Raw genomic sequence first — 56,739 nt, forward strand, 5'->3', positions numbered from 1 at the left:
CGTGTTCATCGGCGCGCTGCTCGTCGTCTGGCAGCTCTCGCTCGCCGCCACGCTCAGCGACACCTCCGTCTCCCTGGCCACCCGGCTGGTCTGGGTCCTGTACCCGGCGATGGACGCCGCGCTCATCGGCCTGGTCTTCCGGCTCGTCGTCGTCCGGCGGCGCGAGCAGATCGGCGCGCTGGTCGTCGCGGCCGGTGCCGTCTGCTGGCTCGCCTCGGACCTCGCCTACGCGCTGGTCGAGCTCGGTGGCATCAGCGCGTGGACCGACACCGGCTGGATGCTCGCCGCGGTGCTGCTCGGCTCGGCGACGTGGGGAGGCCCCGGGGCGGGTGCAGGCGCGGAGGGGCCCGCCGAGGAGGACGACGACCGGACGAAGGGTGGCCTCGGCCGGCTCGCTGTCTGCCTGGGCGCGCTGCTGGTGCCCAGCTTCATCGACCTGCTGCAGGAACTGACCGCCGACGCCCTGCTGCACGTGCCCGTCTTCGCCGGCTCCCTCGTGCTGGCCGTCCTGATCTTCTGGCGAGCGGCTCGGCTGCTCCGCGGGGAGGCGCGGGCCCGTGCGCAGGTCCGCGCGCAGCAGCGCTACAGCGCGGCGCTGGCCGCGCACTCCGCCGACGCCGTCGCCGTGCTGTCCGAGGACGGCCGGCTGGTCAGCGACCCCAGCCCGCTCACCGCGCTGCTGGGGGCGGGGCGGGAGGACGTCGCGACGCTGGCCGCCCTGCTGCGCCGCTCGGGCGTCGCCGTGGCGGACGCCCGTGCTCTGGCCGACCGGGTCCGGCAGGCCGGGCCCGGCGTGGTGGTCGAGTCGGAGCTGGCCTGCCGCTGGAACGGCGAGCAGGGCTGGCTCGGCGTGCGCCTGATCGACCTGCGGGGCGATGCGGACGTGCGCGGCGTCGTCGTCCACGCCACCGACATCACCGCGCGCAAGCGGGCCGAGGCCGCCGTGGCCCACCTGGCCTTCCACGACCCGCTCACCGGGCTGGCCAACCGGGCCCTGCTGGCCCGGCGGCTCGAGCGGGCGCTGGGCCCCGGCCGGCGACCCGGGTCGGTCGGGCTCGCGCTCGTCGACCTCGACGGCTTCAAGGGGGTCAACGACACGCTCGGCCACCCCGCGGGCGACGAGCTGCTGCGCGAGATCGCCGCCCGGCTCACCTCCGCGGTGCGGGCCGGCGACCTCGTGGCCCGGCTCGGCGGCGACGAGTTCGCCGTGGTGGTGGACGGCGGCGACGGCGCCGCCGACATCGAGGCCACGGCGGCGCGGGTGCTCGAGCTGCTCACCCGCCCGCTCGTCGTCGCGGGCCAGCGGGTGCAGGTCTCGGGCAGCATCGGGGTCGCGCTGGCCGCCCCGGGCGCCACCAGCGACTCGCTGATCGGCGACGCCGACATCGCCATGTACGTGGCCAAGGCCGCCGGCCGCAGCCGGGTCACCACCTTCGACCCGGCCATGCGGGCGGCCGCCCAGGAGCGGCGGCTGCTGGAGCAGGGCCTGCGCGGAGCGCTCGGCAACGGCGAGCTCCGGCTGGTGTACCAGCCCGTCGTCGACCTGGCCGACGGCCGGGTGCACGGGTTCGAGGCCCTCCTGCGGTGGCAGTCGCCGACGCTCGGCGCCGTGCCGCCGGACCGGTTCGTGCCCGTCGCCGAGGAACTCGGGCTGATCCGCGACATCGGCGCCTGGGTCATCGGCGAGGCCACCGCGACGGCGGCGGCGTGGCGGCACGTGGCCGGGACCGACGCCCTCACCATGTCGGTCAACGTGTCGCCGGTGCAGCTGTCCTCACCGGACCTCGTCGACGTCGTGGCCGAGGCGCTCGCCCGGACCGGGCTGGCGCCCTCGACGCTGGTGCTGGAGGTCACCGAGGGCGCCCTCGTCCAGGACCCCGCTCGCGCGGCCCGCTGCCTGAGCGCGCTGCGGGCACTGGGCGTCCGCGTGGCGCTGGACGACTTCGGCACCGGGCAGTCGTCGCTGGGCCACCTGAGCCGGTTCGAGGTCGACGTGCTCAAGATCGACCGGTCGTTCGTGGCCGCGATCGCGCCCGACGGCCAGCTGCCGCCGGTGCTGCGCGGCATGATCGACCTGGGCCACGCCCTCGACCTCGAGATCGTCGCCGAGGGCATCGAGCTGGAGGAGCAGCGCAGCGGCCTGCTCGACGGCCGCTGCACCCGCGCGCAGGGGTACCTGTTCGCCCGGCCGATGGAGGCCGACGAGGCCGAGCTGCTGCTCCTCGGGGGCGCCCGAGCCGTGGTCTGAGGCGGCTCGTCAGCCCCCGCGCTCGACCTCGGCCTGGATCACGCCGCGCAGCGCGGTGAGCAGCGCCTGGTCCTCGGCGTCGCCCCGCTCGACGGCCTGGCGGGCGGCGTCGGGGAACAGGCCGGTGTCGACCTCGTCGAGCCACGTGACGTCGCCGCCGACCCGCCGGCCCACCTGCAGGGCGCCCTCCTGCGGGCGCAGCACGTACTCCTCGCCGTCCAGCCGGATGTTCACGAAGTCGCTCATGCGCCCGCCCTACCCAGCTGGGCAGGATCGGCACGTGGAGGACACCGGGTTCTGCGAGGTCGTGGTCACCGCCGACGACGCCGACTGGCTGGCCGGGTTCACCCGCACGCTGGTCGAGGAGCGGCTGGCCGCGTGCGGGCACGCCGTGCGCGAGATCCGGTCGGTCTACCGGTGGGAGGGGGCGGTGCACGACGAGGCCGAGGCCCGCGTCGCCCTGCACACCCGCCGGTCGCTGGTGCCGGCGATCGTCGCCCGCGCCGACGAGCTGCACCCCTACGACGTCCCCTGCGTGATCGCACTGCCGCTCGTCGGCGGCAACCCCGCCTACCTGGCCTGGCTGGCCGCCGAGACCCGCGAGCCCTGATCCGCGCGTCCCGGCCCGACACGCCGTCGGCGCTCACCCGTTCGGGTCTCGCGGCGTGGCGGAACTCAACAACGCCCGCGCGGCGTCCGATGGTGGGGGAGAGGGGTCGCCGGGTCGGCGGTCCGCCGTCGTCGGGGAGGGGCGCGTGACGGTGCGTGCGGCGAACGAGGCCGTCCGGGTCGAGGCCGTGCTGGACGCGCTGCCCTCGCCCACGGTCATCGTCGGGCCCGACGGCACCGTGCTGCTCGCCAACTCCACCTGGACGGCCCGAAACGCCGCCGCGCCGGCCGCCGTGGCCCTCGGCGTGGGCGGCAACTACTTCGACTCCGCGCTGCGCTTCCTCGACGACACGTTCACCCGCTCGGTCGTCGGCTCGCTGCGCGCGCTGGCCGGCGGCGAGCTCGACGCCTACGCCACCGACTGCGCCGTCCCTGACGGCGCCGGTGGCACCCGCTGGTTCCACCTGCAGGCCTCCCGGGTGGACGGGAGCGGGCAGATCGTCGTCACGCACACCGACATCACCGCGCGGGTCCACGCCGAGCGGACCTCCTCCTGGCAGGCCCGGCACGACCACCTCACCGAGCTGCCCAACCGCGCGCACCTGCACGAGCTCATCGACGAGGAGCTGCGCCGCCCCGGCCGGGGCCCGGTCGCCGTCCTGTTCCTGGACTGCGACGGGTTCAAGGAGGTCAACGACTCCCTCGGCCACGAGGTCGGCGACGAGCTGCTGCGCCAGATCGCCGCGCGGCTGAGCGGCCGCACCCGCGCCGGGGACACCGTCGGGCGGCTCGGCGGCGACGAGTTCGTCGTCCTGTGCCGCGACTGCGACGCCGACGGCGCGGTCGCTCTCGCCGAGCGGTTCGCGACGGCGTTCGACGAGCCGTTCGCGCTGGGTGGGCGCACGGCGCGGCTGACCGCCAGCATCGGCATCGCCGCGACACCGGCCGACGACGTCGGCAGCGCCCGCGCCACCGACCTCGTGCGCGACGCCGACCTGGCCATGTACGCGGCCAAGGCCGCCGGTCGCAACCGGGTGCACACCTTCACCAGCGACCTCCGGGCGGCCGCCGAGCGCCGTGCGCTGCTCGCCGGCGAGCTCAGCGACGCGATCGCCGGCGGCCAGCTCCTGCTGCACTACCAGCCGATCATGTTCCTGCCCACCGGCGAGTGCAGCGGGGTCGAGGCGCTGGTCCGCTGGCAGCACCCGGAGCGCGGGCTGCTGCACCCGGGCGACTTCCTCGCCGCGGCCGAGCGCCAGGACCTCGTGGTCCCGCTGGCCCGCTGGGTGCTCGGCGAGGCGGCCCGGCAGACCGCCGAGTGGCTGGTCGGCGGCCTCGACCTGGTCACCGGCGTGAACATCAGCGCCGCGCACCTCGCCACCGGCACCCTCCTCGACGACGTCACCGACGCGCTCGCCGCGGCCGGTCTCGACCCGTCGCGCCTGCTGGTCGAGCTGACCGAGACCTCCGTCGCCCAGGACCCGCAGCGGGCCGCCGAGCAGTTCGCGATCCTGCGCCGCAGCGGCATCGAGGTGTCCATCGACGACTTCGGCAGCGGCTACTCGTCGCTGGGCCAGCTGGTCAACATCCCCGCCGGCATCCTCAAGATCGACCGCAGCCTGGTCGCCGGCGCCGGCGACCGCGCCCGGTCGTCGGCCGCCGCCGTCGCCGCCGTGGTCGGGCTCGCCTCGGCCCTGGGCATGCGCACGCTCGCCGAGGGCGTGGAGACCGCCGAGCAGCTGGCCCGCGTCATGGACCTGGGCTGCACCTTCGCGCAGGGCTACCACATCGCCCGGCCCATGCCGGCCGGCGACCTCGCGCGGTGGATGACCGTCTGGCGCCACGCGCCCGGCGCCGTCCTCTCCTGACCCGGGGCGGATCGGCCGGGCTCGCCCCTGCTCGTTCTCCCTGCCCGGACCCACCCGCCGCGCACGACTACATTGGATCGACGTGGCCGCTGACTTCTCCGTCGTCCTGGACGAGCTCGACACGACCCTGAAGTCCATCGAGGCCGTCCTCGACGTGGACAAGCTGCGGCGCGACATCGCCGAGCTGGAGCAGCAGGCCGCCGCCCCGGACCTGTGGGACGACGTCGAGAAGGCGCAGGCGCTGACCTCGAAGCTGTCCTACCTGCAGGGCGACCTGCGCCGGGTCGAGGAGCTGCGCCGCCGGCTCGACGACGCCGCCGTGCTGCACGAGCTGGCCGAGGAGGAGGGCGACGAGGGCAGCCTCGCCGAGGCCGACCGCGAGCTCGAGGGGCTGCGCAAGGAGATCGACGAGCTCGAGGTCCGCACCCTGCTCAACGGCGAGTACGACGCCCGCGAGGCGCTGGTGACGATCCGCTCGGAGGCCGGGGGCGTCGACGCCGCCGACTTCGCCGAGATGCTCATGCGCATGTACCTGCGGTGGGCCGAGCGGCACAAGTACGGCGTCGAGGTCTACGACATCTCCTACGCGGAGGAGGCGGGCATCAAGTCCGCCACCTTCGCCGTCAAGCACCCGTACGCCTACGGCACCCTCTCGGTCGAGCAGGGCACCCACCGGCTGGTGCGCATCTCGCCGTTCGACAACCAGGGCCGCCGGCAGACCTCCTTCGCCGGCGTCGAGGTGCTGCCGGTCGTCGAGCAGGTCGACCACGTCGACATCCCCGAGAACGAGATCCGCATCGACGTCTTCCGGTCCTCCGGGCCGGGCGGGCAGAGCGTCAACACCACCGACTCCGCCGTCCGGATCACCCACCTGCCCACCGGGATCGTCGTCTCCTGCCAGAACGAGAAGAGCCAGATCCAGAACCGGGCGGCCGCGATGCGCGTGCTCCAGGCCCGGCTGCTGGCCAAGCGGCAGGAGGAGGAGCGGGCCGCCATGGACGCGCTCAAGGGGGAGGGCAGCAGCTGGGGCAACCAGATGCGTTCCTACGTGCTGCACCCGTACCAGATGGTCAAGGACCTGCGGACCGAGCAGGAGACCGGCAACACCACCGCCGTCCTCGACGGCGACATCGACTCGTTCATCGAGGCCGGGATCCGGTGGCGGCGGCAGCAGGAGTCCGTGCCCGCGAGCTGACCGACGGCGTCCCGTTCGTCACACCGGCACCAGTTCGCTGCTGGTCGCGGAGGTCGTCCCGGAGAGTCTCCGGGCGACGGCGGCATGATCGGCCATCCGACCGGTACCGTGAACCTCCGTGATCGAACTGCAACACGTCACCAAGATCTACCCGGCCAACTCCCGGCCGGCCCTCGATGACGTGTCGACCGAGATCGACAAGGGTGAGTTCGTCTTCCTGATCGGCTCGTCCGGGTCGGGCAAGTCGACCTTCCTCCGGCTGCTGCTGAAGGAGGAGGACCCCACCAAGGGCACGATCTCGATCAACGGCCAGACGCTCAACACCATGAGCAAGTGGAAGGTGCCGAAGCTGCGCCGCACCATGGGCTGCGTCTTCCAGGACTTCCGCCTGCTGCGCAACCGCACGGTGGCCGAGAACGTCGCCTTCGCGCTCGAGGTCATCAACAAGCCGCAGCGGACGATCAAGCGCGTCGTCCCCGAGGTGCTGGAGATGGTCGGGCTCGAGGGCAAGGCCGCCCGGCTGCCGCACGAGCTCTCCGGCGGTGAGCAGCAGCGGGTGGCGATCGCCCGCGCCTTCGTCAACCGGCCGCTGGTGCTGCTGGCCGACGAGCCCACCGGCAACCTCGACCCCGAGACCAGCGAGGGGATCATGCTGCTGCTGGAGCGGATCAACCGCACCGGCACCACGGTGATCATGGCGACGCACGACTACCACATCGTCGACTCCATGCGCCGGCGCGTGATCGAGCTCAACGGCGGCGTCATCGCCCGCGACCAGTCGCGCGGCGTCTACGGCGTGGGCCGCTAGCCCCGGGGTCACCGACCCCCTCGACCTGCAGAACTCCACGACAGGGAATCCATGCGCGTCAACTTCGTGCTCTCCGAGGTGGCCACCGGGCTGCGTCGCAACCTGACCATGACGGTCGCGATGATCCTGACGACGGCCATCTCCCTCGGGCTCATGGGCACCGGCCTGCTGATCGCCGGGATGATCTCCGACATGAAGGAGATCTACTACGACAAGGTGCAGGTCTCCATCTTCCTGACCGACGACGTCACCGACGAGCAGCGCAGCGCCATCGAGGCCAAGCTCGACGACTCGCCCGAGGTCGCCAGCTACGTCTACGAGTCCAAGGAAGAGGCCTACGAGCGCTTCCAGCAGCAGTTCAGCCAGCAGCCCGAGCTGGTCAACAACACCCCGCCGGACGCGCTGCCGGAGAGCTTCCGCGTGGAGCTGGTCAACCCCGAGCGCTACTCGGTCATCGCCGCGGAGTTCCCGAACGGGCAGGACGGCGTCGACCAGGTGCGCGACGAGGGCGACTTCCTCGACCGGTTGTTCAGCCTGCTCAACGGCGCCCGGAACGCGACGATCGCGGTGGCCGTCGTGCAAGCCCTGGCCGCGTTGCTGCTGATCTCCAACACGATCCAGCTCGCGGCCTTCAACCGGCGCAACGAGACCAACATCATGCGGCTGGTCGGCGCCTCGCGCTGGTACACCCAGCTGCCGTTCATCCTCGAGGCGGCGGTCGCCGGGCTCATCGGTGCGCTGCTGGCCGTGGGCGGCCTGGTGCTGACCAAGGTGCTCTTCGTCGACAAGACGCTGGCCGGGCCGATCAAGGCCGGCATCATCCCGCCGGTCGACTGGGGTGCGATCGCCACGATCAGCCCGATCATCGCCGCGGCCGGGGTCGGTCTGGCAGGTATCGCCGCCTACGTCACCCTGCGCTTGTACGTCCGCCTCTAGCGCGTCCAGGTGTGACGCGGGTTACCCGCGGGTAGATTCCGGCCGTTTCCCCGACGACGTGGAGAGGGCTGGGATCGTGCGCGAGCGGCTGCAGGAGATCTGGACCGGGTTCTGCCCCTGCGGGGACTGCCGGTGAGCGTCGGCGAGCGGGTGCGCATGGTCGCGATCACCCCGGCGTGGATGGCCTGCAGCGCTACCTGGGCGGCGACGTCGGCGGTGCTGCTGACCTTGTCGGCCGTGCGGGAGCGGCGCCCTCGGTAACCTGGGGTCATGCCGCGGGAACAGGGGCGCAAGCTGATCGCCCAGAACAAGAAGGCGCGGCACGACTACTCGATCCTCGACACCTACGAGGTGGGCCTGGTGCTCACCGGCACCGAGGTGAAGAGCCTCCGGGCCGGACGTGCCTCGCTCGTCGACGGCTTCGCCACCGTGGACGGCGGCGAGGTGTGGCTGCAGCACGTGCACATCCCGGAGTACACCGAGGGCACGTGGACCAACCACGCCCCGCGCCGCAAGCGCAAGGTGCTCATGCACCGCGCCGAGATCGACAAGCTGATCGGCAAGACCAAGGAGGGCGGGCTCACACTCGTCCCGCTGGACCTGTACTTCAAGGACGGCAAGGTCAAGGCCACCCTCGCGCTGGCGCGTGGCAAGAAGGCCTACGACAAGCGGCAGGACCTCGCCGAGCGCGACTCGCGCCGCGAGATCCAGAAGGCGTTCGGCCGGTACGTGAAGGGCCGCCGGTGATCGGCCCGTCATGAGAGGCATCGCCTACGACCGCTTCGGCGGCGTCGACGTCCTGCAGGTGCGCGACGACCTCCCCGAGCCGCCGGTCGGGCCGGACACCGTGCTGGTCCGGGCCGCGGCCGCGGGGGTCAACCCGGTCGACATCGGCATCCGCGAGGGACACCTGGCCGGGGCGTTCCCGCACCGCTTCCCGATCGTGCCGGGCTGGGACCTCGCCGGGGTCGTCGAGTCCGTCGGCCCGGCGGTCCACGACCTCGCCCCCGGCGACGAGGTGTTCGGCTACCTGCGCCGGGACGACGTCCAGTGGGGGACGGCGGCCGAGCTGGTGCCGGCGCCGCAGCGCTGCGTGGCGCGCAAGCCGTCGTCGCTGTCGTTCGCCGAGGCCGGCGCGCTGCCGCTGGCCGGGCTGACCGCCTACCAGGCGCTGACCGAGGCGCTCGACGTCGGCGAGGGCGACCGGGTGCTCGTGCACCGGGCCGCGGGCGGGGTCGGCTTCTTCGCCGTCCAGATCGCCGTGGCGCTGGGCGCGCACGTGATCGGCACCGCGAGCCCGCGCAACCGCGGCTTCCTCACCGACGCCGGCGCGGCCGAGGTGGTCGACTACTCCGCCGGCCCGGTCAGCGAGCAGCTGTCCGAGCCGGTCGACGCCGTCCTCGACCTGGCCGGGGGAGCGGCGCTGTCCGACGCCCCGAAGCAGGTGCGCGACGTGTCGCGGGTCGCCAGCGTCGTCGACCCGGCGGTCAACGACATGGGCGGCCGCTACGTCTTCGTCCGGCCCGAGCGCCACGACCTCGAGGAGCTCGCCCGCATGGCCGACGCCGGCCAGCTGCGGGTGTCGATCGCCAAGGCGTTCCCGCTGGAGCAGACCGCGCAGGCGCAGGAGCTGGTGGCCGGCGGGCACGTGCGCGGCAAGGTCGTGGTGACCCTCTGATGGTCGCGCCGCCGGAGGACGACGCCGACGTCCCCCGGTACTGGCGCGAGCTCGGCCTGCCCGGGCTGGTCGACGTGCACGTGCACTTCCTGCCGCCGTCGGTGCAGGCCAAGGTGTGGAAGTTCTTCGAGGGCGCCGAGGCGCACTACGGCGCGGCGTGGCCGATCGCCTACCCGCTGCCCGACGAGCAGCGGCTGGCGGTACTGGAGCGGCTCGGCGTCCGCGCGTTCCCGACGCTGCCGTACCCGCACAAGCCGGGCATGGCGGCCTGGCTCAACGACTGGTCGGCGGAGTTCGCCACCCGGCACCCGCGGGTGCTGCGGTCGGCGACGTTCTACCCCGAGCCGGAGGCGCCCGCGTACGTCGCCGAGGCGCTGGCCGGCGGCGCGCGGGTGTTCAAGGTGCACGTGCAGGTGGGCGCCTTCGACCCGCGGCACCCGCTGCTCGACCCCGTGTGGGGGCGGCTGGCCGAGACCGGGACGCCGGTGGTGATCCACTGCGGCTCGGGTCCGCTGGCCGGCGAGCACACCGGCCCGGAGCCGACGGCCGGCCTGCTCGAGCGGCACCCGCGGCTGCAGCTGGTGATCGCGCACCTGGGCATGCCCGAGTACGGCGCCTTCCTCGACCTGGCCGAGCGCTACGAGCGGGTGCACCTCGACACCACGATGTTCGCCACCGACTTCACCGAGCGGCTCATGCCCTTCGACCCGGCCGAGCGGTCGCGGTTGGCGGCGCTGCGCGGGAAGGTGCTGCTCGGCAGCGACTTCCCGAGCATCCCGTACCCGTACGCGCACCAGCTCGCCGCGCTGCACCGGCTCGGTCTCGGGGAGGACTGGCTGCGCGCCGTCCTCTGGGAGAACGGCGCCCGTCTGTTCGGAGTGGAGGGCTGATGCCGACCTTCTCGTTGACCGCCGCCGTGCTGGGCGCGCCCGACCCGGCCGCGCTGGCCACCTTCTACCAGGAGCTGCTCGGCTGGCCGTTCGGCACGCAGGAGCCGGGCTGGGTCACCCTGCGGCCGCAGGACGGCGGCACCGGTCTGTCCTTCCAGCTGGAGGAGGACCACGTGCCGCCGGTGTGGCCGGCCGGCCCCGGCGACCAGCAGATGCAGCTGCACCTCGACATCGAGGTCGACGACCTCGAGGCCGCCTGCGCGGTGGCCGAGCGCGCGGGCGCGCGGCCGCTGGGCGGGCACGAGGACGACGCCGAGGTGGTGCGCGTCTACGCCGATCCCGCCGGCCACCCCTTCTGCCTCTTCGCCCGGCGGTGAACTCGGTGGCCCGCCCGGGCGCCGTTCTCTAGCCTCGGCCCCTGTGCCGCCCCTCGACCTGCCGCCCGGCCTCACCTCCCGGCCGCTGACCGCCGACGACGTCGACGCCGTCGCCGCCCTCCTCGACGCCGCCGAGAAGGTCGACGACACCGGCGAGAACTACGACGCCGACGACCTCACCGAGTGGTGGGTCAACGACCTGTTCGACCTGGGCAGCGACGGGGTGGCGGTGCACGGTCCGGACGGCGAGCTGCTGGGCTGGGCCACCGCCATGGCGCCGTCGACCTTCCGCGACGCCTTCGCCGTCTACCTGGAGGGGCGGGTGCACCCCGAGCACCGCCGCCGCGGCATCGGGCAGGCGCTGCTGGACTGGCAGCTGGCCCGCGGCGCCGAGATCCACGCCGAGCGGCACCCCGAGGCGCCGGCGCGGCTGTCGGTCGTCGTCCCCGAGACGATGCCGGGCCTGGCCGCGCTGGTGGACCGGGCGGGGCTGACCGCCGTGCGGTGGTACCGGCAGATGGAGCGGCCGCTGACCGACGTCCCCGACTCCCCGGAGGTGACCGGCGTCGACCTGGTGCCGTTCACCTGGGACCGCGACGACGCGGTGCGCCGGGCGCACAACGCCGCCTTCACCCAGCACCACGGCTCGAGCGAGCGCGACCCGGCCACCTGGCAGACGCTGTTCACCGGCCAGCGCGCCTTCCGGCCCGACCTGTCGACGCTGGTGCTCGCCGACGGCGCCGTCGTCGCCTACGCGCTGGTCTACGTCTACGAGGCCGACACCCGGGCGACCGGGGTCGAGGAGGCGCACTACGGCCAGATCGGCACGCTGCCCCAGGCGCGCGGCCGCGGGCTGGCCAGCGCGGCCATCGTGCGCTCGCTGCGGATCGCCGCCGAGGCCGGCTGCGGGCGGGCGTCGCTGCAGGTCGACAGCGAGAACGTCACCGGCGCGCTGCGGCTGTACGAGGCGCTCGGCTTCGCCGTCCGCCGCACGCAGGTCTCCTGGGCCCGGGCGCTGCCGCCGGTGCGCGCCTAGCTACTGTCCGGCGCATGGTCAGCGTCGATCAGCCCGTCGGCACCTCTGCGCTCGTGGACCCGAAGGTGGTGGCCCGCGCGCACCGCGCCGTCGAGCCGCTGCACAACCACCTCTACTTCGCGCCCGAGCAGGACGAGCACCTCACCGCGATCGGGCTGCGGCCCGGGCGGATGTGCTACTTCGCCGGCCGGGCGGCGGCCATGGGCGCCGTCGGCCCCGGCGTGGTCGCGGCGACCTTCTACAACTTCTCACCGGCGCTCATCGCCCGGCACGTGCCGCGGGCGTGGACCCTCGCCTCGCCGCGGGACGTCGTCGCCGCCCGGTACGCCGCCGCCCGCGCCTCGCTCACCCGCCTGCTCGGCGACGACGTCGTCGCCGCCCCGGAGGTCGCCGAGCTCGCCGGCCTGCTGCGCGAGGCGTGCTCGGCGCTGACGCCCGAGGCCCGCCCGCTCTACGCCGGCCACGCCGACCAGCCCTGGCCCGACGAGCCGGTGCTGCAGCTGTGGCACGGCGCCACGCTGCTGCGCGAGCACCGCGGCGACGGGCACCTCACCGCGCTGCTGCGGGCGGGGCTGACCGGCCTCGAGGCGCTGGTCACCCACACCGTGACCGGCCGCGGCTTCTCCGAGCCCGGCGCCAAGGCGACCCGGGGCTGGAGCGACGAGGAGTGGGCGGCCACCGCGGAGTCGCTCACCGCGCGCGGGCTGCTGGACGGCGACGGCCTGACCGCCGACGGTGCCGCGCTGCGGGCCCGGATCGAGGCGGAGACCGACGCGCTGTCCGCCGCGCCGTGGGCGCACCTCGGCCCGGAGCGGACGGCGCGGGTGGTCGAGCTGGGCAAGGGCTTCTCCGCCCGCATCGCCGCCGCCGGTGCCTACCCCGACGGGCTGTTCGCCGGGCGCTGACGCCGGACCGGGCCGCCGTCTCCGGCGGTGCGGTGGCGGGGGAGGTCCGCCCACCTGAGACTCGTGTCGTCTGGATCGCGCCCGCTCCGAGGAGGGGTCATGACCGCGACGGAGTCCCGCCCGACGGCGAACAGGACCGACGTAGACGCCGCCTTCACCGGCAGCGCGACCTACCGCAGCCTCGGCGAGCAGCAGCTCAGCCCGGCCGAGGAGCGCTTCGAGAAGGGCCGGCGCACGGTCGGCCTCTTCCTCGCGCCGGTGGTGACGATCGTCTTCGCGCTGCTGCCGTTCGACCTGCCGCGCGACCAGCACCTGCTGGCGGCGATCCTGCTCGGCGTCATCGTCCTGTGGATCACCGAGCCGGTGCCGATCCCCGTCGGCGGGCTCATCGGGATCGCCGCGATCGTCGTCCTCGGCGTCGTGGGGCCCGACGAGGCGCTGACGCCGTTCGGCTCGCCGACGGTGTTCACCTTCATCGGCGCGTTCATCCTGGCCGCGGCCATGCTCAAGCACGGCGTCGCGCGGCGGTTCGCGATGTTCATCCTGTCCATGCGCTGGGTCGGCACCTCGACCACCCGGGTGGTCATCGCCTTCGGGCTGATCACCGCCCTCCTGTCGGCGTTCGTGTCGAACACCGCGACGGTGGCCATGCTCCTGCCCACCGCGCTCGGCATCCTCACCGTGATCGCCAAGCTGCTGCAGGACAAGGAGCTGGTGGCGCCGGACTTCGACCCGCTGCGGCTGCGGGTCGGCGCCGCCCTGATGCTGATGCTCGCCTACGGCGCCAGCGTCGGCGGCCTGATCACGCCGGTCGGCACGCCGCCCAACCTGATCGGCCGCGGGCTGATCGAGGAGGCGACGGGGGAGCGGATCGGGTTCCTCGACTGGATGCTCATGGCGCTGCCGATCTGCGCGCTGATGTTCGTCGCGCTGGCCGTCGTCCTGCTGCTGCTCAACAAGCCGGAGATCCGCCGCATCGAGGGCGTCCACGAGTACGTGTCCAGCGAGCGCGCCGAGCTCGGACCGATGTCCCGGGCGGAGAAGAACACCCTGGTCGCCTTCGGGATCACGGTCTTCCTGTGGATCTTCCCGGGCGTCATCGCGCTGACCGCCGGCACCGAGTCGAGCCTCTACGAGACGATCAGCGCCCGGCTCGACGAGGGCATCGTCGCCGTCCTCGGCGCGTCGCTGCTGTTCCTGCTCCCCGTCGACTGGAAGCGCCGCGAGTTCACGCTCAACTGGAGCGACGCCGCCACCATCGACTGGGGCACGATCCTGCTCTTCGGCACCGGGATCATCTTCGGGTCGCTGCTGGCCGACACCGGCCTGGCCGAGACGATCGGCGAGGGCTCGGCCGACCTGCTCGGGCTGACCAGCACGTTCGCGATCACGGTCTTCGCGGTGCTGCTGGCGATCGTCATCTCCGAGACGACGTCGAACACGGCGTCGGCGTCGGTCGTGGTGCCGATCATCATCCCGGTGGCGATGGCGGCCGGGGTGAACCCGTTCGTGCCGGCGCTCGCGGCGACGTTCGCGGCCTCGTTCGGCTTCATGCTGCCGGTGTCGACGCCGCAGAACGCCATCGTCTACGGCTCGGGCGTCGTCCCGATCACCAAGATGATCCGGTCGGGGATCTCGTTCGACGTCCTCGGTGCGCTGCTGATCGTGCTGCTGCTGCCGGTGATGATCGACCTCGTTCTGGGGAACGTCGGCTGACGTTCACCCCGTCGGGGGACGCGCGCTGGACAGCGCGTGTCACGATGGACGACGGCCTCCGGACGGTCGGGGGCGCCGACGAGGGGAGGGGATCGCCGATGCGCAGCGAGCCTCCCAGTCCGAGTCCCGAGGTCCTCCCCGCCTGAGCTGCGCCCGGCTGCCGCACCGCCGGCGCGCGGGAGGACCTGCCCGGTGTCCTCGTCCGCGCCGTTCCCGGGAGCCCGCCATGGCCGACCGCCGCACCTCCCCGCGCACCGCCTTCTCCACGCTCACCCGCCGCCCGCGGGTCGAGCCGCGCGTGCAGCGCCCCACCCCGTCGCCGTCGCCGGCCGACGAGACCCGCCGCCGCTCGCGGCTGATCGACAACGCCGTCTACTCGGCCGGCCGCCGGGTGGCCACGCCCGCGTCGCCCGCCGGCACCCGCGAGGCGCTGGCGGAGCGCGAGGAGGGGCTGGCGTGGCTGGGCCTCTACCGGCCGGAGCCGCGCGAGCTGGGGGAGCTCGCCGAGCTGTTCGACCTGCCGGAGCTGGCCGTCGAGGACGCGATCACCGCCCACCAGCGGCCGAAGTTCGAGCGCTACGGCGACACGCTCTTCGTCGTCCTCAAGGCCGCCCGGTACGTCGACGAGCGCGAGGAGGTGGAGTTCGGCGAGCTGCACCTGTTCCTCGGCCAGGAGTTCGCGATCACCGTCCGGCACAGCGAGTCGCCCGACCTCGCGCGGGTGCGCCGGCGGCTGGAGAGCGAGCCGGACCTGCTGTCCAAGGGCAGCGAGGCGGTGCTCTACGCGATCCTCGACGCCGTCGTCGACGGCTACGCACCCGTGGTCGCGGGCCTCGCCAACGACATCGACGAGATCGAGACCGAGGTCTTCCGCGGCGACCCCGGCGTCTCCCGGCGCATCTACGAGCTGTCGCAGGAGGTGCTGGAGTTCCAGCGGGCGTCGCAGCCGCTGACCGGCATCCTCGCCGCGATCGCCGCCGGCTTCGACAAGTACGGCGTCGACGAGGAGCTGCGCAGCTACCTGCGCGACGTCGCCGACCACGTCGTACAGGTCAACGAGCGGGTGGAGGGCTTCCGCCTGCAGCTGCGCGACATCCTCACCGTGAACGCGACCCTGGTGGCGCAGCGGCAGAACGACGAGATCCGGGAGCTGACCGAGGCGTCGATCGCGCAGGGCGAGGAGGTCAAGAAGATCTCCGCCTGGGCGGCCATCCTGTTCGCCCCGACCCTGGTCGGCACCGTCTACGGCATGAACTTCGACTTCATGCCCGAGACGCACTGGCACCTCGGCTACCCGTTCGCGCTGGTGCTCATGGCCGCGGTGAGCCTGGTGCTCTACGTCGTCTTCAAGCGCCGCGACTGGATCTGACGCGCCCGGCGCCCGATGATCATCGGCAGGTGGTCGGCCCCCGCGGCGTGTCGGCCAGCCACCCGCCGATGATCATCGCCTGCTTGCCACCCATGCCGGCGTGTCCGGCCGTGTCTGCGGCAAGAAGCCGAGGATCAACCGATCGGGGGGACGGCGGTGCGGCGAGGGAACAACTCGCGTGCGCGGCCGGTTACCCTGACTGCACAACTGCACAGGGGGTGAATGGTCTCGACTGCGGTCGTTTGGCCAGGGGAAGCGAGCCGAGGAAGGCAACGATGAGCTCGTTAACCACGCGTTGCAAACAACACAAGCGCCGACAACAGTCGCGCTGACTTCGCTCTCGCTGCCTGACGCAGCGAAGCGGGTCTGTCAGCCCGGGTTCGTCACCGGCCCGGTTCCTGGCATCAGCTAGGTGACTGACCCTCCGCGCCGGTCGCGGGTGCAGGAGGGGAAACCAAACAGCGACTGGGCCCGTCACACCGACTCGTCCGCGCGATCGGTGGGGCCGAGCAGAGGCACAGCGGACTGCGCTCGGAGAAGCCCTGGACTGGCGTCGTAGGACGCGGGTTCGATTCCCGCCACCTCCACCCCGAACACGAGAGCCCCGGCGAGGACGACGTCCTCCCGGGCTCTCGTGCGACACGGCCCGGCAGCCGGCCGGCCCCGCTACCGCTCGAGGGGAAGCGGCGTGAGGGGGCGGGTGTCGTGCCGTGGGGGTGCCGGCTCGGGATTGCCCTCGTCGTCCCCGCTGGTGGCCGCCCCGTGGTCCCGGCTGAACAGCAGCTCGCTCACCTGCCGGTAGCGGGCCCGCGCCGCCGGCAGGTAGGTGAGGCGGCGCAGCGCGTGGTCCTGCCCGGCCGACTCCAGGCGGAAGGTGCCGTAGCCGAGCAGCTGGCCGAGAGGGGTCTCCTCCCAGGTCAGGTCGGTGATGCGCACCAGCGGCAGCAGCGTGACCGTCCGGACGACGACGCCGGACGTGAGCAGCACCCGGCGCCGGCTGACGATGAGGTGCCGCATCCACCACTCGGTGAACCGCAGGGCGTACGTCACCGACCCGGCCAGGACGACGAGGAGCCCGGCGGAGCTGATCACCTGGTCGCCCGGATCGAGCAGCAGCAGCGCCACCCCGGTCGCCACCACGAGCAGGAACCGTGCGGTCGGCCCGATCAGCACCGCCCAGTGCCGCCGCGTCACGACGACCGGCGCCTCCCCGGGCAGCAGGTACTTCTCGACGTCCTTGCGGCCCCGGGCCGGCAAGCGCCCGGACGCCGGTGCGGCCGTCACCTAGACCAGCCCGCCGAGGAACGCGGCCAGCGACGACGCCGCGCCGGCGAGCCCCTCCCCGACGCTCCTCACCAGCTGCGCCGACCGCTCCGGCGCCTGGATCAGGTAGAAGAGCGCGAACGCCAGGAACAGCCAGGTGACGACCTTCCTCCAGCTCACGATCACCTCCGCGACCTCCTGGCGATCGGTCGGTCGACGGGAACGGACGGCGGACGGGACATCGCAGGCCTTCCTCGGCGGAGACCCCCGGAGCGGGGCACTGGAACCGAGATGACCGCGCCCGCCCCCGTCGGTCGAGCGGTCAGCTCACCCCTGTCATCGCACGCGGCCGGTGCAGGGGTGCGCCCCGGGCCGAAGTCGGGGCCCGCCACAATCGGACGCACGAGCCTCCTGGGGGTCTCGTGGCGACTCGAGGAGAACCCGTGCTGGACGACGCCGCGCGCATCGCCGACCACCTGCTCGCCCTGCAGCAGCAGGTCAACGACCGGATCGACGCTCTGCAGGCAGAACTGCTGCCCGACGTCCGGCACGAGCTCGGCCTGCCCGACGCCGAGCCGGCCGACATCTCCGACCTGGTCAACACCCGGATCGCCGGCCTGAGCGTCGTCGTCACGCCGGAGGCGGTCGCCCGGGTGCTGCCCCTCTCGGCCGCCTCCGCCGCCACGACGCGTGCCGGGCGCCGCGCCGTCACCGGGATCCTCGACGGCACCGACGACCGGCTGGTCGTCATCGCCGGCCCGTGCTCGATCCACGACCCCGCCGCCGCGCTGGAGTACGCGCGGTTCCTGCGCACCGTGCGCGAGCGGCACGGCGCCGACCTCGAGATCCTCATGCGCACCTACACGGAGAAGCCGCGGACCGAGGTCGACTGGAAGGGCTTCGCCTACGACCCCTACCTCGACGGCTCCAACCGGATCAGCGTCGGGCTGGTCGCCACCCGGATGCTCATGCTGGCCATCACCGCCCTCGGCGTCCCGGTCGCGGCCGAGCCGCTGAACGCCCTCACGCCGCAGTACGTCGACGGGCTGGTCACCTACAACGGCGTCGGTGCCCGCAACGTCATGGACCAGACCGCCCGCGAGCGGGTGTCCGGCTTCTCCTCCGTCGTCGGGTTCAAGAACTCACCGGAGGGCAGCGTCGACGTCGCCGTCTCCGCCGTCGTCAGCGCCCGCGCGCCGCACGAGTTCCTCGGCGTCGACCGCCACGGCATCACCGCGCAGCTGTCGACGACGGGCAACGACTCCGGCCACGTGATCCTGCGCGGCGACAAGGACGGCCCCAACTACTCGGCCGCCCACGTCTCGGCGACGAAGGCGGCGCTGGCGCGGCGTGGCCTGCCGGAGGTGGTGGTCGTCGACGCCTCGCACGGCAACAGCCGCAAGAACCACCGCCGTCAGCCCGCTGTCGTGCGGGACCTCGCCGGCCAGATCGCCGCCGGCGAGCGCGGCCTCCGCGGCGTCATGGTGGAGAGCAACCTCGTCGCCGGCCGCCAGGACCTCGACCAGCGCGACCCGTCGTCGCTGGAGTACGGCAAGAGCATCACCGACGCGTGCGTCGACCCGGCGACGACGGCCGAGCTCCTGGACGAGCTGGCCGCCGCGGTCCGCGCCCGCCGCGGGGCGTAGCCGGGAAACTCAGATCTCCCACTCGTACGACAGCTTGTGCACGCGCAGCACCACCGAGGTCTCCACCGAGGTCACCGCGCTCAGCGTGCCGAGGAACCCGGTGTGGAACTCCAGCAGGTGGTCGTGGTCGCGGAAAAACGCCTCCACCACGATCTGGGTGCGCCCGAGGATGCTGCCGACGTAGCGCACCTCCGGCCGCTCGCGCAGAGCCGACGCGACCGCCTCGACGTCGGCGAGATGGACCGACAGGTTGAGGAACGCGGAGATGCTCGCGTCGACCGCCTTCGGGCTCAGGACGGCGACGATCTCGATGAGGTTCTCGTCGAGCAGGCGGTTCACCCGGTTGCGGACCGTCGTCTCCGTGACGTTCAGCGTCCGGGCGATCTCGGTGTTCGGCACGCGGGCGTTGCGCTGCAGCAGCCGCACTATCCGCCGGTCCATGTCGTCGAGCATGTCGTCCTCTCTACCACGGGCCAGGTCTGCTGGTTCGAGGTTCGATCCTGACAGATCTTGAACAGCCACTTATCGAAGTTGTAACACGGCTCCTCTTGGCTTTTCGCCGATATCGCCCTAACTTCACTCCGAACTTCGAAGCAGGCGGCAGTCGCCGCATGCCTGTTCGAGCGGAGAGCCTCATGCGACGTCTACTCCCGGGTGCCACCCTCGTCACCCTCGTCCTGGCCACGGCTGCGTGCGGCACCTCCGCCGACGCGGACTCGGGCGGCGGCGGTGGATCGGGGGACGACCCCATCGTCATCGGCGCCGCGGTGGCCGAGTCCGGCGGCTTCGAGCTGTACGACAACGCCCAGACCTCGGGCATGCAGTACGCCATCGACGAGATCAACGAGGCCGGCGGCATCGACGGTCGCATGCTCGAGCTCGTCACGCGCGACCACAAGACCGACCCGGCCCAGGTGCAGGCGGTGACCCAGGAGCTCCTCGACGAGGGCGCGGACGTCATCGTCACCACCGTCGACTACGACTTCGGCGCGCCCGCCGCGCTGGCCGCCCAGCAGGCGGGCGTGGTCTCGATCAGCGGCGCCGGCGCGCCGGAGTTCGGCCTCCAGGGCCTGGGCCCGCTGCACTTCAACGTCTACCAGGGGACGCCGAGCGAGTCGGTCGCGCTGGCCACCTACGCGTACGAGACGGCGGGCCTGCGCAAGCCGTACCTGCTGGAGGACACCAGCATCCAGTACTCCAAGTCGCTGTGCGACGAGTTCGACGCCGCGTGGACCGCGATCGCCGGGGAGGACTCCATCGCCGGCCGGGACACCTTCGTCAACAGCGACCCGTCGATCGCCGGCCAGGTCAGCAACATCCGCGGGGCCTCGCCGGACTTCGTCGTCCTCTGCTCCTACCCGCCGGGTGGCGCGAGCGCGATCCGCCAGCTCCGCACCGCCGGGGTGGACCTCCCGGTCTACGGCGGCTCCGCCTTCGACGGCACGTTCTGGACGGAGTCGGTGCCGGACCTGAGCAACTTCTTCCACGCGGCGATGGTCTCCAGCGCCGGCGACGACACCCACGACGCCGTGAACCAGTTCCTGGCCGATGTCGAGTACGAGGGCTCGGCGAGCTACGCGCTGTTCGGCTACCTCGACATCAAGGTGATCGCCACGGGCATCGAGCGCGCGGGAACGACGGAGGGCACCGAGCTGGCCGCGGCCATCGAGAGCATCGAGGACGAGGACCTGCTGGTCGGCCCGACGACGTACACCGCCGAGTGCCACGCCCCCGTCGACCGCCCGATGGCGATCATGAACATCGAGGGCGGTCAGGCGTCGTTGGCCGAGTACGTCGAGGTCTCCGACGTGCCGCGCACGGCCTGCTGACCGGCGGCTCCCCGCCCGTCCGCAGAACCAGGAAGCAGGAAGGAGGCCGCCGGTGCCCTCGCCGAGCGGTTCCCCTGTCCCGACCCGGGCCGCCGCCACCGCGGCGGCGCGGCTCGAGACCCGTCAGGTGCACCTCCGCTTCGAGGGCGTCCACGCCCACGACCACCTCGACGTCTCGCTCGAGGAGGGCGAGATCGTCGGCCTGATCGGCCCCAACGGCGCCGGCAAGACGACGCTGGTCAACACCCTCAGCGGCTTCCAGCGCCCGACCGAGGGCACCGTCCTGCTCGACGGGCGGGACGTCACCCGGTGGCCCGCGCACCGGCGGGGGCGGGCCGGCGTGCTCCGCACCTTCCAGGGCGTCCGGCTGTTCCGGGGCCTGTCGGTGCTGGAGAACGTGGAGGCGGCCGTGTACGCGAGCGGCGGGTCGCGGGGCACGGCCGCCGCCACGGCGACCGAGGTGCTCGAGCTCGTCGGTCTCGCCGACCGCGCGGAGCAGGGCGCCGACTCCCTGTCCTACGGCCAGGAGCGGCGGCTGGGGATCGCCCGGGCGCTGGCCGGCCGGCCGCGGCTGCTCCTGCTCGACGAGCCGGCCGCCGGTCTGAACGAGCAGGAGAGCGACGAGCTGCTCGCCGTGCTCAGCGGCATCAGGGAGACCTACGGATGCGGCCTGATGGTGATCGAGCACGACATGCGGCTGATCATGCGGCTCTGCGACCGGCTGCACGTCCTCGACTACGGCCGGACGCTGGCCGCCGGTTCCCCGGCCGACGTGGCCCGCGACCCGCGGGTGCTCGACGCCTACCTCGGCTCCAGGCGGGAGGACCGGCGTGCTGCGCGTTGAGGGCCTGGCGGTCACCTACGGGCGCATCCGTGCGGTGCGCGACGTCTCGCTCGAGGTCCGGGCCGGGGAGGTGGTCGGGCTGCTGGGTCCCAACGGGGCCGGCAAGACCACGACGATGGCCGCGATCGCCGGGCGCAAGGCCCCGGCCGCCGGCGTCCTGACCCTGGACGGCGACCCGCTGGGCGGGCGCCCCGAGCAGATCGTCCGCCGCGGGGTCGCCCTCGTCCCCGAGGGGCGGCACATCTTCGGCACGCTCACCGTGGCGGAGAACCTCGCCGTCGGCGCGACCAGCCGCGGGGACCGCGACGCGGTGGCGGCCGACGTCGAGCGCGGGCTCGACCGGTTCCCGGTGCTGCGGCGCTACTACCGCGCGCAGGCGGGGAAGCTCTCCGGCGGCGAGCAGCAGCAGCTCGCGATCGCCCGCGCGCTGGTGAGCCGGCCCCGCCTGCTGCTGCTCGACGAGCCGTCGCTGGGGCTCTCGCCGCAGCTGGTCGACCTCGTGTTCGACACGATCGAGCAGCTGCGCGCCGACGGGCTGACCGTGCTGCTGGTCGAGCAGAACGCCAACCGCACGCTGGAGATCGCCGACCGGTGCTACGTGATGCGCGGCGGGGTCGTCGCCGCGCACGCCCCGCGGGGCCAGCTGCAGGCCGACCAGCTCGCCGACATCTACCTGGGAGTGGGGGAGTCCGTGTGACCGCCGTCGTCCAGTTCGTCGTCGACGCCCTGACGGCGGGCAGCTTCTACGCGCTCTTCGCCCTCGGCATCGCGCTGATCTTCGGGATCATGCAGCTGGTCAACTTCGCCCATGGCGAGCTGATCATGGTGGGCGGGTACACCCTGTTCCTCACCCACACCTGGCCCTGGCCGGTCGCGGTGGCGACCACCGTGGCGGTCGTCGTGCTCGGCGCGCTGCTCATGGAGCGGATCGCGTTCCGCCCGGTGCGCGGCGCCAACCCGGCCACCTTGCTCATCACCTCGTTCGCGCTGAGCTTCCTGCTGCAGAACGTGGCCCAGATGATCTTCACGACCCTGCCGAAGTCGGCCGACGTCGTCCCGGTCTTCAACCGGTCCACCGAGGTCGGCGGCATCACCGTCAGCTGGCTGTCGGTCGTCACCATCGTGACGACGGCGGTCCTGCTCGTCGCGCTGGCCCTGTTCATGAACCGGACGTCGATCGGCGTGCAGATGCGCGCCGCGGCCGAGGACTTCGAGATGGCCCGCCTGTGCGGCGTCCGGAGCAACCGGGTGATCGCGACCGCCTTCGGCATCGGCGGCCTGCTCGCCGGGGTGGGCGCGGTGCTGCTGGTCGGCCAGACCGGCGGGGTGTCCATCGGCATCGGCCTGACGCCGGTCCTGTTCGGCTTCACCGCGGCCGCGGTCGGTGGCCTCGGCAGCCTGCCCGGAGCGGTGGTCGGCGGGTACCTGCTCGGCGCCGGCACCAGCCTGCTGCAGCAGGTGCTGCCGTACCAGCTCGCCGGCTACCGCGACGCCTTCCTCTTCCTGGGGGTCTTCGTGCTCATGGCGTTCCGTCCGGGTGGCCTGTTCCGCGTGGCCGCCCTGTCCCCGAGGGTGTGACATGGCCGAGACGGCTTCCCGACTGCGGCCCCACCTCCGGACGGCGGGGACGGCCGTGGTGCTCTGCGGCCTGGTGGCCGTCGTCACCGTGCTGGGCTCCCTGGGCGGTCCGCGCCTGGAGCGGACGACCGGGACGGCGCTCGTCATGCTGGTCCTCGTCGTCGGCCTGAAGGTGTTCATCGGCGACTCGGGGGTCTTCTCCTTCGGGCACACCGCCTTCATGGGCGTCGGCGCCTACACGACCGCCATCGTCTCCATGGCCCCGGTGCAGCAGTCCTTCCAGCTGCCGGACCTGCCGGCGTGGCTGGCCGACGTCCAGCTCACCGGGGTGCCGGCGGCGCTGGTCTCGGGCCTGGTGGCCACCGTCGTCGCGGGCGTGATCAGCCTGCCGCTGATGCGGCTGTCGGGCCTCACGGCCAGCCTCGCGACGGTGGCGGTCCTGATCGCCTTCTACTCGGTGTTCCGCAACGCCGAGACCTTCACCCGGGGCAGCGCCGGGCTGATCCTCGGCGTGCGGCCGCCGCCGGTCGGCGAGCTGCTGGTGTGGGCCTGCCTGGCGATCGTCGGCGCGCTGGTCCTGCGGCACTCCAGGATCGGGCTGCGCCTCGCGGCCTCGCGCGAGGACGAGGTGGCCGCCCGGGCGCTCGGCATCCGGGTCTGGTGGGAGCGCGGGCTCGCCTTCACGGCCAGCGCCTTCGTCGTGGGGGTCGCGGGCTCCCTGTTCGCGCAGTACTTCGGCTCGCTGAACCCGAACTCCTTCTACCTGACGATCGCGTTCACGGCGATCGCCATGCTCGTGGTGGGCGGCCTGACCAGCGTCTCCGGTGCCGTCGTCGGCACGCTGGTGGTCAGCGCGGTGCTGGAGCTGCTCCGCCGCGTCGAGGGCGGCGTGACGATCGGGGGCTGGGAGGTCCCCTCGCGCCCCGGCATGACGGAGGTCGGGCTGGCCCTGCTGCTGCTCGTGGTCCTCCTCCTGCGCCCGTCGGGTCTCACCCGCGGGCGGGAGCTCGATCCGCTGCGGCTGCTGTCCCGCGCGCGCCGCCGCCGGCTGCCGCCTCCGCAGCCGGCCGACGACCTCCCGGCCACCACCGACGCGGCGCCGATCCCGGACGCCTCCCTGCGCTGAGCACGGTCCCCACGGCACGACCGGCCGGCGTCGCCCGGTCCCGACGAACGGAGAAGCAGATGCGTGTGCTGTACGTGGCCCCCATGACCTACGGGTCCAACGCCGGGGTCGACGCGCTCGGCCACGGGCTGGAGAGCCGGCTGGCGGAGAACGGCATCGAGACCCGGGTCATCTGGGCCGACTTCCGCGACCCCGCCTGGCCGGGGTCGAGCGACGAGGCGGTCCGCGCGGGCGCCGACGCGGGCGTCGACGCGATCATCGTCTGGGTCATCGACGACCACCACCCGGCCGAGGGGTCCGCGTACGCGCGCAGCAAGGGCGTGCCGGTGATCAGCCTGGAGCGACCGCGGTTCCCGGTCGACGCCTCCGTCGTCTACCCGAACTTCAACCACGGCGTCTACATGGCCGAGCACCTGGCCACCCTGGTGCCGCCGGGAGCCCGGACCGCCATCGTCGGCGGCCCCGACGTCGTGGACGACATCGAGCTGATGCTCGGTCTCGTCCACGGCGTGAGGTCCGTGGGGCTGACCCTCGTCAACGACCCGGAGGACCCGCGCTACAAGAACGTCAGCGACGTCGCCGAGGGCGGCAAGGAGAAGACGGCGAACATCCTCGCCGACTTCCCGGAGCTGGACGCGCTCATCCCGTACAACGACGAGACGATGCTCGGCGCCGTCGAGGCGCTGCGCGAGGCCGGCCGTCTCGGCGAGGTCACCATGGTCTCCCGCAACGGCACCCCCAAGGCCGTCGAGCTGATCCGGCAGGGCATCCACCACGGCACCTGGGACCTCGACATCCCCGGGATCGGGCAGACCGTCGGCGACCTCGTCGTCCGCCACCTGGTGCAGGGCGTGCCGTTCGACGGCGACTGCGTGGCCAGCCCGATCGGTCGCATGATCACGCCGGAGCGGGCGGCGACGTGGGTGCCGTGGGAGCAGCGGATCGCCTACAACCAGCTGCGCGAGGGGCTCGACGGGTGACCCGCTGGTCCACCGCGGCCTGGCCCGAGCTCGAGGGCTGGGCCGGGCGCCCCGCCGGCGCCGCGGAGGTCGGGCTGGTGCCGGTCGGCGCGGTCGAGCAGCACGGCCCGCACCTGCCCACCGGCACCGACACCCTCGTCGCCGAGGGGGTCTGCGAGGCGGCCGCGACGCTCAGCGGGGCCGTCGTCCTCCCGCCGATCCCGGTCGGCTGCAGCTACGGCCACGGCACCGTGCTCCCGGGCACGCTCTCGCTGAGCCCGGAGCTGCTGGCCGCGGTGGCCCGCTCGTACGCGGAGTGGGCGGCGTACTCGGGCCTGACCCGGCTGCTGTTCGTCAACGCGCACTTCGGCAACGCGGCGGCCCTCGGGACGGCGACCGACCACCTCCGCCTGTTCCGGCCCGACCTGCGCACCGGCGTCGTCGACTGGTGGTCGATCACGCCCGAGGTGCTCGCCGAGGTCACCGCCGACGGTGCCGACATCCACGCCAACCGCGCGGAGACGTCGCTGGTCCTGGCGATCGACCCCTCTCTCGTGCACCTCGACCGGGCGGTCGACGCCGACGACGAGGACCGGACCGGCGACCTCGTGTTCCGGTACACGGCGCCGTCCCTGTCCCGCAACGGCGTCACCGGGCGCCCGTCGGAGGCCACCCCCGAGCTCGGCCGGCGCCTGCTCGACGAGGTCGCCGCGGCGCTGGCCCGCCTCGTCGAGCGGGGGCGCACCGAGGAACCGCCGCTCGGGCCCACCGCGCCTCCCTCGCTCCACCGCTGACCCTGCACCGACCGACGACACACGAGGAGACCGACCAAGTGGACACCGTGCACGACATGGAGGACGCCCACCGGGCGTTGGCCGCGGAGCTGGCCGGGCAGGGGGTCGAGTTCGCCATGGGCGGCTGGACCGACGTGCACGGCCGCAGCAAGTCGAAGATGGTCCCGATCGACCACCTGCCCAATCTGCTGGCGGGCTCCGAGCGGTACACCCCGCGGGGCATCAGCGGGCTGGGCGAGATGACCCCGAACGAGGACGAGTCGGTGGCGATGCCGGACCTCGCCACCCTGCGGGTGCTGCCGTGGGACCGGCGCTTCGCCTGGATGGCCGCAGACCTGATGTTCGCCGGGACCGAGCCGTTCGTGCACTGCCCCCGCTCCATCCTCAAGCGGCAGGTGGCCCGGGCCGAGAGCGAGGGGTTCACCTTCAACCTCGGCATCGAGACGGAGTTCTACGCCTTCCGGCCGGAGTCGCTGGAGCGGCCCGACGGCTACCTGGTGCCCCCGGCCCGCAGCGGGCAGATGATGCCCACGCCGGCCTACGACGTGGAGAGCACCCTCGACGCCATGCCGTTCCTCGGGCGCATGGTCGAGGCGATGCAGACCACCGACTTCGGGGTCTACAGCTTCGACCACGAGGGCGGCAACGGGCAGTTCGAGTTCGACTTCGCCTACGCCCCGGCCCTGCAGATGGCCGACCGGATCACGTTCTTCCGGTTCATGGCCCACCAGATCGCCAAGGAGTGCGGGCTGCTGGCCACGTTCATGCCCAAGCCCTACACCGAGGCCTGGGGCTCCGGTCACCACTACAACATGAGCCTGGCCAGCACGGCGACCGGCGAGAACCTGATGCGCGACGCCGGCGACCCCCGGGGGCTCGGCTGGAGCAAGGTGGCCTACGGGTTCACCGCCGGCGTGATGAAGCACGCCGCCGCGCTCGCCGCGATCACCACGCCGACCGTGAACTCCTACAAGCGGCTCAACCCGCGGCTGTCCGACGGCTCGGCCTCGTGGGCGCCGGTCTTCTCCGCGTACGGCACCCAGAACCGCTCGTGCATGCTGCGGCTGCCGGCCAACCGGCCGGCCCTCGAGAACCGGGTGGTCGACTCGTCGGCCAACACCTACCTCGCGGCGGCCTTCCTCCTCGCCGCCGGCCTGGAGGGCGTGCTCTCGGGGATGGACCCGGGTGACCCGGTCGACGCCGCCCTGACCGACGACCGCCGGCACGACGGGACCAACTCGGTGCGGCTGCCCCGGACCCTGCTGGAGGCCGTCGAGGCCTTCGAGCGGGACCCCCTCGTGCACGAGGTCTTCCCCGGCGGCTTCGTCGACGACTACGTGTCGATGAAGTACGCGGAGTGGGACCAGTTCCACGCCCAGGTGACCCCCTGGGAGCGCGAGCGCTACCTGCTCGCCCTCTGAGGGCGGCCGTCGCCGCCGGCGGGGCGGCTCAGCCGGCGGTGACGGCGGCCAGGACGGCGGGGTAGGCGTCGCGGGCCAGCTGCCGCAGCTCGTCGTCGGTGCGGTCCTGGATCGGGTGCGGCACGAGGACGTGCGGCACCGCCAGGCCGAGCGCCGCCGACTGCGCCACGGCGGCGTCGGCGAACTCGGACGAGGCGAGGAAGACCCCCACCACGCCCCGGTCCTCGAGGTCGGCGATGTCGTGCACACTGCACGACGTGCAGGAGCCCTAGTCGGCCAGCGCCTCGATGACCACCTCGCAGCGGGTGGCGATCTCGTGCCGCAGGTCGACCGGCGCCGGCCGGGCGAAGGTGGGCTTGCGGTAGCGGACGGTGCGCACGCCGTCGGCGGCCAGCAGCCGTTCCAGCTCGTCGAGGACGACGTCGCCGCGGCTCTTGGAGATGTCGAGCAGCCCGACGGTGCGGCCGTCGAGCGTCGGAGGCCGCGGGTTCACCTGCCGCGCCGCCGGCCGGCGCTCGGAGGTCGGGTCGATCAGGACGCGGGCCACGTGGCCTCCTCGATCGGGACGGTGACGGGGGTGCTGCCGGTCGGGCCGCTGGCCCAGCCGCCGATGACCGCCGAGAACATGCCGGCCGGCCCGCCCGCGTAGGCGAACAGCAGCCCGCCGGGCCGGAACTTCGGCAGCGGCCGGTCGTCGAGCCCCGGCGGCATCCCCTCGGCGATGCCGAGGGCGCCGCGGCGCAGCTCCTCCGGCTGCAGCACCAGCAGCGGCTCCAGTTCGGCGAGCAGCCGGGCGCGGTCCCAGCCGGCCTCCCGGAACACCCGGCCGTGCTCGGGGCTGACCACGACGAGCGCGTCCATGCCCAGCGCCGCCTTCGGGTGCCCGACGGTGCGCAGCACCAGCGCGTACGTGCGGGCCAGCGACTCCGGCGTGCGGCTGGCCTGGTCGACGACGGGGATCAGCCCGGAGCCGGCGAACACGGTGACGGCCGAGCCCGGCACGCCGCGCGAGGCCGCGAGCGGGTCGAACGGCGACAGCCCGTCCTCGGCCTCGGCGAAGCAGAAGGTGAACTTGCCGGGCGTGCCCAGCGTGGCCCGGTCGACCTCGCCGGGCCGGCCGCCGCCGACGTTGCGCACGACCAGCTGCAGCGCCCGGCCGATCGTGGCGCCGGCCCGGTTGCCCTGGCCGAGGGCGTTGATGCCGGAGTTCATCCGCAGCCGCCGGGTCACCGGCCCGTTGACCACCAGCACCGGCCCGGCGAAGTACGTCGTGGCCAGGACGCCGTGCAGCGCGAACTCGTCGCGGCAGGCGGCCTCGACGGCGCCGAGCACCACGGGCAGGTGCTCGGGCAGGCACCCGGCGAGGACGGCGTTGACCGCCACCTTCTCCACCGTGCACTCGACGAGGTCGGGCGGGACGACGGCGACCACCTCGTCCGGCGCGCGGTGCGTGCCGGCCAGCATGCGCAGCACCCGCTCCTCCGTGGGTGGGACGGTGGGCAGCCCGTCGGTCCAGCCGCGGTCGTACATCGCCTCGACGTCGTCCTCGAGGTCGGCGAGCTCGACCCGGCGGGAGGCCAGCACCCGGCCGCCGTACCGGCGCGCGAGCTCGTCCTCGCGCTCGACGCTGAGCGAGCCGCAGCCGGGTCGGTGCTCGGGCAGGCCGTCGCCGAGTCCGGCCACCCCGGAGAGGGCCTCCCACTGCGCGCGCGACCAGCCGACGACGCGGTCGGTCTCGCGGCCGCCCGACACCCGCAGCAGCGTCGGCACGGTCTCGATGCCCAGCCGCCAGCTGGTCTCGAGCTGCCGGTCGTCGACCACGGGCAGGCCGGCGGGGAAGGCGGGATCGTCCTGGCTGACCACGGTCAGCGGGACGGCGCCGGCCAGGTCGCGCAGCACCGGCTCGACCAGCGCGCAGGTGGGGCAGTCGCGCTTGACGACCGCCACCAGGCCGTCGGGCACCGTCGCCACCGTGCCAGTGTGACAGCTACGTCAACGGGTGGCCCGCGCTCCCAGCGCGTCCAGCGAGCGGTACATGCCGACGGTGACCGCCCCCAGCGCGAAGAAGCCCTCGTCGTCGGCGACCTCGGAGGTGCGCAGCAGCGTCGTCAGCCGCTGCAGCGCCGTCCCGGCGGACTCGATCGCCGCCGGACGGGCGTCGCCGGTGGGGGCGCAGACCACGTCGGCCAGCCCGTCGAGCGCGTCGGCCAGGACCCATCCCGTGCCGCCGTCCACCCGGTCCAGCCCCCGGTGGTGCGGCTGGAACTCGACGACGAGCGTGGTCAGGTCGTCGACGAGGACGGCGACCCGGTCCAGCGCCCGGGACTGGTCCCGGATGCCGGCCGCGGTCCCGCCCCAGCGCCGCGCGCGGGGATTGGCCCGGCGCGCCCGCTCCACCACCGCCTCGGCGGAGCGCATCCCCTCCAGCGCCACCTCGAGGTCCCGGCCGCGGCGCACCCACTCGTCGGGCGACGGCACCTCACCGCGCCGGAGGGCGGCGGCGATGTCGCGCAGGTGCCGGGCCAGCAGCGCGCGGGTGGCGGCGATGCGGCGCACGGCGGTGGTGAGCTGCAGCGGCGGGAACAGCAGCGTGGTCACCAGGACACCGATGGCCGCGCCCAGCAGCGTCAGCCCGGCGTAGGCCAGGGCGTAGCGGGCCGGGTCGGCCGCCGTCCCCACGGTCAGCATGAGGACGGCGGCGAAGCTGACCCAGCTGGCGTGCTCCTGCAGCGCGCGCCACTGCTCGACGGCGATCGCCAGCCCCACGATCAGCGCGATGGTCAGCGCGTCCGGGACCGGCTCGGTCACCTCGTGCACGACCACGGCGAGGGAGAAGCCGAGCAGGATCGCCACGACCGTGCGCCACGCCGCGGCGGCGGAGTCGGCGACCGTGGGGTGCACCGCGATGACCGCGCCCAGCGGCGCGTAGTAGGCGTACGAGGACAGCGGCGCCGGCAGCAGGGTCGCCACCTGCCACGCCAGCGCCGCCGCGACCGCCGCCCGCACCCCCCGCTGGACCCAGGGCTCGCGCAGGAGCTCCCGGAGGTCGCTCACCCGGGCCGGCGCACCGGGTCCGCCGGGGCCGGGTCCGCGGGTACCGCGGCGACTACGTTCCCCTCGAACTGCACCGCCCGACCGTCCCCGCCGGAGGCCTCGACCACGAGCACGAAGTCGTCGCCGTGCCGGGTGAGCCCCTCGACCACGGCCTGCTCGACGGCCTCGGTGGCCACCGTGCGGCGCAGCACCGCGGGGTCCGACCGCAGGTCCTTGGCGAGGGAGACGGCCAGTCCCACCATGACGACGGCGAACGGCAGCGCCGCGATGATCGTCAGGTTCTGCAGCCCGGTGAGCGCCTCGTCGCCGCCCACCAGCAGCATCACCGCCGCCACCGCGCCCATCACGACGCCCCAGAACACGACGGTCCGGCGGCGCGGCGCGAGGGTGCCGCCCTCGGACAGCGAGCCCATGACGATCGAGGCCGCGTCGGCGCCGGAGACGAAGAAGATGGCCACCAGCACGACGACGAGCACCGTCAGCACGGTGGCGAGCGGGTACCCGGCCAGCACCCCGAACAGCTGCCCCTCCGGGGTGGCCTGCCCCGCGACGTCGGCGCCGTCCCGCTGGGCGGCGATGCCGGCCCCGCCGAAGACGGCGAACCACAGCAGGCTGACCACGCTGGGCACGAGCAGGACGCCGGTGACGAACTGCCGGATCGTGCGGCCGCGGCTGATCCGGGCGATGAAGAGGCCGACGAACGGCGTCCAGGAGATCCACCACGCCCAGTAGAAGACGGTCCAGCCGCGCAGCCACTCGGCCGTCGCGTCGCCACCGCTGGCCTCGGTGCGGGCGGCCATCTGGGCGACGTCGGCGAAGTAGCCGCCGACGGCGCCGGGCAGCAGGTTGAGGATCAGCACCGTGGGCCCGGCCACGAACACGAACACGGCCAGGACGACGGCGAGCACCATGTTGGTGTTGGACAACCACTGGATGCCCTTGGCGATCCCCGAGACCGCCGAGGCGACGAACGCGGCGGTCAGCACGGCGATGACCGCGACCAGGACGGCGTTGCCGACGTCCCCGGCCCAGCCCAGGATCTCCATGCCGCTGCCGATCTGCAGCGCGCCCAGGCCCAGCGAGGCCGCGGAGCCGAAGAGCGTGGCGAAGATGGCGAGGACGTCGACGACCTTGCCGGCCGGGCCCTCGGTGCGGCGCCGCCCGAACAGCGGCTCGAAGGCCGCGCTGAACAGCTGCTTGCGGCCGCGGCGGAACGTGCCGTACGCGATGGCCAGGCCCACCACGGCGTAGATCGCCCACGGGTGGAGCGTCCAGTGGAACAGCGTCGTCGCCATGGCGGTCTGCAACGCCTCCGGCGTCTCCGCGGCGACCGTCCGCGGCGGGGGCGCGACGTAGTGGGCCAGCGGCTCGGCGACGCCGTAGAACATCAGACCGATGCCCATCCCGGCGCTGAACATCATCGCCACCCACGACACCGTCCGGAACTCCGGCGCCTCGCCGTCGCGGCCGAGCGGGATGCGCCCGTACCGGCTGGCCGCCAGCCACAGCACGTACACGACGAACGCGGAGGCCAGGGTCACGAACAGCCAGCCGAGGTTCTCCTCGATCCAGGTCAGGGCCGTGCCGCTCGCCGAGCCGAGGCCGGCGGGGCTGAGGAACCCCCAGGCGACGAACGAGAGGGCGAGGACGGCGGCGACGGCGAAGACCACGCGGTCGAGCGCGCCCTTCCCGTCGGCCACGGCGGGTGGCGGCTCGGCGATCGCCGGGTGCTGGTCGGTGTCGGCGTCGAGCACCGGCTCGGGGCCGGGCCGGCTGGGTGGGGCGGTGGGGGTCGTCGTCACAGGCGGGTGCGGCGCCCCCGCGGGGGCGCTCCTCCGTTCGGTCGTCCAGGGGACCAGGCCCTCGGGTGAGGGCGGTCCGGCTCCCGGGCGCGCGCCCCGGTCCACTGCGGACAGGGTCGGACGACACGAGATCGTCCGCAATTCGGGGCACGGCTCGGCTGCGGGAGCTGCTGCCCGCGTGGCGGAGCGGGGTGCACCCGCTCCTGCCCCCGGATCGGTTCCCCGGTGCGGGGCGGCCGAACCACTCCGGCAGCGGCCCGGGCGGTGCTCCCTCCGGGTGATCCGACCGGCTGCAGCTCCTGGAGGTGCCGGAACGGCGACGTACGCTGTCGCTCCGTCCGCCGCATCCCGGAGCCCGACCGTGACCACCGCCCCGCACCCCCGCCCCGCCGAGCCGGTCGAGCAGGCGCAGGGACCGGTCGGCGACGCCTTGGCCGGGGCGGCCTTCGAGGAGTCGCCGGTCGCCCTCGCCGTCACCGACGGCACGGGCAACTGGGTCCGGGTCAACCGCATGCTCTGCCTGCTGCTCGGCTACTCCGCCGAGCAGCTGCTCGGCACCAGCTACCGCGCGCTCACCCTGCCCGAGGACCTCGCCCTCGACGACGCCGCCACCCGGTCGCTGGTCGCAGAGGGCCGGGGGCAGCCGGTGGAGAAGCGACTGCGGCACGCCGACGGCCGGTTGCTGTGGGTGCGGGTCACCGCCCACCTGCTGCGCGACTCGCACGGCCTGCCGTGGGGCGCGGTCGCGGCGATCGAGGACATCGACGCCCGGCGGCTGCGCGACGCGGAGCTCTCCCGCCTGGCCCTGCACGACCCGCTCACCGGCGTCCGCAACCGGGCGCTGCTCGACGACGACATCGACGCGGCGCTGCGCGCGCGGGACCGGGACGGCGGCGTCGTCGCCGTCTGCTACCTCGACGTCGACGACTTCAAGGACGTCAACGACCAGCACGGGCACGAGGCCGGTGACCTGCTGCTGGTCGTGCTCGCCAGCCGGCTGCGCGAGGTCCGGCGCGAGGCCGACACGGTCGCCCGGCTCGGCGGCGACGAGTTCGCCCTCGTGGCCCACCTGCCCGACGAGGCGGCCGCGCAGCGGCTGCGCGACCGGCTGGAGGCCGTCTGCGCCGAGCCCCTGTCGCTCACCGACCTGACCGTGCCGCTGCGCGTCAGCGTCGGGATGACCGTCGTCGACGCGCCCGGGCGCACCGCCGCCGCGGTGCTGGCCGCCGCCGACGCCGCGATGTACGAGCGCAAGCGGCGGCGCCGCCGCGGGTAGCGGCTCACCAGGAGCCGCCGCCCCCTCCGCCGGAGCCGCCGCCGACGCTCCCACCGCCGCTCCCGCCGCCGGACGACGACGGCGCCGTGCTCGCCGCCGAGCAGCCGGAGACGAACGTCGGCCCCAGCGTGGTGAGGTGGAGGACGTCGGGGCCGGCCCCGGTGCGGGCGCCGACGAGCGACGCCAGCTGCTTCCACCGGTCGGAGACGCCCAGCGCCACCGCCCAGGCGGTGTAGCGGCCCAGCTCGTCGCCCACCTCGTCGACCGCCGTGCCGGATCCCGAGGCGAGGAACAGCCGCAGCGACTCCGTGCGCAGCCAGGCCGTCGCGCCCTGCGGCGTGAGCACCCGCAGCTCCCAGCCGCGCACGGCGGTGGACAGCCCGACGCCGGCGAGCACGCCGCCGACCGCGGTGAGCAGCAGGCCGCGGTCCGCCGCGTGCGCGGCCACCGCGGCGCCCCACCAGGTGATCCCGATGCCGGCCAGCCCGGCCAGGGAGGCGGTCCAGCGGGTCCACCTGGCGCGGCGCTCGGCCCGGACGTCGACGAGTCCCGAGGTGCGCCGCCAGGTGCGCAGGTCGCGGGCGAGGGCCTTCCAGAACGCGGCGAAGTCCTGGTCGTAGGTGCCCAGCGTCAGCCGCCGCCGGCCGCGGAAGGCCAGGTCGAGCAGCGGCGCGCGCGGGCCGTCGTCGCGCAGGCGCACCAGCACCGACGTCCTCTCCGTCGTCCCGGGCCGGATGTCGAGGTCGCCGTCGACGGCCGCCTCCACCAGCCAGGCCGCCTGGTGCCGGCCGAAGACGTACCCGTCCCGCAGCACGCCGCCCTGCGCGGGGCCCAGCCCCTCGGGCAGCGCGGACGAGGGGCCGGCGTGCGCCGCCAGCTCGTCGAGGTCGATCCGCGCCTGTTCGCCGGGGCCGGCGAGGGACGGGATGCCGACGGTGGGGACGTGCTCCCGGCCGGCCCGCCGGAGCAGCCACGCCACCACCAGCCCGCACAGCAGGACGATCCCGGTGAAGAGCGCTGCGGGGGCGAGCACGCCGGTGCCGTCGGGCTCGACCACCGCCGGTGCCCCGGGCAGGGCGGCCGCCCCGGTCAGCGCGGCGCCGGGGACCGCCGAGACCGTGACCCCCTCGCCGACGTCGAGGTCGGCGGCCTCCGCGACGAGGTGCCCGGGTGCCTCCTCGCGCAGCGGGCACGGGTCGGTGGAGGCGTACCGCCCGGCCACGCACACGCCGTCCGTCAGCTCGGTCGCGGCCACCACGTGCACCTCGGCCTCGACGATCGGCACGTCCCAGTCGCTGCCGACCGCGTCCCACGCGAGCTCCCCCTCCGGGGAGACCACGTCCTCGAGCGTGTACTCGACGACGTACCGGTGCTGGCCGGAGACCGTCTCGAACGGGTCGCCGATCTGCAGGTAGGCGCCGTAGGTGGTGCGCAGCTCGAACTCGTCGGGCGCGGTGGGGGAGGAGACCTCCACCGGGTCCTCCTCGCGCAGGTCGGGGATCGACCGGTAGATGCCGTGACGGTCGTTCGCCCCGAAGTCGTAGTCGACGACCTCGACCACCCGGGCGCTGCCGTCGGCGGCCACGACCGCGCCCACCCAGAGCCGGGCGACGCGCTCCCCGGACGCGACCCGGGTGGCCAGCAGCGTCGCCAGCGCCACCAGGCCGAGCAGCACGACCAGGACGACGGCATCGATCCGCCGGCGCCGCCGGTTGCCCGTGAGCCCACCCGTGCCCGCCATGCCCCACCTCCGCGGGATCTTCTACCGGACCGGCGTCACACCATGGGGTTCCCGGCGCGCGCCGCCCGTGCGGGTCCGTGATCATGACCGGGTGATCACGATCGGGCGACGCGCCGTTGCGAGCCGCTCGCGGGCTCGTTGACCCCGGCGTGAGCACCCTGCGCCGCGCCGACGCCCTGGCCTCGTGGGCGCCGAGCGGCCGCGGCGCCGTGCCGCTGATCGTCCTGCTGGTCAACGTCGCCAACCTGGTCGGCGTCGGCACGGTGGTCCTGCTGCTGGTCGGCGTCTCCGGCGGGGACTCCGGCGACGGCCGGGCCGCCGTCCTGTGGACCGCGCTGGCGTACACGGTGCTCGCCCTGCCGGTCGGGACGCTGGTGGGGCTGCGCCGCCAGCGGGTCACCAACGCCTGGCTGACGGCCGGCCGGGAGCCCACTCCGGGGGAGGCGGCGCACGCGCTGCGGCTGCCGGTCGACACCGCCGTGGTCGCTGCGGTCACCTGGCTGGTGGCGGCGGTGCTCATCGGCGTCGTCTCGGCCGTCGCCTTCCCCGACGCCCGGGTCGGCATCCGCACCGGGGTGGCCACCGCGCTCGGCGGCGTCGTCACCGCCGGTGTCACCTACCTGCTCGTCGCGCGGGCCGCGCGGGCGGTGACCGCGCGGGCGCTGGCGGCGCACCCCCCGGCCGGCCGGCTCACCCTCGGTGTCCGCCCGCGCCTGCTGCTCACCTGGGCGCTGACCAGCGGGGTGCCCCTGCTCGGCCTCGTGCTGCTGTTCCTCGACCCCAGCAACCCCGACGGGCCGGGGCGCACCGCCGTCGTCTTCCTCTCCGTCGTCGCCGTCCTGGTGGGTGCGCTCGCCACGCTGCTGACCGCGCGCTACGTCGGCCAGCCGCTGCGCGACCTGCGCCGGGCGGTGCAGCGGGTGGGCGGTGGCGACTACACCGCCAGCGTGGTCGTCGACGACGCCGGCGAGATCGGCCTGCTGCAGGAGGGGGTCAACAGCATGGCCGCCGGGCTGGCCGAGCGGGAGCGGCTGCGCGACCTGTTCGGCCGGCACGTGGGGACGACGGTGGCGCAGCGGGCGCTGGACGCGGGGGTGGAGCTCGGCGGCGAGGTGCGCACGGTCGCGGCGCTGTTCGTCGACATCGTCGGCTCGACCTCGCTGGTCCGCCGCACCGGCCCCGAGCGCATGGTCGGGCTGCTCAACCGCTTCTTCGAGGTGGTCGTCGAGACCGTCGAGGCCGAGGGCGGGCTGGTGAACAAGTTCGAGGGCGACGCGGCGCTGTGCGTCTTCGGCGCGCCCACCGAGCACCCCGACCCGGCGGGTGCGGCGCTGCGCGCGGCGCGGCGGATCTGCGACGGGGTGCAGGCGGCCGGCGAGGTCGACATCGGCGTCGGCGTGGCCTGCGGCCAGGCGTGGGCCGGTCAGGTGGGGGCGGCGAGCCGGCTGGAGTACACGGTCATCGGCGACCCGGTCAACGAGGCGGCGCGGCTGACCGAGCTGGCCAAGGAGGACGCCGGCCGGGTGGTGGCCAGCGAGCCCACGGTGCTCGCCGCCGCGCCGGGCGAGCGCGAGCACTGGGTCCGCGACGGCGAGGTCGAGCTGCGCGGGCGCGGCGAGGCGACCGGCACCTGGGTGTTGGGGAGGCCCCGTCCCGGGTCCCGCCCCGAGCTTGCGAGGGGTGGGTAGGACGGGGTCCTTTCTCAGGCGGCGGACTGCGGGCCGTGCGCCTTGACCACGACGAGGACGTCGCCGGTCTCGAGGTTGCCGATCAGCGGGTCGTCGAAGCGGAACGTCTGCGAGCCGCGGGTGACGGTGAGGACGACGTCGCGCAGCTGCCGCGGGTCCAGCCCGACCTCGCCGGACTTGACCTGCCGCTGGTTGAGGTCGAGGCCGTGGCCGGAGGTGAGCAGGTCCTCGACCACCGAGACCACGCGCGGGGCCGCGGTTGACAGCCCCATCAACCGTCCGGAGGTGGCCGAGGTGGTGATGACCGTGTCGGCGCCGGACTGTCTGAGGAGCTGGGCGTTCTCCTCCTCCCGGACGCTGGTGGTGATCGGCACGCCGGGGTTGAGCTGGCGCACCGTGAGCGTGATGAGCACGGCGGCGTCGTCGCGGTTGGCGGCCACGATCACCGACCGCGCCTTCTCCACCGCCGCCCGCCGCAGCACCTCGGTGCGGCCGGCGTCGCCGACGATGCCGGTGAGCCCGCTGGCCGTGGCCTCCTCGACCGCGGCGGGATTCGGGTCGACGACGACGATCTGCTCCGGCGGCGTCCCGGTGGCCTGCAGCGAGCGGATCGCGCTGCGCCCCTTGGTGCCGTACCCGCACACGACGACGTGCTGGCGCACGCGTGACCTCCAGCGACGGATGCGGAACTCCTCCTGCGAGCGCGCGGTGAGCGCCTCGAGGGTCGTCCCGATGAGGATGAGCAGGAAGGCGATCCGCAGGGGCGTGATCACCAGGATGTTGACCAGGCGGGCGCCCGGTGTGATCGGCGTGATGTCGCCGTAGCCGGTCGTCGAGAGCGTGACCGTGGCGTAGTACAGCGAGTCGAGCAGGGACAGGCCGACGGCGTCGCCGTCGCGGTAGCCGTCCCGGTCGAGGTAGATGATCGCGACGGTGACCGCGAGGACGACGACCGCCAGGACCACGCGCCGTCCCACCTGGCGCAGCGGCGACTCCTCGACGTGCGCCAGGTGCACCCCGGTGTGGGGGTCGTCCCGGCGCTCGGCCGTCCGCTTGCCCATGAACACGGGCGGGACGATAACCGTTCAGCGGTCCGGGTTCGCGGTGGACGCCGGACCGCCGAGTCCCGCGTCACGCGCACGGGCGACGGCCGCGGCCCGGTCGGGGACCTGCAGCTTCACCAGGACGGCGGAGACGTGGTTGCGCACCGTCTTCTCCGACAGCACCAGCCGCCGGGCGATCTCCCCGTTCCGCAGGCCCGCCGCGAGCAGCTCCAGCACCTCGCGCTCCCGCTCGGTGAGCTGCGGGAACGCCGTCACCCGGTAGTCGGCGGCGACCCCGGTGTAGAAGTCGACGATCCGCCGGGCGACGGCCGCGCCGTAGACCGCGTCACCGCGGGCGACGGTGAGCACGGCGCGGACGATCTCCTCCTGGTCCGCCCCCTTCAGCAGGTAGCCGCGGGCCCCGGCGCGCAGGGCGGCGAACAGCGAGGCGTCGTCCTCGTGCATGGTGAGCACCAGGACCCCGGTCCCCGGGGCGAGCCGGGCCAGCTCGGCGATCGCCGCGGTGCCCGACAGCCGGGGCATCGACAGGTCGGTGAGCACGACGTCCGGGGCGTGCCGGGCGACCACGGCGAGCAGCTCCTGCCCGTCCGCGGCCTCACCGACGACGTCCACCTCGGGGGCGGCGTCCAGGACCGCGCGCAGGCCGAAGCGGTACATCGGGTGGTCGTCGGCGACGACGACCCGCACCGCCGTCACGGCGTGCCCACCGGCAGGGCCGCCACCACGCGGGTGCCCTCGGGACCGCTGGTGACGGTGAGGTCCCCGCCGACGGCGCGGGCCCGCGTCCGCATCGACGCCAGCCCGACCCCGTCGGGGCGCCCGCCGTTCCCGGAGATGCCGGCCCCGTCGTCGCACACCGTCAGCTCCAGCCGGCCGCCGCGGGCCCGCAGGCCGACCTCGGCGCGGCCCGCGCCCGAGTGGCGCGCGACGTTGGTCAGCGCCTCCTGGGCGATGCGCAGCGCAGCGGTCTCCACGTCCGGCGGCAGGGGCGGCAGCTCACCGGCGGAGACCCGCACCGGTACCGAGGCCGACACGGCCTGCGCGTGGCGCTCGATGGCCGGGACCAGCCCGACGTCGTCGAGCGCCGCGGGGCGCAGCCCGTCGATGATGCGGCGCACCTCGCCGACCGCCGAGTCGACCTCCTCGCGCAGCCGCGCCAGCAGGGGGGAGGCGGCCTGCTGTCCCTGCAGCGCCTGCACGCCGAGGCTGATCCCGGCCAGCGACGGACCCAGCCCGTCGTGCAGGTCCCGGCGGATGCGGTCGCGCTCGGCGTGCGTCGCGGTCAGCACCCGGTCGCGCTCGCGCTCGAGGGAGTCGGCCAGTTCCAGCGCCCGGACGACGGCCGCGACCTGCGGCGCCAGCACCGCGAGCAGCCGCTCGTCGCCCGCGGTGAACGCCTCGCCGCTGCCCCGGCGCGCGACGGCGAGGGTGCCGACCGCGCGGCCGCCGACGCGCAGCGGCAGCCGGACCGCGTCGTCGGGCACGAGGTCGCCGGTCGCCGCCGTCGTCCGGCCGGCGGGGTCCGTCACCGCGGCACCGGGCGCATGCAGCGCCGTCGTGACGGTCTCCAGGACCGCGGGCAGCAGGTCGGCCTCCTCGACGTCGGCCACCCGGTCGCCCAGCCGGGCCACCGCGGCCACCGGGTCCCGTCGTTCGCCGTAGACGAGGCGGTCGGCCGCCACCTGCAGCCGCGACCGCGCCGGGCTCAGCGCCACCGCCACCAGGGCCGCGGCCACGGCACCGGGGACCGGCGAGAGCGTGCGGCCGAGGGCAGCGGCGGCGACCGCCGCGAGCGCCAGCCACGCCAGCAGGACGGCGCCGGTGAGCACGCCGTAGACCAGCGTCCGGGTGACCACGATGCCGAGCAGCCGGTAGCGCACCACCCCGACGGCGAGGGCGACCGGGACCAGCACCGCGCTCAACCCGAACAGCCACTCGGGGGCCGGCACGAGGAAGATCACCACGAGCAGCGGCAGGACCACGCACACCAACCAGGCCAGCTGCTGCCGCTCCGGCGGCCGGGCCCGGGCGAGCCGCACGCCGGCGCCGATCCAGATCGCCGCCGCGCCGCCGGCCAGCGCCGCCGCCCCGACGACGGCCACGGCGGTCGTGGGCCACCAGGAGGGGAGCGTGAGCGGGGGCGGACCGGAGGACACGAAGTCGTCGTAGGCGGCCGGGTCGAAGCTGGCCAGGACCGTGAGCACCGCCAGGCCGGCGCCGGCCGCCCACGCCGGCCAGCGGGTCCAGCGCGAGGTCAGCCGGCCGGTCGGGTAGAGGGCGACGAGGACGGTGGCCGGCAGCAGCAGCGAGGGGATCCAGAGCATCGAGCCGGCCTGCGCGGCGTACCGCGCCAGCGGCCACTGCGGATCGGCGACGTCCACGCCGTAGCCGCCGTACGCGCCCAGCCCGACGCTGCCGGCCTGCAGCAGCCCGCTGGCGACCACGACCCAGCCGACCGCGTTGCCCGGCCGGGCCGCGACGACCCCCGCCCCCACGGCCGCGGTGAGCACCGCCCACACCCCGCCGACGACGGAGTGCGGTGCCCCGGGGACGTGCGCGTTCACCCACACGGCGAGCCCCAGCGCCGCGACGCAGAGCGCGGTGGCCGCGACGGCGGCGGCGGTCCCGGACCTGCGGAGGCGCACGGCGACAGTCTGCGGCCGCGGACGTCCCGGGTGGCCCTCCTCGTGTCCCGGATCGACCGGGAAACCGTCCCGGCCGGGTGCCTGCTCCCGGCTCAGGCGGGGGGACGCCCGGGATCGGGACGGTGAGCCCGGCCGGGAACACCGGCCGATCCCCGTCCGAGGAGGCCCACCATGACCGTCGACTCCGTCACCCGGCGCCCCACCCGCCTGCGCCCCGACCCGTTCGTCGCCGGCGGCGCCGTCGCCGGCCTGGCCTTCGGCCTCGTCGGCCAGTACGTCGGCACCCCGTGGAAGACCGCCGGTGGCTGGGAGGTCGGCTTCCACGACGACGGTGGCTGGGCCGCCTTGGCCGCCCTGGTCGGCTTCGTGGTCGTCGGCGCGCTCGCCACCACGGCCTTCACCGCCGCAGCCCGCGGTCGCGAGCCGGGGCGGACCGCCCGCCGCGCGCTCGGGCTCGCCGTCGTGGCGGTGCTCAGCCTGGTCGTCTTCTGGACGGCGCTGCCCGCCGTCCTGGCCGCCGGCGCCCTGGGGCTCGCCGTCGACGCCCGGTCCCGCCGGGGCGGCACCCCGCCCGCCGCGGCGGTCGCCGTCGCGCTCGCCGTCCTCACCGTCCTGTCCGCCGGCTGGCTCGCCGTCACCGGCTGACCGCACCGACCCCCTCAGGAGACCGCCATGTCCCGCTCCCGCCGCACCGTCCTCGCCCTGGCCGCCGTCGTCGCCGGCGCCACCGTGCTCGGCACCGTGCCCGCCGCCGCCGACCAGACCCTGCGCCTCACCACCATCGCCTCGGGCAACACCGACCTCGACCTCGCCCCCGGGGAGCCGGGGCCCGGCGACGTGCAGGTGTTCCACGACGAGGTCCGCCAGCGCGACGGCCGCCGCGCGGGCACCGCGGAGGGCGCGTGCACGATCACCAGCTTCTCGGAGACCAGCCTGTCGGCGTACTGCTCCGCCACCGTGCTCTTCGACAACGGCTCGTCGCTGACCCTGCAGGGCGGCTTCGACGAGGACCCGTCGGTGGGCCCGACCGAGTTCCGCTGGGCGGTCACCGGCGGCACCGGTCGCTACCGCGCCGCGAGCGGTGAGGCGACCGGCACCTTCCGGGACGACCAGGTCGACGGGTTCGACGCCGTCGACCTCGAGATCCGGCTCCGCTGACCTACTGCACTCCCGAGCTCGCCGCCCGCTCGCGGGCGGCGAGCTCGCGCTTGAGCACCTTGCCGGCCGCCGAGACGGGGATCGCGTCGATGAACACGACGTCGCGCAACCGCTTGTAGGGCACCACCCGCTCGTTGACCGCGGCCATCACCGACTCGGCGGTCAAGCCCGCGCCGGCGTCGTCGGCCTTGCGGACGACGTAGGCGACCGGCAGCTCCCCGGCCTCCTCGTCGGGGCGCCCGACCACCGCCGCACCGGCCACCCCCGGCAGCCCGAACAGGATCTCCTCGAGCTCGCGCGGGAACACGTTGTAGCCCTTGTAGAGCAGCATGTCCTTGGTCCGGTCGACGATCGACAGGTAGCCGTCCTCGTCGAGGATCCCCACGTCGCCGGAGTGGAACCAGCCGTCGGCGTCGATCGCCTCGGCCGTCGCCTCCGGGCGGTGGGCGTAGCCGCGCATCACCTGCGGGCCGCGGATGCACACCTCACCGCGCTCGCCGGGCGGCAGCGGGGCGCCGCCGCCGAGCGGCTGGATCGAGATCTCGGTGTCGAAGATCGGCACGCCCACGGTGCCGGCCTTGCGGGTGCCGGACACGAACGACGGGTTGCCGGTGGCCATCATGGTCACCTCGGTGAGTCCGTAGCCCTCGCCGATGACCGCGTCCGGCAGCAGCGCCTCGAGCTTCTCGATCAGCGGCACCGGCAGCGGCGCGGCGCCGCTCGAGATGCCGCGCACGCTGGACAGGTCGACGGTCTCGATGCCCGGCACCTGCAGCAGCGCCACGAACACCGGCGGCGCCCCGCCGATGCTGGTGACCCGGTGCTTCACCGCGTCGGCGACGTAGGCGGCCGGGTCGAAGCGCATGTGGACCACGACCGTGGTCCCGGCCAGCACCATGCCGTTGAGGTAGCCGATCGCGCCCATCGCGTGGAACCAGGGCGTGAGGTTGACCAGCACCGCCGTCCCGAGCCGGGTGGGGAACTCCTCGGCGCTGCCCACCTGCCGCAGCGTCACGTCGCCCTCGTCGTCGAGGGCGGGCAGCAAGCCGGACGTCCAGCAGGCCGCCTGCAGCACGTTGGTGACGACGTTGCGGTGCGGCAGCTCGACGCCCTTGCTCACGCCGGTGGTGCCGCCGGTGTAGGCCAGGTGGGCGAGGTCGGCGGCGACGTCGACGCCGGCGTCGAGGTGCCGGTCGGCGGGGTCGGCGGCCAGCAGGTCGGCCAGGTCGACGTCGGTGTCGGTCAGCCCGGGCAGACGGGCGGCGAAGTCGAGGATGTGCGCCTCGCCGGTGACCACGACGGTCTCGACCGGGGTCGCGGCGAGGGCCTCGCGGACGAACGGGAGCACCTGGTCCCAGGTGACGACGACCGTCGCGCCGGCGTCGGTGAGCTGCGCGGCCAGGTCGGGGGCGGGCAGCAGCGGGTTGGTGGGGGAGAAGGTGGCCCCGGCCAGCAGGATCCCGTAGTAGACGGCCGGGTACTGGCGGCAGTTCGGGATGTGGACGGCGACGACGTCCCCGCGGCCGACGCCGTGGTCGGCGAGCCAGTTCGCCACCGCGTGCGCCCGCTGCCCCAGCTCGGTGAACGTCAGCGGGACGTCGTGGTCGACGAACGCCGTCCGGTCGCCCCACCGCCGCACGGCGCCGCGCAGGATCGACCCGACCGGCACCTGCGGGTAGTCCAGGGTGCGGGGCAGCCCGGGCGGCCAGCTGGCGGCGGTGGCGGGGGCGGGCTGCGTGGCGGTCATGCTGGTCCTCTCCGATACGGGCGGGTACCGGCACGTTAGCGTGACGCAGGTCACGGGAGGGAGGGGGAGGGATGGCGTCGCAGCGCACCGCGCTGGTCCTCGGCGGCGGAGGGATCACAGGCATCGCGTGGGAGATCGGCGTGCTGGCCGGGCTGGCCGAGGCGGGCGTCGACCTGACCGGTGCCGATCTGGTCGTCGGGACGTCGGCCGGCTCGGTGGTGGGCGCGCAGGTGACCTGCGGCGGGACTCCGGACTTCCTCTTCGAGCGGCAGCTCGAGCCGCCGTCGGCGGAGCGGGTCGCGCGCATGACGCGGGCGAACCTGGCCCGCTACGGCTGGGCGATGCTGGCCAGCCGGGGCCGGGACGTCGAGTTCCGCCGCCGGGTCGGCGCGCTGGCGCTCAGGGCCGAGGCGGCCGGGCTGACGCCGACCGAGCAGGAGCGGCTCGACGTCATCGGCTCGCGGCTGCTCAGCAGGGAGTGGCCCGAGCGGCGCCTGGTCGTGACCGCGGTCGACGCCGTCACCGGGGAGTTCCGGCCGCTCGACCGCGACTCCGGCGTCCCGCTGCTGCGGGCGGTCGCGGCGTCGTGCGCGGTGCCCGGCGTCTACCCGCCGGTGACCGTCGACGGCCGGCGCTACGTCGACGGCGGCATGCGGTCGGCGTCCAACGCCGACCTGGCGCGCGGCTACGAGCGGGTCGTCGTCCTGGCGCCCATCGCCCGCGGGGTGGGGCCGATGACCGCCGTCGCCGCGCAGGTGGGCGCGCTGGGCGCGCAGGCCGCCGTCGTCACGCCGGACGAGGGCAGCCGCGCGGCGATCGGCCGCAACGTGCTCGACCCGGCCGCCCGCGCGCCCTCGGCGCGGGCCGGCCGGGCCCAGGCGAAGACGGTCGCCGACCGCGTCGCCGCCGTCTGGAACGGAGGCTGAGGACGCAGGTTTGCTGCGCCTGCAGCCTCCGCTCGACTCAGGGACGGCGCCAGAGCCAGAGGCCGACGCCGGCGAACCACAGCGGCAGCAGGTAGGTGACCGCCCAGCCGACCGGCGGCAGCGCCAGCCCGACGGCGAGGACGGCGCTGACCACCGCCAGCGCCCGCGAGGTCCGGTGCGCCGCGACGGCGACGGCGGCGAGGAAGCCGACCCCCACCCACGCCGAGAGCGGGTGCGCCGCGTTCGTGAGCACCAGCGCGGCCTCGGTGGCGCCCGGCGTGACGGCACCGTCGAAGACCTGCGTCCCGACCGCCACCGCCGCCGCGAGCGCCACGAAGGCGGCGGCCAGCAGCAGCACGTGCGCGGCACCGAGCACGGGCAGCAGCCGCACCGCGGCGCCGTCCCGCTCGCGGCCGAGCCGGGTGGCCAGGCCGGCGGCCACCGCGCTCGCCAGCACGGCGTAGCCGCCGAGCAGCACCGCGGCGGGACCGATCGCGCTGCCCTCCAGCGCGGCGGCCGCCTCGGCCGGGCTGCCGGCGCCGCCCAGCGGGTCGGCGAACAGGACGGCGGCCCCGGCGAAGGCCGCGAGCGCGCCGACGCCGGCCAGCGCGGGCAGCGGCGCGCGGGCGGGGCGGCGGACGGCGGGGGCGGCCACGGGCGTGGTGGTCATCGGGTCCTCCTGGACGACGGGCGCGGGCTCGCGCCGGGCACCGTCCAGCGTCGGCAGGACGGGCGCCGTCGTCGTCCGCCGCCGGAGGCATCCCGCCTCTGCCGCGCGGCAGACCCGGGTCGCCCGCACGGACGATCCCGCGGGACCGCCGGCCGCCCTACGCTCCCGCCATGTCGGGCATGGCGAGGCGCTGGCGGGCCCTGCCGCTGCAGGCGCGCGACGGCCTGCTGGCGCTGGTGCTCACCGTCGTCGGGCAGGTCGAGCTGCTGGTCGCCGACGAGGTCGCCGGCCCCCGGCCGCTGCAGCACGTGGCGTTCGCGGTGATCACGCTGAGCCTGGTGGCGCGCCGGTCCCGCCCGCTGGCCGCCACCGTGACCGGCGCGGCCGGGCTGGCGTTCCAGACGGTGGTGGGCGAGGCGCCGGTCGTCGCCGGCTTCGCCGCGCTGCTGGTGCTCACCTACTCGGTGGCCCAGTACGCCGACAGCCGGCGCGACGCCGTCCTCGGCCTGGTCGTGGTGCTCGCCTCGGTGGCGGTCTACCCGTTCGTCGCCGAGGAGGTGAGCGCGGGCGACGAGGTGGCCAACCTGGCGATCCCCGCGATCATCTGGGTCTTCGCCCGGCTGGCGCGGGAGCGGCTGGACCGCGCCGTGCTCGCCGAGCGGGCGGCGCAGGCCGCCCGGGAGCGGGTCCGCGAGGGGGAGCGCGCCCGGGAGGCCGCGCTGGCCGCCGAGCGCCGGCGGATCGCCCGCGAGATGCACGACGTCGTCGGCCACGGCGTCACCCTCATGCTGCTGCACGCCGACGCCGCCCAGGCCGCGCTGCAGGGCCGCGAGCCCGCGGCCGCCCGGGCCCTCGACGTCGTCCTGACCGCCGGCCGGACGGCGCTCGACGACCTGCACCGCCTGCTGCGCGTGCTGCGCGAGGAGACCGCCGAGCCACCCGGCACCCTCGCCGACCTCGACCGCCTGCTCGCCGCGGCGCGCGCGACCGGGGTCGACGCCCGGCTCGTGGTCGAGGGCGGGGAGCGCCCGCTGCCGGCCGGGGTGGAGGCGACCGCCTCGCGGGTGGTGCGGGAGGCGGTGACCAACGTGCTCAAGCACGCCGCCGCCGGCCGGCTGGTGGTCCGGCTGCGCTACGGCGAAGACGAGCTCGGGATCGAGGTGACCGACGACGGCTCGGGCGCCGGCGGTGGGCCGTCGGCCGGCCTCGGGCTGGCCGGGCTGCGCGAGCGGGTCGCCCTGTTCGACGGCCGGCTGACCGCGGGCCCGCGGGCCGACGGCGCGGGGTGGCGGGTGGCCGCCGTCCTGCCCGTGCCGGCCGCGGTCGCCGCATGAGCGTCCGGGTGCTGCTCGCCGACGACGAGGCGCTGGTGCGGGCCGGGCTGCGGATGATCCTCGAGGCCGAGCCCGACCTGGAGGTGGTGGGCGAGGCCGGCGACGGTGCCGAGGCGGTGGCGCTGTGCCGGCAGCTGCGCCCCGACGTCGTCCTGGTCGACCTGCGCATGCCCCGGGTCGACGGCATCGCCGCCGCCCGCCGGATCAGCGGCGACCCCGACCTGCGCACCGCCGTCGTCGTGCTCACCACGTTCGACGCCGACGAGCACGTGGTCGAGGCGCTGCGCGCCGGGGCCACCGGGTTCCTGCTGAAGTCGATGCCGCGCGAGCAGCTGGCCGCGGCGGTGCGCACGGCGGTCGGCGGGGAGGCGCTGCTCGCGCCCGCGCTGCTGCGCCGGCTGCTCGACGACCACGTGGCGCGCGCCGGGCGCCGTCCCGCCCCGCTGCCCGGGCTCGACTCGCTCACCGCGCGCGAGGTGGAGGTGCTGCGGCTGCTGGCCCGCGGGCTGTCCAACGCCGAGATCGCCGACCGGTTGGTGCTCGGCGAGGGCACGGTGAAGACGCACGTCGCCCGGGTGCTGGGCAAGCTCGGCGTCCGCGACCGCGTGCAGGCCGTCGTCGTCGCCTACGAGTCCGGCCTGGTGCGTCCGGGGGAGTAGCGGAGTCCCACGGCGCGGAGAGCGCGGCCGTGGGACTGCGCTGCGGCTCAGACGGCGGGCTCGGAGACGAGCGAGCCGGCCTTGTGCTGCTTGCGCAGCTCGGTCTTGAGGATCTTGCCGCTGGGGTTGCGCGGCAGCGGCCCGCCGACCGAGTACTGCCGCGGGTTCTTGTAGCGGGCCAGCCGCTCCTGGCACCACGCGGCGAGCTCCTCCGGCGTGGGCGGGTCGGCCGGGTCGCGCGGGGAGACGACGGCCAGCGGCGCCTCGCCGTACCGGGTGTCCGGGACGCCGATCAGCGCCACCTCAGCCACCTTCGGGTGCGCCGCCAGGACGTCCTCGACCTCGGCGCAGTAGATGTTCTCCCCGCCGGAGATGATCATGTCCTTCTTGCGGTCGACGACGTAGTAGTAGCCGTCCTCGTCCTGCCGCACGAGGTCGCCGGAGTGGAACCAGCCGCCGGCGAAGGCCTCCGCCGTCGCCTCGGGCTTGTTCCAGTACTCCTTCATGACCATCGGGCTGCGGTAGACGATCTCGCCGACCTCCCCCCGGGGGACGTCGTTCATCAGCTCGTCGACGACGCGGACCTCGACGTTGAGCATCGGCGTGCCCACCGAGCCGATCTTGCGCACCGAGTCCTCGCCGCGCAGGAAGCAGGTGACCGGGCTGCACTCGGTCTGCCCGAACGCGGTGATCACCTCGGCCTGCGGGAAGGTGTCGATCATCGCGCGCAGCAGGCTGGTCGAGGCCGGCGCGGCGCCCCACGAGATCCGGTGCAGGTGGGAGAGGTCGCGCTGCTCGATGCCGGGGACGGCGACGACCGCGGCCCACATCGCCGGCACCATGAAGATGCTGGAGATCTTCTCCCGCTCGATCATGTCGAGCGTGGCCACGGGGTCGAACGCCCCGGACTTGATGATCACGTTCGTGCCGCCGAGCAGCAGCGGCGGCAGCCCGCCGGCCAGGCCCGCGATGTGGAACAGCGGCGCCCCCGGCGCGGCCACCCGGTCGTCGGGGTTCCAGCCGAGGTGCGTCACCTGGCTGAAGACGTGCATCAGCAGGTTGTGGTGGGTGAGGACGGCGCCCTTCGGCCGGCCGGTCGTGCCCGACGTGTACATGATGAACGCCGGCTCCTGCTCGTCGACCGCGACGTCCAGCGGCTCGGCCGACGCCGCCGCGACCGCCGCCTCGTACGGCTCGCTGCCCGGCCCGCACGCGGCCTCGCCGATCACCAGCACCGTGCCCACGTCCGGCGCCTGCTCCAGCGCCTTGGCCGCCACCCCGGCCAGCGGGTCGTCCACGACCAGCGCCGTCGCGCCGCTGTCGGCGAGCACGTAGGCCACCTCGTCGGCGACCAGCCGGAAGTTCACCGGGACGACGATCGCGCCCAGCCGGACGCCGGCCAGGTAGGACTCCCACACCTCGATGCCGTTGAGCCCCAGGACGGCGACCCGGTCACCGACGCCCACGCCGCGGTCGGCGAGCGCCCGCGCCAGCCGGGTGACCCGCTCGTCGAGCTCGGCGTAGGTGCGGCCGGTCCTCTCGAAGCGGACGGCGCTCACCTCCGGCGTCGTCCGGGCCCAGCGCGCGAGCTGGTCGGCCATGGTCATGCCGCGGCCCCGCAGGGTGGGGATCTGGACGGTCATGCGCTGCTCCCTCGGGCCGCCGGCGTGTGACGCCGGTCATGCTGGCCGTGATGTGACGTGACGGTCAACCCTGACCGTGTCGCGGCGGCGGGACGGGAGCGCGCCGGGCCGGCGTCCGCGCCGAGGCGCCCACCACGAGCGGGTTGAGGAGCACCGCGTCGAACTCCGCGGCCTCCGCCCGCAGCCGCCGCTCGAAGGTCTCGGGTCCGACCTCGGCCGCGGTGGTCACGCCGGTCATCTCGAACGCCGGCAGCAGGCTGGTGACGTCGCCGCCGACGATCGACAGGCCCACCGCGCCGCCGCCCTGCTCGACCGGCGTGGCGGCGGTGAGCGTGGTGCGCGCCAGGCCGGCCGCGGTGAACACCGCCGCCAGGCGCAGCGCCATGTCGACCGGGCGGCCCAGCCGGCGGAAGGTCTCGAGCACCCAGCCGTTGAACGCGGTCAGCAGCGGCAGCTCCGGGTGCGCGGCGCGGGTGGCCAGCGCGACGTCCAGGAACGCGACCACCCCGCCCGGCCGGACCAGGTCGGCGGCCAGCGCCACCTGGGCCACCGGGTCGTCGAGGTGGACGAGGATCAGCCGCCCGACCACCGCGTCGAGGGTCTCCCGCGGGCGCCAGGTGGTGACGTCGGCCTGCTCGAAGCGCACGTTGGCCAGCCCCGCCTCCGCGGCGCGGCGCCGGGCCAGCTCCAGCGGGCGCTCGGCGCCGTCCACCCCGACGACCGACCCCATCGGCCCGACGCGCGCGGCGACGGCCAGGGTCACGTCGCCCGGGCCGCAGCCGAGGTCGGCCACCGCCATCCCCGGCCGCAGACCCGCGGCGTCCAGCCACGCGTCGGTGGCCGGGCCGTACACCCGCGAGACCGCCGCCAGCCGGGCCATCTCCGGATCGGCCGAGCCGAGGACGTACTCGTGGACGCGGACCTCGTCCATCCCGCCATGCTGGCCCGGCCGGGGCCCCGGCGTCACCCCTCGGGCGCGCCGTACAGGTACCGCCGGGCGAGCCGCTTCCAGAGCGCGACGTGGGGGTCGGTGGCGGGTGGCCGTTCCTCGAACGCGTAGACGATCGCGACGCCGCGCATGCTGGTGAACAGCAGCTCGCACAGCTCGGCGTAGAGCGCCGCCGCGGCGATCTCCGGCCCCCAGATCTCGTCGGCGACGGCGCCGATCGCCGCGCGCAGCCGCCGCTCCTGCGCCCGCAGCGCCACCCGCAGCTCGGCGTCGGTCCGGGCGGCCACCCACAGCTCCATCGCCGCCCAGAACGGCGGCTCCTGGAAGGTGGCCCACATCAGGTCCAGCGCCCGGTCGACCCGCTCGGGCCCGGTGGGCTGGTCGGCCATGAGCGCGGCCGCCCGGTCGCGCAGCTCGGTCAGCCGGGTGGTGACCAGGTGCTCGGCCGCGGCGACCAGCAGCTCGCCGCGGGAGGGGAAGTGGTGCAGCAGGCGGCCGCGGGAGACCCCGGCGCGGGCCTGCACCGCGAGCGTCGAGGCGCCGGCGTAGCCGTCCTCGACCAGGCAGGTGACCGCCGCCTCGAGGATCAGCGCGCGGCTGTCGGCGGTGCGCCGGGCCCGCGCGCTGCCGGGCGCGGGCGGGCCGGTGGGCAGCGCGGTCACCGCGCGAGCGTAGGGCCCGCCGGCCCTGGCAGTCACCGTTGACCGTTCCGGAGGAGCGGTGCGAGGGTGAGCCGGGTCACCCCCTCGACGGAAGGCAGCCGCGCGTGGACTTCGACGACACCCCCGACGAGGCGGCCTACCGGGCGCACGTGCGCGCGGTCCTCGACGAGCACGCGGGCGAGCTGCTGCACACCGCGCCGGGTGAGGAGTCGCCCGACGCCGGCCGGCACGAGGCCGAGTTCCGCCGCACCCAGCGGGTGCTCGCCCTGGCCGGCCTGGTGGGCGTGACCTGGCCGCGCGAGCACGGCGGGCAGGGCGGCACGCTGGTGCAGCAGGCGATCGTGGCGCAGGAGCTGGCCCGCGCCCGGGTGCCCCCGCTGATCAACCACATCGGCCTGGGCATGTGCGGGCCGACCGTCATCGCGCACGGCAGCGAGGACCAGAAGCACCGCTACCTGGCCCGGCTGCTGCGCGCCGACGACGTCTGGTGCCAGCTGTTCAGCGAGCCGGCGTCGGGGTCCGACCTGGCGGCGCTGCGCACCACCGCCGTCCGCGACGGCGACGACTGGGTGGTCAACGGGCAGAAGGTCTGGACGACGCTGGCCCACGTCTCCGACTTCGGGATCCTGCTGACCCGCACCGACCCCACCCGCCCGAAGCACGCCGGGCTGACGATGTTCGTCGTCGACATGCACGCCCCCGGGGTGACGGTGCGGCCGCTGCGCCAGATGGCCGGCGGCGCCGGGTTCAACGAGGTGTTCTTCGACGACGTGCGCATCCCCGACGCCGAGCGGCTCGGCGAGCCGGGGGAGGGGTGGCGGGTCGCGCTCACCACGCTGATGAACGAGCGGGTGGCGATCGGCGGGGCCGGCACCGACCTCGGCCAGCCGGTGGAGTCGCTCGTCGCGCACGCCCGCGACCGGCTGCCCGCGCTCGACCCGGAGCGGCAGGCGGTGGCCCGGCAGGCGGTCGGCCGGGCGGTGGTCGCCTCGCTGGCGACCCGGTACACCGGCTACCGCCGGTTCACCGTGCTCAGCCAGGGCGGCATCCCGGGCCCGGAGGCCAGCGCCGGCAAGCTGGCCGGCACCGCGGCGGCGAAGCTGGTGGCCGACGCCGGCGTGCGGCTGCTCGGCGACGAGGCCGTCTACTGGGCCACCGCGGACGGTGACGACACCTGGCAGCGCACCCAGGCGTACCTGCCCGGGCTGGCGATCGCCGGGGGCACCGACCAGGTGCTGCGCAACATCCTGGGCGAGCGCGTGCTCGGCCTGCCGCCGGAACCCCGCTCCGACAAGGACCAGCCGTTCTCCGGGGGGACGCGGTGAACTTCGACCTCGACACCGACCAGCGCGACGCGGCGGCCGCGGCGCGGGAGTTCTTCACCGAGCAGGCCTCGCCGGGTGCCGCCCGGGACGCGCTCGAGGGCGGCGCGGTCCGGCCGGGGCACAAGGCCCTGGCCGAGATCGGCTTCCTCGGCATCACCGTGCCGGAGGCGGCGGGCGGTGCCGGGCGCGGGCTGCTCGACCTCGCCGTCGTGGCCGAGCAGGCCGGCGCCGTGCTCGCCGGCCCGTCGCTGGTGACCGCCGCCCGCGCCGCGGTCCTGCTCGCCGACGAGCCGGGGCTCGCCGCGCGGCTGGCCGACGGGTCGACCGCCTTCGCGGTCGTCGACGGGTCCGCCCCGGCGATCGACGCGGTGGGGGCGACGGCGTTCCTGGCCCTCGACGGCGACGACCTCGTGCTCGGCGAGGGCGAGGCCACCGCCGGCCGGCCGATCGACGCCACCCGCGGCCTGGCCACGGTGCGGCTCACCTCGCGGCGGGTCCTGCGCCCCGGTGCCGGCGAGCTGTGGACGCGGGCCCGGCACGCCGGAGCCGTGGTGCTGGCGGCCGAGGACCTCGGCGCGGCCGACCGCGCGGTCGCCCTCGGTGTGGCCTACGCCCAGGAGCGCGAGGCGTTCGGGCGGCCGATCGGCTCCTACCAGTCGGTCAAGCACATGCTGGTCGACGCCTGGGTGGGCGTGGAGACGCTGCGCTCGCTGGTGTGGTGGGCCGCGTGGGCGGCCGACGCCGCGCCCGGCGAGCTGCCGCTGGCCGCCTCCGCGGCCAAGGCGCAGGCCGCGGGCGCGCTCGAGCGGGCCGCCGAGACGCTCATCCAGGTGCACGGCGGCATCGGCTTCACCTGGGAGCACGACGCGCACCTGTTCTGGCGGCGGGCCAAGGTCGACCGGCTGCTGCTCGGCGACGAGGCCGAGCACCTCGACGCGGTCGCGCGGCTCGCCGTCGCCGGGGCGCTGGGGGCGTGAGCGGCTACGCCGAGATCCGGTACGAGGTCGCCGACGGCGTCGCCACGATCACGCTGCACCGGCCGGAGCAGCGCAACGCCTTCACCGCCACGATGGCCGACGAGCTGGTGCGGGCCGCCGGGGTGGCCGACGCCGACGACGCGGTGCGGGTCGTGCTGGTCACCGGGGCGGGGCGGCACTTCTGCGTGGGCGCCGACCTCAGCGGCGGCCGCGACACCTTCGACGTCGACCGCGTGGCGAACCGCCCCAGCGGGCCGATGAGCGAGACGGTCGGCGGGGTGCCGCGCGACCGCGGCGGGGTGGTGTCGCTGGCGTTCGCCGCGCTGCGCAAGCCGGTGGTCGCCGCGGTCAACGGCACCGCGGTGGGCGTCGGCGCCACGATGACGCTGCCCATGGACGTGCGCATCGCCGCGGAGTCGGCGCGCTTCGGGTTCCCGTTCGTGCGCCGCGGCATCCTGCCCGAGGCGGCGTCGGGCTGGTTCCTGCCGCGGGTCGTGGGCATCAGCCGGGCGGTGGAGTGGGTGGCCACCGGGCGGGTGTTCGACGCCGCCGAGGCGCTGGCCGGCGGGCTGGTCTCCCGCGTCGTCCCCGACGACGAGCTGCTCCCCACGGCGCGGGCGCTGGCCGCCGAGATCGTCGAGAACACCTCGGGGGTCGCCGTGGCCGCCGCCCGCCGGCTGCTGTGGTCGATGCTCGGCTCGCCCACCCCGTGGGACTCCCACCGCCTGGAGTCGCAGGCGCTGATGGCCCTCGGCGCCGGCCCGGACGCCGCCGAGGGCGTCACCTCGTTCCTGGAGAAGCGCCCGGCGCGGTTCACCGCCCCGCTCGACGACGTCCCCGTCCCGCCCTGGCCTCAGCTCCCGGACGACGTGGCGCCGGGCTCGCCCGGGCGCACCAGCCCCGACTCGTAGGCCAGGACGACGGCCTGCACCCGGTCGCGCAGGCCCAGCTTGACCAGCACCCGGCCCAGGTGCGTCTTCACCGTCGCCTCGCCCAGGTGCAGTGCGGCGGCGATCTCGGCGTTGGACAGCCCGCGGCCGACGAGGCGCAGCACCTCGGTCTCCCGCTCGGTGAGGGCGGCGAGCGCCTCGGGCCGGCGCCCGGGTGGCGGCCCCCCGACGAACCGCTCGACCAGCCGCCGGGTCAGCGACGGGTGCAGCAGCGCCTCCCCGGCGGCCACCGTCCGGATCGCCGCGGCCAGCTGCTCGCGCCGCACGTCCTTGAGCAGGAAGCCGCCGGCGCCGGCCTTCATCGCGTCGTAGAGGTACTCGTCGGCGTCGTAGGTGGTCAGGATCAGGACGGCGGCGCGCAGCCCGGCGCGGGTGATCGCCTGCGTGGCGGCCAGCCCGTCGAGCACCGGCATCCGGATGTCCATCAGGACGACGTCGGGGTCCAGGAGGCGCGCCCGGGCCACCGCCTCCCGGCCGTCGCCGGCCTCGCCGACCACCTCGAGGTCGGGCTCCAGGTCGAGCAGCAGCCGGAAGCTGTCGCGGATGAGCGCCTGGTCGTCGGCGACGAGGACGCGGATCACGCGGGCTCCGCCGGCAGCGGCAGGCGGGCGTGCACGGCGTAGCCGCCGCCGTCGGCCGGGCCGGTCTCGAGGGTGCCGGCGTAGGCGGCCACCCGCTCGCGCATGCCGAGCAGCCCGCGCCCGCCGCCGGGCACGGCCGCGGCGGTCTCGCCGCCGTCGTCCAGCACGACGACGTCGAGCACCTCCGGCTCGTAGCGCAGGCTCACCCCGACCCGGGCGCCCCCGGCGTGCCGGGCGGCGTTGGTCAGCGCCTCCTGCACGATCCGGTAGACCGCCAGGCCGAGCCCGGTGGGCAGCCGGCGCGGGGTGCCGGAGACGGCGAGCCCGACGTCGAGGCCCGAGGCCGCCGCCGAGCCGACCAGGTCGTCGAGGTCGTCGACCCCCGGCTGGGGCGCGAGCGGGCGCCGGACGTCGTCGTCGCGCAGCACGCCCAGCAGCCGGCGCATCTCGGTCAGCGCCTCCCGCCCGCTGCGCTCGATGACCTCCAGCCGCCCGCGCACCCGTGCGGGGTCGCGGTCGAGCAACCCCTGCGCGGCCATGGCCTGCAGGACGACGAGGTTGACGTGGTGGGTGACGACGTCGTGCAGCTCCCGGGCGATGCGGGCGCGCTCCTCGGCGACCGCCACCCGGGCCCGCGCCTCGGCCAGCTCCTTCTCGGCGGCCAGCGCCCGCGCCCGCCGCGCGCCGGCCACCACGCCGCCGACCAGCGGGGCCACGAAGAGCAGGGTGTTCCACCAGAGCGCGGACCAGGCCGCGTCGGCGCCGGCCCGCCAGGCCCCCGGGTCGTACCAGTCGTGCACGAACAGGCAGACGACGGCGACCGCGAGACCGGCGACCAGCTGCCGGCGGGTGCCGTACGCCGCGAGCGCGTACAGGCTCACCCATGCCGGCCACACGAGGAACAGGCCCTCGGCGCCGACTCCGCTGAGGAAGGAGTGCAGCGCGACCGGCGCCCAGACGCCGACGATGGTCGCGAACGGGCGCGTCCGCCGCCAGAGCAGCGCGGCGGACGGCACCAGCATGAGCGGTGCGACCCACCAGCGGCTGCCCACGAGCGCCCCGTCGCTGGCCGCGAAGACGCCGAGATCGAGCAGGACGAGCACGGTCAGGACGGCGGAGCCGGCGGCGAGGCCGACGTCCACGGCGCGAGCCCGGATGCCCACGGCGGAAACGTAGCGGCGCTCCGGGCCGCGCGGGTCCCCTGCAGGTCGCACCGGGATCAGCCCACGGGTGGAGAGGGAGAGACCCCGAGCGGACGCGGGAGCGGGCGCTGCGGCGCCACGGTGACGTCGTCCCGCTCCCGCTCCGGAGGTCACCGTGTCCAAGATCCTCGACCGCGTCGCCGACGCCGGCGGCATCCTGTTCGTCGTCCTGGTCTTCACCGGCTACGTGGGGTTCGTGGCCCCGCACATGCCCGCATCGCTCGCCGATCCCGAGGCGGTCCGCGCGCACCTGGTGGACCACCCGCCCACGACCGGTCTGTGGGTGGGCGCCTGGCTGGAGGCGACAGGCCTGGCCGCGCTCGTGCTCCTGGCGACGCGGATCGCCGCCCGGATCCGCGCCGCGGATCCGGGCGGCTGGTTGCCGTCGGCCGCCGTCGGCCTCGCGGTCGCCGCGTTCACCGTGAAGCTGGCGTCGTTCGCCCCCACGATCGCCGCCCTCCACGTCGGCCGGTACGACGCCGGCACCGTCACCGCGCTGCTCGACCTCAACGACTCCGCCTTCGGGCTGAGCTGGGCGCTCGACGGGGCGTTCGCCCTGCTGCTCGGCCTGGGCGCGCTCGCGGTGGGTGCGCTGCCGCGGTGGCTGGCGCTGCTCGGCGCGGTCGCCGGTGCCGCGGTGCTGGTGGGCACGGCCGTCCCCGCCGTCTACGACCCGCTGCAGCTGGTGTTCCTGGTCTGGGCGGTGACCGCCAGCGGCTGGCTGCTGCTGCGCGGCGACCGTGCCCCCGTCGCCCTCGCGGTACCGGCCTGAAGCGGGGCGGGACCGCTCCGCTTCAGCGCTTCTTCAGCGCCCGGGTCGACCGTCCTCGCATCCGGAGCCACCCGGCTCCCTCCCGAGGAAGGCACCCACCGTGAACCGCTTCTCCCGCAACCTGGTCCGCGCCACCGTCCCCGTCGCCGCGCTCGCGTTCGGCGTCGCCGTCGCGGCCCCCGCCTCGGCCGCCGACGTCGCGTACAACGCCTACGACACCGACGGCAACGGCTACGCCGACGCCTACGGCTTCGACGCCAGCTACGACGGCTGGGAGGACACCTGGGCGATCGACTGGAACGAGAACGGCTACGCCGAGCAGATCGCCGAGGACACCGACCTCGACGGCTACGCCGACACCTGGTCGTTCGACTCGAACGAGGACGGCTACGTCGAGGAGGTCGGCATCGACACGACCTACGACGGCCAGCCCGACGTGTGGGGCGTGGACGAGGACGTCGACGGCTACGCCGACTGGCTGTACTACGACACGAACGACGACGGCTACGCCGACTACTACGAGTCGGCCTACGCCACCTCCTACGCGTACGCGTCGGTCAGCTACGTCTTCGTCGAGGCGTACGGCTACACCTACTGGGAGGTGAGCTACCAGTACGGCTACGGCCTCACCGACCGCGACGAGGACGGCGCCGTCGACCGGCTGGCCGCGGGCGAGCCGCAGGCCGTCGCCTCCACGACGCCGGACGGCTCCGCGGTCGTCGAGGACGCGCTGTCCGCGCTGCTGCCGCTCTGAGCCGCCGGGTGGGCCGTCTCGCCCAGACCGACGCCCAGATCGACGCTCAGACCGACGCGATGCCC

Annotated in this window: 54 protein-coding genes, 1 other RNA gene and 1 pseudogene (2 of these 56 running past the window's edge); 36 read left to right on the top strand and 20 right to left on the bottom strand. The window is 74.8% G+C overall.

Translation table 11 applies throughout. The annotated features are described in order from the left end of the window. Positions 1-2,248: the 3' portion of a putative bifunctional diguanylate cyclase/phosphodiesterase gene (locus tag ACI8AF_RS10070; RefSeq protein ID WP_456539557.1), read on the top strand. Its footprint begins 338 nt before the window's first position; the window shows 2,248 of its 2,586 coding nt (coding positions 339-2,586); its start codon lies off the left edge, out of view; the stop codon is at positions 2,246-2,248. Positions 2,249-2,257: 9 nt separating this feature from the next. On the opposite strand, the gene ACI8AF_RS10075 is transcribed toward ACI8AF_RS10070, so the two are convergent. Further along, on the bottom strand, positions 2,258-2,494 hold the full coding sequence (locus ACI8AF_RS10075) for a hypothetical protein (RefSeq protein ID WP_456539558.1): 237 nt from the start codon (positions 2,492-2,494) through the stop codon (positions 2,258-2,260). 34 nt (positions 2,495-2,528) lie between these two features. On the opposite strand from ACI8AF_RS10075, the gene cutA reads away from it, so the two are divergent. From cutA to ssrA, 14 genes are all read left to right on the top strand, one after another. Then, complete coding sequence (cutA, locus tag ACI8AF_RS10080; RefSeq protein ID WP_456539559.1) at positions 2,529-2,858, top strand: divalent-cation tolerance protein CutA; 330 nt, start codon at positions 2,529-2,531, stop codon at positions 2,856-2,858. Between the two features lie 145 nt (positions 2,859-3,003). Next, positions 3,004-4,725, top strand: a complete 1,722-nt coding sequence (locus tag ACI8AF_RS10085; RefSeq protein WP_456539560.1) for a putative bifunctional diguanylate cyclase/phosphodiesterase — start codon at positions 3,004-3,006, stop codon at positions 4,723-4,725. A gap of 82 nt (positions 4,726-4,807) precedes the next feature. Next, on the top strand, positions 4,808-5,920 hold the full coding sequence (gene prfB, locus ACI8AF_RS10090; protein ID WP_456539561.1) for a peptide chain release factor 2: 1,113 nt from the start codon (positions 4,808-4,810) through the stop codon (positions 5,918-5,920). A gap of 118 nt (positions 5,921-6,038) precedes the next feature. Continuing rightward, the gene (ftsE, locus tag ACI8AF_RS10095; protein WP_456539562.1) at positions 6,039-6,728 is read left to right on the top strand and encodes a cell division ATP-binding protein FtsE; all 690 of its coding nucleotides are present in this window, start codon (positions 6,039-6,041) and stop codon (positions 6,726-6,728) included. Between the two features lie 51 nt (positions 6,729-6,779). Beyond that, on the top strand, positions 6,780-7,664 hold the full coding sequence (gene ftsX / locus ACI8AF_RS10100) for a permease-like cell division protein FtsX (RefSeq protein ID WP_456539563.1): 885 nt from the start codon (positions 6,780-6,782) through the stop codon (positions 7,662-7,664). A 270-nt stretch (positions 7,665-7,934) separates the two neighbouring features. Further along, a complete protein-coding gene (smpB, locus tag ACI8AF_RS10105) occupies positions 7,935-8,411 on the top strand; it encodes an SsrA-binding protein SmpB (protein ID WP_456539564.1) in 477 nt (158 codons plus the stop codon). 10 nt (positions 8,412-8,421) lie between these two features. Then, positions 8,422-9,342 (top strand): NADP-dependent oxidoreductase, encoded by a 921-nt coding sequence (locus tag ACI8AF_RS10110; RefSeq protein WP_456539565.1) that lies wholly within the window; start codon positions 8,422-8,424, stop codon positions 9,340-9,342. After that, positions 9,342-10,232, top strand: coding sequence for an amidohydrolase family protein (locus ACI8AF_RS10115; RefSeq protein WP_456539566.1), 891 nt, complete (start codon positions 9,342-9,344; stop codon positions 10,230-10,232). Before ACI8AF_RS10110 ends, ACI8AF_RS10115 begins: the two co-directional genes overlap by 1 nt. Continuing rightward, positions 10,232-10,609 (top strand): VOC family protein, encoded by a 378-nt coding sequence (locus ACI8AF_RS10120; protein ID WP_456539567.1) that lies wholly within the window; start codon positions 10,232-10,234, stop codon positions 10,607-10,609. Before ACI8AF_RS10115 ends, ACI8AF_RS10120 begins: the two co-directional genes overlap by 1 nt. Positions 10,610-10,652: 43 nt before the next feature. Further along, complete coding sequence (locus ACI8AF_RS10125; RefSeq protein ID WP_456539568.1) at positions 10,653-11,645, top strand: GNAT family N-acetyltransferase; 993 nt, start codon at positions 10,653-10,655, stop codon at positions 11,643-11,645. A 14-nt stretch (positions 11,646-11,659) separates the two neighbouring features. Then, a complete protein-coding gene (locus ACI8AF_RS10130) occupies positions 11,660-12,550 on the top strand; it encodes an SCO6745 family protein (protein WP_456539569.1) in 891 nt (296 codons plus the stop codon). Positions 12,551-12,649: 99 nt separating this feature from the next. After that, on the top strand, positions 12,650-14,266 hold the full coding sequence (locus ACI8AF_RS10135) for an SLC13 family permease (RefSeq protein WP_456539570.1): 1,617 nt from the start codon (positions 12,650-12,652) through the stop codon (positions 14,264-14,266). A gap of 226 nt (positions 14,267-14,492) precedes the next feature. Further along, a complete protein-coding gene (locus ACI8AF_RS10140; RefSeq protein ID WP_456539571.1) occupies positions 14,493-15,635 on the top strand; it encodes a magnesium and cobalt transport protein CorA in 1,143 nt (380 codons plus the stop codon). A gap of 214 nt (positions 15,636-15,849) precedes the next feature. Continuing rightward, positions 15,850-16,225, top strand: a transfer-messenger RNA (tmRNA) gene (gene ssrA / locus ACI8AF_RS10145). A gap of 76 nt (positions 16,226-16,301) precedes the next feature. On the opposite strand, the gene ACI8AF_RS10150 is transcribed toward ssrA, so the two are convergent. After that, entirely contained in the window at positions 16,302-16,919 is a 618-nt protein-coding gene (locus tag ACI8AF_RS10150; RefSeq protein WP_456539572.1) for a PH domain-containing protein, read from the bottom strand. Continuing rightward, entirely contained in the window at positions 16,920-17,078 is a 159-nt protein-coding gene (locus tag ACI8AF_RS10155) for a hypothetical protein (RefSeq protein ID WP_456539573.1), read from the bottom strand. Between the two features lie 263 nt (positions 17,079-17,341). Between ACI8AF_RS10155 and ACI8AF_RS10160 the strand changes: the two genes are divergently transcribed. After that, complete coding sequence (locus tag ACI8AF_RS10160; RefSeq protein WP_456539574.1) at positions 17,342-18,544, top strand: 3-deoxy-7-phosphoheptulonate synthase; 1,203 nt, start codon at positions 17,342-17,344, stop codon at positions 18,542-18,544. Positions 18,545-18,553: 9 nt separating this feature from the next. On the opposite strand, the gene ACI8AF_RS10165 is transcribed toward ACI8AF_RS10160, so the two are convergent. Then, complete coding sequence (locus tag ACI8AF_RS10165) at positions 18,554-18,997, bottom strand: Lrp/AsnC family transcriptional regulator (protein WP_456539575.1); 444 nt, start codon at positions 18,995-18,997, stop codon at positions 18,554-18,556. 182 nt (positions 18,998-19,179) lie between these two features. Here ACI8AF_RS10165 and ACI8AF_RS10170 point away from each other — a divergent pair, with 182 nt between their 5' ends. From ACI8AF_RS10170 to ACI8AF_RS10205, 8 genes are read left to right on the top strand one after another with little or no spacing between them, the layout of a single operon-like run. Then, positions 19,180-20,373: an ABC transporter substrate-binding protein gene (locus tag ACI8AF_RS10170; protein ID WP_456539576.1), complete on the top strand. Its 1,194-nt coding sequence runs from the start codon at positions 19,180-19,182 to the stop codon at positions 20,371-20,373. 52 nt (positions 20,374-20,425) lie between these two features. Beyond that, positions 20,426-21,217, top strand: coding sequence for an ABC transporter ATP-binding protein (locus ACI8AF_RS10175; RefSeq protein ID WP_456539577.1), 792 nt, complete (start codon positions 20,426-20,428; stop codon positions 21,215-21,217). Next, entirely contained in the window at positions 21,204-21,914 is a 711-nt protein-coding gene (locus ACI8AF_RS10180; protein ID WP_456539578.1) for an ABC transporter ATP-binding protein, read from the top strand. The genes ACI8AF_RS10175 and ACI8AF_RS10180 overlap by 14 nt, the downstream gene beginning before the upstream one ends. Then, positions 21,911-22,795 (top strand): branched-chain amino acid ABC transporter permease, encoded by an 885-nt coding sequence (locus ACI8AF_RS10185; RefSeq protein ID WP_456539579.1) that lies wholly within the window; start codon positions 21,911-21,913, stop codon positions 22,793-22,795. Before ACI8AF_RS10180 ends, ACI8AF_RS10185 begins: the two co-directional genes overlap by 4 nt. A gap of 1 nt (position 22,796) precedes the next feature. Beyond that, positions 22,797-23,921, top strand: a complete 1,125-nt coding sequence (locus tag ACI8AF_RS10190) for a branched-chain amino acid ABC transporter permease (RefSeq protein WP_456539580.1) — start codon at positions 22,797-22,799, stop codon at positions 23,919-23,921. Positions 23,922-23,980: 59 nt separating this feature from the next. Beyond that, positions 23,981-24,901, top strand: coding sequence for a sugar ABC transporter substrate-binding protein (locus ACI8AF_RS10195; RefSeq protein ID WP_456539581.1), 921 nt, complete (start codon positions 23,981-23,983; stop codon positions 24,899-24,901). Continuing rightward, a complete protein-coding gene (locus ACI8AF_RS10200; protein WP_456539582.1) occupies positions 24,898-25,674 on the top strand; it encodes a creatininase family protein in 777 nt (258 codons plus the stop codon). Before ACI8AF_RS10195 ends, ACI8AF_RS10200 begins: the two co-directional genes overlap by 4 nt. A 38-nt stretch (positions 25,675-25,712) precedes the next feature. Then, the gene (locus ACI8AF_RS10205; RefSeq protein WP_456539583.1) at positions 25,713-27,095 is read left to right on the top strand and encodes a hypothetical protein; all 1,383 of its coding nucleotides are present in this window, start codon (positions 25,713-25,715) and stop codon (positions 27,093-27,095) included. Between the two features lie 28 nt (positions 27,096-27,123). On the opposite strand, the pseudogene ACI8AF_RS10210 reads toward ACI8AF_RS10205, so the two are convergent. The 4 genes and pseudogenes from ACI8AF_RS10210 to ACI8AF_RS10225 form a co-directional block, all read right to left on the bottom strand. Beyond that, positions 27,124-27,642, bottom strand: a pseudogene (locus ACI8AF_RS10210) (UGSC family (seleno)protein). After that, positions 27,627-29,066, bottom strand: coding sequence for a thioredoxin family protein (locus ACI8AF_RS10215; protein ID WP_456539584.1), 1,440 nt, complete (start codon positions 29,064-29,066; stop codon positions 27,627-27,629). Before ACI8AF_RS10215 ends, ACI8AF_RS10210 begins: the two are co-directional and overlap by 16 nt. A gap of 21 nt (positions 29,067-29,087) precedes the next feature. Next, positions 29,088-30,149 carry an FUSC family protein gene (locus tag ACI8AF_RS10220; RefSeq protein WP_456539585.1) on the bottom strand — a complete coding sequence of 354 codons (1,062 nt, stop codon included), beginning with the start codon at positions 30,147-30,149 and terminating at the stop codon, positions 29,088-29,090. Next, positions 30,146-31,951 (bottom strand): BCCT family transporter, encoded by a 1,806-nt coding sequence (locus ACI8AF_RS10225; protein ID WP_456539586.1) that lies wholly within the window; start codon positions 31,949-31,951, stop codon positions 30,146-30,148. The genes ACI8AF_RS10220 and ACI8AF_RS10225 overlap by 4 nt, the downstream gene beginning before the upstream one ends. Positions 31,952-32,312: 361 nt before the next feature. Between ACI8AF_RS10225 and ACI8AF_RS10230 the strand changes: the two genes are divergently transcribed. Then, positions 32,313-33,227 (top strand): diguanylate cyclase domain-containing protein, encoded by a 915-nt coding sequence (locus ACI8AF_RS10230; RefSeq protein ID WP_456539587.1) that lies wholly within the window; start codon positions 32,313-32,315, stop codon positions 33,225-33,227. Between the two features lie 4 nt (positions 33,228-33,231). On the opposite strand, the gene ACI8AF_RS10235 is transcribed toward ACI8AF_RS10230, so the two are convergent. Beyond that, entirely contained in the window at positions 33,232-34,968 is a 1,737-nt protein-coding gene (locus ACI8AF_RS10235; RefSeq protein ID WP_456539588.1) for a DUF2207 domain-containing protein, read from the bottom strand. 149 nt (positions 34,969-35,117) lie between these two features. Between ACI8AF_RS10235 and ACI8AF_RS10240 the strand changes: the two genes are divergently transcribed. Beyond that, entirely contained in the window at positions 35,118-36,656 is a 1,539-nt protein-coding gene (locus ACI8AF_RS10240; protein WP_456539589.1) for an adenylate/guanylate cyclase domain-containing protein, read from the top strand. A 14-nt stretch (positions 36,657-36,670) separates the two neighbouring features. Here the strand turns inward: ACI8AF_RS10240 and ACI8AF_RS10245 are convergent, their stop codons facing one another. The 3 genes from ACI8AF_RS10245 to ACI8AF_RS10255 are packed head-to-tail and all read right to left on the bottom strand — an operon-like array spanning position 36,671 to position 40,365. Next, the gene (locus ACI8AF_RS10245) at positions 36,671-37,717 is read right to left on the bottom strand and encodes a potassium channel family protein (RefSeq protein WP_456539633.1); all 1,047 of its coding nucleotides are present in this window, start codon (positions 37,715-37,717) and stop codon (positions 36,671-36,673) included. Positions 37,718-37,741: 24 nt separating this feature from the next. Continuing rightward, the gene (locus ACI8AF_RS10250) at positions 37,742-38,416 is read right to left on the bottom strand and encodes a response regulator (RefSeq protein WP_456539590.1); all 675 of its coding nucleotides are present in this window, start codon (positions 38,414-38,416) and stop codon (positions 37,742-37,744) included. Further along, positions 38,413-40,365 carry a histidine kinase gene (locus tag ACI8AF_RS10255; RefSeq protein ID WP_456539591.1) on the bottom strand — a complete coding sequence of 651 codons (1,953 nt, stop codon included), beginning with the start codon at positions 40,363-40,365 and terminating at the stop codon, positions 38,413-38,415. Before ACI8AF_RS10255 ends, ACI8AF_RS10250 begins: the two co-directional genes overlap by 4 nt. Positions 40,366-40,536: 171 nt before the next feature. Between ACI8AF_RS10255 and ACI8AF_RS10260 the strand changes: the two genes are divergently transcribed. After that, on the top strand, positions 40,537-41,010 hold the full coding sequence (locus ACI8AF_RS10260; protein ID WP_456539592.1) for a hypothetical protein: 474 nt from the start codon (positions 40,537-40,539) through the stop codon (positions 41,008-41,010). A 27-nt stretch (positions 41,011-41,037) separates the two neighbouring features. Beyond that, a complete protein-coding gene (locus ACI8AF_RS10265) occupies positions 41,038-41,523 on the top strand; it encodes a dirigent protein (protein ID WP_456539593.1) in 486 nt (161 codons plus the stop codon). Between the two features lies 1 nt (position 41,524). Here ACI8AF_RS10265 and ACI8AF_RS10270 read toward each other — a convergent pair whose 3' ends face one another. Continuing rightward, positions 41,525-43,270, bottom strand: coding sequence for a class I adenylate-forming enzyme family protein (locus ACI8AF_RS10270; RefSeq protein WP_456539594.1), 1,746 nt, complete (start codon positions 43,268-43,270; stop codon positions 41,525-41,527). 71 nt (positions 43,271-43,341) lie between these two features. Here ACI8AF_RS10270 and ACI8AF_RS10275 point away from each other — a divergent pair, with 71 nt between their 5' ends. Further along, positions 43,342-44,196: a patatin-like phospholipase family protein gene (locus ACI8AF_RS10275; RefSeq protein ID WP_456539595.1), complete on the top strand. Its 855-nt coding sequence runs from the start codon at positions 43,342-43,344 to the stop codon at positions 44,194-44,196. 37 nt (positions 44,197-44,233) lie between these two features. Here the strand turns inward: ACI8AF_RS10275 and ACI8AF_RS10280 are convergent, their stop codons facing one another. Further along, complete coding sequence (locus ACI8AF_RS10280; RefSeq protein WP_456539596.1) at positions 44,234-44,866, bottom strand: hypothetical protein; 633 nt, start codon at positions 44,864-44,866, stop codon at positions 44,234-44,236. Between the two features lie 170 nt (positions 44,867-45,036). Between ACI8AF_RS10280 and ACI8AF_RS10285 the strand changes: the two genes are divergently transcribed. Continuing rightward, entirely contained in the window at positions 45,037-46,200 is a 1,164-nt protein-coding gene (locus ACI8AF_RS10285; RefSeq protein WP_456539597.1) for a sensor histidine kinase, read from the top strand. After that, complete coding sequence (locus tag ACI8AF_RS10290; RefSeq protein ID WP_456539598.1) at positions 46,197-46,859, top strand: response regulator; 663 nt, start codon at positions 46,197-46,199, stop codon at positions 46,857-46,859. Before ACI8AF_RS10285 ends, ACI8AF_RS10290 begins: the two co-directional genes overlap by 4 nt. A 47-nt stretch (positions 46,860-46,906) precedes the next feature. On the opposite strand, the gene ACI8AF_RS10295 is transcribed toward ACI8AF_RS10290, so the two are convergent. The 3 genes from ACI8AF_RS10295 to ACI8AF_RS10305 form a co-directional block, all read right to left on the bottom strand. Next, positions 46,907-48,502 carry a long-chain-fatty-acid--CoA ligase gene (locus ACI8AF_RS10295; protein ID WP_456539599.1) on the bottom strand — a complete coding sequence of 532 codons (1,596 nt, stop codon included), beginning with the start codon at positions 48,500-48,502 and terminating at the stop codon, positions 46,907-46,909. A 64-nt stretch (positions 48,503-48,566) separates the two neighbouring features. After that, entirely contained in the window at positions 48,567-49,433 is an 867-nt protein-coding gene (locus ACI8AF_RS10300; RefSeq protein WP_456539600.1) for a class I SAM-dependent methyltransferase, read from the bottom strand. A gap of 32 nt (positions 49,434-49,465) precedes the next feature. After that, entirely contained in the window at positions 49,466-50,113 is a 648-nt protein-coding gene (locus ACI8AF_RS10305; RefSeq protein ID WP_456539601.1) for a TetR/AcrR family transcriptional regulator, read from the bottom strand. 104 nt (positions 50,114-50,217) lie between these two features. On the opposite strand from ACI8AF_RS10305, the gene ACI8AF_RS10310 reads away from it, so the two are divergent. From ACI8AF_RS10310 to ACI8AF_RS10320, 3 genes are read left to right on the top strand one after another with little or no spacing between them, the layout of a single operon-like run. Then, on the top strand, positions 50,218-51,438 hold the full coding sequence (locus tag ACI8AF_RS10310; RefSeq protein ID WP_456539602.1) for an acyl-CoA dehydrogenase family protein: 1,221 nt from the start codon (positions 50,218-50,220) through the stop codon (positions 51,436-51,438). Continuing rightward, positions 51,435-52,415, top strand: coding sequence for an acyl-CoA dehydrogenase family protein (locus ACI8AF_RS10315; RefSeq protein WP_456539603.1), 981 nt, complete (start codon positions 51,435-51,437; stop codon positions 52,413-52,415). Before ACI8AF_RS10310 ends, ACI8AF_RS10315 begins: the two co-directional genes overlap by 4 nt. Further along, complete coding sequence (locus tag ACI8AF_RS10320) at positions 52,412-53,326, top strand: enoyl-CoA hydratase-related protein (protein WP_456539604.1); 915 nt, start codon at positions 52,412-52,414, stop codon at positions 53,324-53,326. Before ACI8AF_RS10315 ends, ACI8AF_RS10320 begins: the two co-directional genes overlap by 4 nt. On the opposite strand, the gene ACI8AF_RS10325 is transcribed toward ACI8AF_RS10320, so the two are convergent. Next, the gene (locus ACI8AF_RS10325; protein WP_456539605.1) at positions 53,269-53,946 is read right to left on the bottom strand and encodes a response regulator; all 678 of its coding nucleotides are present in this window, start codon (positions 53,944-53,946) and stop codon (positions 53,269-53,271) included. The genes ACI8AF_RS10320 and ACI8AF_RS10325 overlap by 58 nt on opposite strands. Continuing rightward, on the bottom strand, positions 53,943-55,109 hold the full coding sequence (locus ACI8AF_RS10330; protein WP_456539606.1) for a sensor histidine kinase: 1,167 nt from the start codon (positions 55,107-55,109) through the stop codon (positions 53,943-53,945). The genes ACI8AF_RS10325 and ACI8AF_RS10330 overlap by 4 nt, the downstream gene beginning before the upstream one ends. Positions 55,110-55,263: 154 nt before the next feature. Between ACI8AF_RS10330 and ACI8AF_RS10335 the strand changes: the two genes are divergently transcribed. Both ACI8AF_RS10335 and ACI8AF_RS10340 read left to right on the top strand, forming a co-directional pair. Beyond that, positions 55,264-55,920 carry a DUF4386 family protein gene (locus ACI8AF_RS10335; RefSeq protein ID WP_456539607.1) on the top strand — a complete coding sequence of 219 codons (657 nt, stop codon included), beginning with the start codon at positions 55,264-55,266 and terminating at the stop codon, positions 55,918-55,920. A gap of 100 nt (positions 55,921-56,020) precedes the next feature. After that, entirely contained in the window at positions 56,021-56,674 is a 654-nt protein-coding gene (locus ACI8AF_RS10340; RefSeq protein WP_456539608.1) for a hypothetical protein, read from the top strand. Positions 56,675-56,720: 46 nt separating this feature from the next. Here ACI8AF_RS10340 and ACI8AF_RS10345 read toward each other — a convergent pair whose 3' ends face one another. Beyond that, positions 56,721-56,739, bottom strand: the end of a protein-coding gene (locus ACI8AF_RS10345; RefSeq protein ID WP_456539609.1) for a BTAD domain-containing putative transcriptional regulator. It continues 1,382 nt past the right edge of the window; 19 of the gene's 1,401 nt are visible here — the last part of the coding sequence; the start codon falls outside the window, past its right edge — the gene reads right to left on this strand; its stop codon occupies positions 56,721-56,723.

Source organism: Blastococcus sp. SYSU D00669 (assembly GCF_054050715.1).

What these genes read in the sequence shown, in the direction of transcription:
- ACI8AF_RS10075 (WP_456539558.1), bottom strand. Translation starts at nt 2,494, where the DNA reads ATGAGCGACTTCGTGAACATCCGGCTGGACGGCGAGGAGTACGTGCTG.
- ftsX (WP_456539563.1), top strand. Translation starts at nt 6,780, where the DNA reads ATGCGCGTCAACTTCGTGCTCTCCGAGGTGGCCACCGGGCTGCGTCGC.
- smpB (WP_456539564.1), top strand. Translation starts at nt 7,935, where the DNA reads ATGCCGCGGGAACAGGGGCGCAAGCTGATCGCCCAGAACAAGAAGGCG.
- ACI8AF_RS10110 (WP_456539565.1), top strand. Translation starts at nt 8,422, where the DNA reads ATGAGAGGCATCGCCTACGACCGCTTCGGCGGCGTCGACGTCCTGCAG.
- ACI8AF_RS10115 (WP_456539566.1), top strand. Translation starts at nt 9,342, where the DNA reads ATGGTCGCGCCGCCGGAGGACGACGCCGACGTCCCCCGGTACTGGCGC.
- ACI8AF_RS10120 (WP_456539567.1), top strand. Translation starts at nt 10,232, where the DNA reads ATGCCGACCTTCTCGTTGACCGCCGCCGTGCTGGGCGCGCCCGACCCG.
- ACI8AF_RS10130 (WP_456539569.1), top strand. Translation starts at nt 11,660, where the DNA reads ATGGTCAGCGTCGATCAGCCCGTCGGCACCTCTGCGCTCGTGGACCCG.
- ACI8AF_RS10135 (WP_456539570.1), top strand. Translation starts at nt 12,650, where the DNA reads ATGACCGCGACGGAGTCCCGCCCGACGGCGAACAGGACCGACGTAGAC.
- ACI8AF_RS10140 (WP_456539571.1), top strand. Translation starts at nt 14,493, where the DNA reads ATGGCCGACCGCCGCACCTCCCCGCGCACCGCCTTCTCCACGCTCACC.
- ACI8AF_RS10165 (WP_456539575.1), bottom strand. Translation starts at nt 18,997, where the DNA reads ATGCTCGACGACATGGACCGGCGGATAGTGCGGCTGCTGCAGCGCAAC.
- ACI8AF_RS10170 (WP_456539576.1), top strand. Translation starts at nt 19,180, where the DNA reads ATGCGACGTCTACTCCCGGGTGCCACCCTCGTCACCCTCGTCCTGGCC.
- ACI8AF_RS10190 (WP_456539580.1), top strand. Translation starts at nt 22,797, where the DNA reads ATGGCCGAGACGGCTTCCCGACTGCGGCCCCACCTCCGGACGGCGGGG.
- ACI8AF_RS10195 (WP_456539581.1), top strand. Translation starts at nt 23,981, where the DNA reads ATGCGTGTGCTGTACGTGGCCCCCATGACCTACGGGTCCAACGCCGGG.
- ACI8AF_RS10235 (WP_456539588.1), bottom strand. Translation starts at nt 34,968, where the DNA reads ATGGCGGGCACGGGTGGGCTCACGGGCAACCGGCGGCGCCGGCGGATC.
- ACI8AF_RS10245 (WP_456539633.1), bottom strand. Translation starts at nt 37,717, where the DNA reads ATGGGCAAGCGGACGGCCGAGCGCCGGGACGACCCCCACACCGGGGTG.
- ACI8AF_RS10260 (WP_456539592.1), top strand. Translation starts at nt 40,537, where the DNA reads ATGACCGTCGACTCCGTCACCCGGCGCCCCACCCGCCTGCGCCCCGAC.
- ACI8AF_RS10265 (WP_456539593.1), top strand. Translation starts at nt 41,038, where the DNA reads ATGTCCCGCTCCCGCCGCACCGTCCTCGCCCTGGCCGCCGTCGTCGCC.
- ACI8AF_RS10270 (WP_456539594.1), bottom strand. Translation starts at nt 43,270, where the DNA reads ATGACCGCCACGCAGCCCGCCCCCGCCACCGCCGCCAGCTGGCCGCCC.
- ACI8AF_RS10275 (WP_456539595.1), top strand. Translation starts at nt 43,342, where the DNA reads ATGGCGTCGCAGCGCACCGCGCTGGTCCTCGGCGGCGGAGGGATCACA.
- ACI8AF_RS10280 (WP_456539596.1), bottom strand. Translation starts at nt 44,866, where the DNA reads ATGACCACCACGCCCGTGGCCGCCCCCGCCGTCCGCCGCCCCGCCCGC.
- ACI8AF_RS10285 (WP_456539597.1), top strand. Translation starts at nt 45,037, where the DNA reads ATGTCGGGCATGGCGAGGCGCTGGCGGGCCCTGCCGCTGCAGGCGCGC.
- ACI8AF_RS10290 (WP_456539598.1), top strand. Translation starts at nt 46,197, where the DNA reads ATGAGCGTCCGGGTGCTGCTCGCCGACGACGAGGCGCTGGTGCGGGCC.
- ACI8AF_RS10295 (WP_456539599.1), bottom strand. Translation starts at nt 48,502, where the DNA reads ATGACCGTCCAGATCCCCACCCTGCGGGGCCGCGGCATGACCATGGCC.
- ACI8AF_RS10300 (WP_456539600.1), bottom strand. Translation starts at nt 49,433, where the DNA reads ATGGACGAGGTCCGCGTCCACGAGTACGTCCTCGGCTCGGCCGATCCG.